Raw genomic sequence first — 57,671 nt, forward strand, 5'->3', positions numbered from 1 at the left:
TCCCGTGTGATCCCCGCGTTGTTTACCAAAATGTCCAGGCCGCCAAATTCAGCGACCACATCGGCAATGAGTTGCTCGGCTGCCTGATAATTAGAGGCGTCGGAGCGGAAGCCTTTTGCTTTGATGCCAAAGGCTGCCAGTTCCTTTTTCAGTTGTTCGCCTTTTTCTACACTAGACAAAAAAGTAAAGGCCACGTCCGCGCCTTCCTCGGCGAAGCGGATGGCAATGGCCCTTCCGATCCCTTTGGAAGCCCCGGTTACCAGGGCTTTTTTTCCTGTTAGTAATCCCATAGTCAAAATTTTTAGTGTTTTTTCTTTGCCAAAAATAGGTATTTATTCCAAAATATCGGGAAGGGGATTGGAATTAATGCTTTTGTCTTCTTTGGAGATTTACGTTGGATCTATGCTTTCATTGGGTTTCTACCAGCTTTGATTATCAAAACCAAATTTTTTTCTGAACATTATTCTTTTAAATTTGCATAGCAAAAAAAGAAATCAAAATCGAATCATATGTCTTCAACAAAATTTGATGTCATCGTGCTGGGCACAGGCCCAGGAGGTTATGTAGCAGCGATCCGGGCCTCGCAGCTCGGGCTGAAAGTTGCCGTGGTGGAAGCAGAAGAGCTGGGGGGTATCTGTCTGAATTGGGGATGCATCCCTACCAAAGCCCTGATTAAAAGTGCTCAGGTATTTGAATACATCAACCATGCGGCCGATTACGGCATTTCCGTGGACAAGGCCAGCGTCAATTTTGAGGACATGATCAAACGAAGCCGCGACGTGGCTGCCGGTATGAGCAAGGGCGTGCAGTTTCTGATGAAGAAAAATAAAATCGAACAGTTGCTGGGTTGGGGAAAAGTGAAACCTGGAAAAAAAGTGGAGGTCGAAGATAAGGATGGAAAGAAAACCGAGTACAGCGCTGACCACATCATCATTGCCACGGGCGGCAGATCCAAGGAATTGCCGGCGTTGAAGATTGACAATAAGAAAATAGTCGGCTACCGAAAAGCCATGACCCTGGATAAAATGCCTAAAAAGATGGTGGTGGTAGGCTCTGGCGCCATCGGGGTGGAATTTGCCTACGTGTACCGCTCCATCGGTGTGGAAGTGACCATTGTGGAGTTTCTAGACCGGATCGTCCCCAACGAAGACGAGGAAGTATCCAAGACCTTGGAGAAACTATACAAGAAAAAAGGCATTGAAATCATGACCAGCGCGGAGGTTACCCAGGTAGACACCAAAGGGTCCGGCTGCAAAGTAACGGTCAAAACCAAAGGGGGCGAAGAAGTGATCGAGTGCGACCTGGTGCTGTCTGCAGTGGGCGTGGTATCCAATGTGGAAAATTGCGGCCTGGAAGATGTGGGCATTCTGGTGGACAAAGGTAAAATCAAAGTAGACGAATACTACAAAACCAATATGCCGGGCTACTATGCGATCGGTGATGTGGTGGCAGGACCGGCACTAGCCCATGTGGCTTCCGCCGAAGGGATTATCTGTGTAGAAAAAATTGCGGGTCAGCATCCCGATCCGCTGGACTATAACAACATCCCCGGCTGTACCTACTGCATCCCCGAAATCGCATCGGTTGGGTACACCGAAGCGAAGGCTAAGGAAGCCGGTTACGAATTGAAAGTCGGTAAATTTCCGTTTTCCGCCTCTGGAAAGGCTTCGGCTGCTGGTGCCAAAGACGGCTTTGTGAAGTTGGTGTTTGACGCCAAATACGGGGAGTTGCTTGGCGCTCACATGATCGGATCCAACGTAACGGAGATGATTGCCGAAATCGTCGCCATCCGTAAACTGGAAACTACCGGTCACGAACTGATAAAAACAGTTCATCCGCACCCAACCATGTCGGAAGCCATCATGGAGGCTGCCGCTGCGGCCTACGGCGAAGTCATTCACCTGTAGGGGCATCGCCGGAAGGCAGTTTGGAATGGATTGTAGGTACTAGCTACTGAGATAGGTTTTTTGGAAGAGCAGGATTTGATACGAGGGCTTCGGGCCAAAGACCGGCAGGTCCAGGAATATTTGTACGAAAAGTATTCCAGGGCACTGTATGGTATTGTGCGCAGGATAATTTTCGATCAGGAAATAGCGGAGGAGGTTTTTCACGATGCTTTTCTGAAAATTGCGAAAAAGATCGATTCCTACGATGAGGCAAACGGGCGGTTGTACACCTGGATGGCGGCAATCTGCCGGAATGCCGCGATCGATAAAACCCGATCCAAAGAATTTTCCACCAATAGTAAGACCAATACCATCGATGCCTACGTATATGCGTTGGAGGGAGAATCCGATACAGCCGCCACAGTAGACGGGATCGGGGTTCGGGAACTAATGGACGATTTGAACGAAGAGCAGCGGCTGGTGATGGAATGCATCTATTTTAAAGGGTATACCCATTCGGAAGTGGCAGAGATGTACTCCCTGCCGCTCGGGACGGTAAAATCACGGGTCAGGGCTGCCCTACAGGTATTGAAAAAGAAAGCAGGTAAAATTTAGTGGACATACAGGCTTACATATCGTCTGGCAAGTTGGAGCTTTTTGTTTTGGGAGACCTTAACGAAACGGAGCGGCGGGAAGTGCTTTCCCTGGCCAAAGCGTACCCAGAAATCCAACGGGAGATCGAGGCCATTGAGGCCATGCAGTTTGACTTCGACCAACGATCCGGGAGGGAGCCTTCCGTGCGCGTGAAGGATAAAATTTTTGCCAGCCTGGAGGCCGACCGACATGCGGCGTCCGCTACGAAAAACCAAAAGGAGCGGACGCTTGCCACTACCTCTTGGAAAAATTTCGCCGTGGCTGCCTCGGTCACCGCCCTACTTGCCATTGGACTTGCCGGCTATTTTGGATACCGTTACTACGAGGTGGAAGCACGGGTAACGCAAGCGCTGGCACAAAATGCCCGGTTGGCCGAGAACCTCCAAAACAATCAGGTGCGTTTCGATCAACTGGATGCCCGGACCAAACAGCTGTTATCCGGCAATTTTGAACGCGTCCCCATGGAGGCAACCGGCCTTCCCATGCAGGAAGAAGCCCGGGTGGATGTCTTCTGGGACCGGGAGAGTCAGGAGGTTTTCCTTTCGGTAAACCGATTGGCAGATTTGGATGAAAACAGCGATTACCAGTTGTGGGCCATTGGGGCCGATGGTCCGAAAGGCATCGGCCTGGTGAATCCCGGAGAAAAATTAAACCTCCAAACCATGCAAGCGGCTTCGGAAGCGCAGGCCTTTGCCATCACCATTGAACCTAAGGGAGGGAGTGCCAGTCCTACCCTCGAAAAATTGGTCGTGCTGGGAAAGGTTTCCTGAGGCCCATGCAAAAAGTGCCGCCCGGATCCCGCCGGGTATTGATGCGGCTGCTATTTTATTTTAACTTGCAGGTATAATTTTCCCCTACATGGAATTACAACTTTCTACCCCCGGTTTGCTTTTTTCCGCCATTACCTTGTTGATGCTGGCGTATACCAACCGGTTTTTGGCCATGGCCAATCTGATTCGGGGGCTCCATAAAAAATACCTGGAAAGCAGTAGTCAGGAAAAAGCAATCATCGGCCAAATCAAAAACCTACGAAAACGGCTGAACATGATCAAAAACATGCAGATATTCGGCGTTCTGAGTTTCCTGCTGTGCGTGATCTGCATGTTTTTGCTCTACCAGGAATTTATCACTGCTGCAAATTGGGTGTTTATGGGGAGCATGCTTTGCCTGTTGATTTCCCTGGCCATATCCTTGGCGGAACTACAAATCTCAACCAATGCGCTGAATCTGGAGCTGCTGGACATGGAAGACGTGCTCAACCGGCAAAGTAACAGCAGTTTGAATCAGTTGCTTACCAATAAAGAAGCGAACAAATGAGCGAAACCGTTGGCGCGATCGATCTGCGCAGCGATACCCTTACCCAGCCCAGCCGGGAAATGAAAGAAGCCATGATGCAGGCCAGCCTGGGGGACGACGTGTTTGGTGAAGACCCCACCGTCCGGCAACTGGAGACCAAGCTGGCCGGTATTTTCGGAATGGAAGCAGGGCTCTTCTGCCCCTCCGGGACCATGAGCAATCAGATCGCTATCCGGCTTCATACCGGTCCGCAAACCGAGGTGATTTGCCACAAATATTCCCACGTCTATCTCTACGAGGGAGGGGGCATCATGTCCAACAGCCAGGCTTCCGTAAAGCTATTGGACGGCGCGGCGGGGAAACTGCAGGTAGAAGCCATAAGGGAGTCCATCAATCCGGACGACGATCATGCGCCGGAAACGACGCTGGTTTCTCTGGAAAACACCATGAACAAAGGAGGCGGAAGCGTGTATACGCTGGAAGAAGTCCGTCCCATTCGTCAATTGTGCAAAGAAACCGGTTTGAAACTGCACCTGGATGGAGCCAGGCTGTTCAATGCCCTGGTTTATTCCGGCGAGCGGCCCCATGACTGGGGTAAAATGTGCGATACCCTTTCCATATGCCTGAGCAAAGGCCTGGGCTGTCCGGTGGGCTCGGTGCTGCTAGGCAGTCAGGCAACCATACGAAAAGCCAGAAAAGTACGCAAGGCACTTGGGGGAGGAATGCGTCAGGCCGGCATGTTGGCAGCTGCCGGAATTTACGCCCTGGATCATCACGTAGCCCGACTGGAGGAGGACCACGATCGCGCCCGCTTGATCGCCCACTTGCTAGCCCGGGTCCCTGGAGTGAGCGAGATTCTCCCGGTAGCGACCAATATCGTGATTGCCCGTTTGGATAGAATAAGTCCCGAATCCTTTTTGGAGCAATTGGCGGACAAGCAGATTCGCGCCGTAAAATTCAGAAAAGACCAGGTTCGGATGGTCACTCACCTGGATATCGAAGACCGTCACCTGGAAGCAATGGAGCAGCGGCTCGCGCAGTGGAAGGTACGGTTTTGATCCCGCGTTCCTTGGGGAAGGTTCCGAAGGAATAGGCGAATAGTCCCCGTTGCCAGTTGACGTACATCCACCTAAATGCAAGAGACATGGATCAAATACCATTGGCTGAACGAATGCGGCCCGCGAAAATCGAAGACCTGATTGGGCAGGAACACTTGACCCGGCCGGGAACATTTTTGTACCAGGCCATTCGATCGGGCTCGGTTCCTTCGCTGATCCTATGGGGGCCTCCCGGCGTGGGCAAGACCACCATCGCCAATATCATCGCCAACGAGGTCAAGGCGCCTTTTTACACACTAAGCGCCATTAGCTCCGGCGTGAAAGACATTCGCGAGGTAATTCAAAAGGCCCGCTTCCAGCAGGGTGTGGTGCTGTTTATTGACGAGATCCATCGGTTCAATAAGTCCCAACAGGATGCCTTATTGGGGGCTGTGGAGAAGGGAACCATTCGGCTGATAGGCGCTACTACTGAGAATCCTTCCTTTGAAGTGAATGCCGCCCTGCTGTCGCGCTGCCAGGTTTTTACCCTCAATCCCCTGGGTAAACCCGAACTTGAAGCCATGTTGCAGCAGGCCCTGGAAAAGGATTTGGACCTTAAGAAACTGAATGTTCAGTTAAAAGAAACCGATGCCCTGCTGCGAATTTCCGGTGGAGACGGGCGCAAACTACTGAATTTACTCGAAATCGTTATCGACAGCTTGCCGGGAGATCCGGTGGTGATTGAAAACGATCGGGTCATGGAGGTAGCCCAGCAAAAGGTGGCGCTCTACGATAAATCCGGTGAGCAGCATTACGACATCATATCGGCATTTATCAAATCCATCCGGGGTTCCGACCCCAATGCGGCCGTGTATTGGCTGGCCCGGATGATCGAAGGAGGAGAGGACGTGAAATTTATCGCCCGCCGACTGCTGATCCTGGCCTCGGAAGACATCGGCAATGCCAATCCCAATGCCTTGCTGCTCGCCACGAATTGCTTTCAGGCCGTCAACGTCATTGGCTATCCGGAGTCGCGCATCATTTTGTCCCAATGCGTAACCTATCTGGCGTCCTCGCCGAAAAGCAACGCCAGCTATACAGCCATCAATCAGGCCCAGGCGCTGGTGCGGCAGGAAGGGGATTTGCCGGTTCCCCTGCACCTACGCAATGCCCCCACGAAACTCATGAAGGATTTGGATTACGGAAAATCGTACCGATACGCCCATGATTTTGAAAATAATTTTGTGTCCCAGGAATTCCTTCCGGACAAACTGGTCCGAACGAAGCTCTACGATCCCGGCCGCAACCCACGTGAAAACGAACTCCGAAAGCATTTACAAAAGTTGTGGGGGGACAAATACGGTTACTAGAAGGCTGCCTCTGCCGAAAAAATGGCGGAATTCGCGGCTAGGAACCCGGGGATCGAAGTGAATGGGAGGTAGGGTAGGCGCTCAGATCGAAAGCAATCCCTCGTCCGTTTTTGAAAACCTGGAGAAGAGGCAGATTTCGAGCAAATCCGGTTTTTCGTCCTTTGCGATTTTACGATAAAAATTACGCGAAGGACAGTTCATTGCCCGGATCATAAATTCACCTTGTATACTCGATTCCCTGGACAGGTGCCCGGCAAGTTTTGACCGAATGGTAGGTTTCGTTTTACACCAGAGCCAGGTACCGTTCGCTATGCTTTATCGGGGTGGAAGCGCTCTTTCTTAAACCGGTAACTGTTTCTGGCAAAAAGGCCGGAAAGATAGTCGTGGTCAACGTTGGTTTCTACCCCAAAATTTGTGATTTTAGCGCATCGTTATTAGATCGGGTGGTTTCCGGCAGGGGGACTTTTCCCCACCGGGCCCGATCCCCGACTCAAGCAAATCCCTTCCTATGCAAAGCAATTCCGTTTTTTGGCTGGTAATTTTATTGGTTTGTCTGCTTTCTGCCGACCGTACCTTTGCCAGCGGCCCCTTATCACTAGCCGATCCGCTCGATGGAAAGGTCATCATTCTGGACCCGGGACATGGCGGAACAGCGGCTACCGATTCCTACCGGGTAGGACCTTCCGGAGAACGGGAAGAATGGGTGAACCTACGCGTTGCCCTTTTACTCAGAGACCTACTGGAAGAGGCCGGGGCCAAAGTGGTCCTTACCCGGGTTAGCGACACCTTCGTGCCACTGGAAGACCGAAGTCGCTTAGCGCTGGAAAGCAAGGGTGACCTCTTCGTTTCCATCCATCACAACGCTACAGCTGATCCCTCGGTAAATTTCCCCATCATTTACTTTCATGGGGCAGCCATGGAAAATCAGGCCAGTGTGCTTTTGGGAGAAAAAATCGCCCTTGCTTTGCGCAAGCATTTGTTTGGCGGGAAGGGTCCCTACAGCCTGGTATCGGACCACACCATCTTCTCCAAGTCGGGTGCCAGCGTGTTGCGAGGCACCTACGGCATGCCTGCCGTCATTGGAGAAGCGACGTTTTTTACCCACCCGAAGGAGGAGAAACGGCTGAAAAAACAAGCCTACAACCGCAAGGAAGCAGTTGCCTACCTGGAGGCGATTCGGGCATTTTTCTCCGAAGACCTGCCGCCGATACTGGAGAAATCCCTACCGCTTCGGCTACCGCCTTTTGAGGTGTTTCAGGAGGCAGAGCGCATGCGCCCGGAAGCCTTGCAATGGAAGGAAAATTACGAGCAGGCCAAACGCCTGTACGAAAAAGGAGATGCCACGGCCAGGCTGCAGGCATTATCGTTGCTGAACCTGAGTGTAAAGGCTTTTCCGGATTCCTACCTGGCACGGGACTGCCACGAACTTCGGGTGGCGATTCTGAAAGCGCAAGGCAAATTGGAAGAGGCGGCCATGGAAGCACTGCGGCTGGAGGCATTTTATCCCCGGTAATTGCTAGGCCGTTCGATTTTTTAACTCTTCGTCCAGTTGGGACAACACCGCCTCCAAAACGGTATTGGTTTCCATGATCATAGGAGAGAGTTTTTCCCAAGCGCCTCCGTCTTCTGCCAGCCGCTCTACCTCCCGAATCACGGGGCTAAGCACGTCGATCCGTAAGTTGTCTATACTGGGTTTGATCTGGTGTGCCAGGTTTTTGATTTCGTTTAGGTCTTTCTGATCAAACGCATTGTTCAAGCCGTCTATGGTACTTTTGGCCTGCGTCACAAAAAGCTTTATCATTTCCCGGATAAAGTCATCACTTCCTCCGCTGATTTCCTCCAAATTAATGAGATTGTATAGTTTATCCTGACTGTTTTTCATTGTTGGATGGGTCGGTTTTTTTTCCAAATATACCAAATATCATGCGTTTTACCGAATGGGTGAAAATCCTGTTTTTTGCGGGCAGGAATAGAAATTTGGATTAAATTGCGGCGGTTAAAGAAAATACGCATCAGTTAACATTTGTTCATGTCAGATTTGAACCATTATTTAAAGATTGCCAGTGAGTTAGGCATTCGCGACAAGCAAGTGGCCAGTACGGCTGCCTTATTGGAAGAAGGAGCAACGGTACCCTTTATATCCCGGTACCGGAAAGAAGTAACCGGCAGTTTGGATGAAGTGCAGGTGGCGGCGATTCGGGATCGGCTGCAGCAACTGAAGGATTTGGAAAAGCGAAAGGAAGCCATCCTTAAATCCATCGAAGAGCAGGGCAAACTGACGGAAGAGCTGAAGCAAAAGATTCAGGCGGCAGAGACCATGTCGCTATTGGAGGATATTTACCTGCCGTACAAGCCCAAGCGAAGGACGAAGGGAACCATCGCCCGGGAAAAAGGGCTGGAGCCACTGGCTACCTGGATCTTTGCCCAGGAAAGCGGATCTCCGGACGAAGCGGCTAAATCTTACCTGGATTCCGAAAAAGGTGTGGAAACGGTGGAAGAGGCCCTGCAGGGAGCCAGGGATATCATTGCCGAATGGATCAATGAAGATGCAGAGGTGCGCAAGCACTTGCGGGACTTATTTATTGAAGAAGGGAAATTCGTTTCCAGAGTGATCCCCGGAAAAGAGCAGGAAGCCATCAAATACAAAGATTATTTCGAATGGGAAGAACCGATTAAGACGGCCCCCTCCCACCGGGTATTGGCCATGAGACGGGGCGAAAAGGAATTGTTTTTGATGCTGGATACCGGGCCGGAAGAGAAGGACGCACTTCGGCTGATCGAGAAAAAGGTGCTTCGTGGACAAAATGCCTGCACCGAGCAGGTAAGCATGGCGGTGAAAGACGGGTACAAACGTCTGCTGAAGCCATCCATGGAAACCGAGGTCCGGGTATACGCAAAAAAGAAGGCGGACGAGGCGGCGATCAAGGTATTTACCGAAAACCTACGGCAGTTGCTGCTCGCCTCGCCCCTGGGAGAAAAGGCCGTATTGGCCATCGATCCCGGGTTTCGCACGGGCTGCAAGGTCGTGTGTCTGGGTCGGCAAGGGCAGTTTCTGCAAAACGAAACGATCTATCCAAACGAGCCCCAAAAGAAAACCATGGAATCAGGTGCGCTGGTAAAATACCTGGTGGAACGGCACGAAATTGAAGCGATCGCCATTGGCAACGGAACGGCAAGCAGGGAGACGGAGGCATTTATCAACAGCCTGGGATTACCCAAACACGTATTGGTGGTCATGGTGAACGAAAGCGGCGCGTCGATTTATTCTGCTTCCGACGTGGCCCGGGAGGAATTTCCCGATCAGGACCTCACCGTTCGCGGTGCCGTATCGATTGGGCGCCGGCTTATGGACCCGCTGGCAGAATTGGTGAAAATCGATGCCAAATCCATCGGTGTGGGCCAATACCAGCACGACGTGGATCAAACTGCCCTGAAAAATTCCCTGGACGATACAGTCATGAGCTGCGTGAATGGTGTGGGCGTGGAGGTAAATACCGCTTCCAAACAACTGTTGACCTATGTGTCCGGATTGGGGCCCTCTTTGGCACAACACATTGTCACTTACCGCAACGAACACGGGCCCTTTAAAAGCAGGGAAGAAATAAAAAAAGTACCCCGGCTCGGGGAGAAAGCGTTTGAGCAGGCCGCTGGATTTTTGCGCATCCGAAATGGAGTAAATCCACTGGATAGCAGTGCCGTTCATCCGGAACGCTACGCGTTGATTCAGCAAATGGCCGCAGATATGGGCGTGTCGGTAGACGCCTTGCTGAAGGACGAGCAGCTTGTGCAAAAAATACCACTTAAGAAATACGTGGGAGCGGACGTAGGCCTACCAACCTTGCAGGATATCCTTGAGGAATTGGGTAAACCGGGAAGAGATCCGCGGGATCGGTTTGAGGCGTTTCAGTTTCAGGATGGGATCAATGAAATCAAAGACCTGAAGGTCGGAATGGAACTCCCCGGTATCGTGACGAATATTACGCAATTTGGCGCCTTTGTGGATATCGGGGTGCATCAGGATGGATTGGTGCATTTGAGCCAGTTGGCCGATCGGTTCGTAAAAGACCCAAACGAAGTGGTGTCGGTCAATCAAAAAGTGAAAGTGACGGTTATGGAAGTGGACACCGCCCGCAAACGCATTGGTCTAAGCATGAAAGCCGACCCCTTTGCCAAAACTCCTCCGCAGGGAAAACGGGAAAAGCCTTCCCGGCAGCGTAGTAAAAAGCAGGAGCCAAAGGAAAGTATGGCAGACAAACTAGCCTTGCTGCGTGAAAAATTCGGAAAATAGCTTTCCAATGGAATACTGCTCCCAATTCCAGTAGCGATCCCCATTCCTGATTTCCTATACCCATGCATCCCAACCGGATCATGGGTTTTTTTATGCGGTAAACCTGCGATCGGTCCGATTTTTTTCCCTGTAGTGAGGTTTTTGCTCTTCCTCCAGGAGGCTGATCCGCCAGAAAAAACGAAAAAATCGGCGATCGGACAGGCATTCATTCCGCCTCCGTCTGTTCCTTTACCAAGCAAGGGGGTTTTCGATCCGTAACGCAGGGCAAAGAAGCCTCACTTCGTACGCTTTCTGCTCCTGTTTACATCCCTAACTGTCAGGTTTAGCATAAATCAAAAGTAGTTTAATCGGCATCATGTAGATCGGATTGGATGCTTGGTGTCCGTCGGGTCGTTTTGTTTGCAGCTTTTGTTCGAGTAACAAAAATAAAATGATGCAATAGTGCCAAAAAAACGAATAAAATATAAATTCTGTTTTTTTGGATACCAGTTAGATAAAAAATAAACCAGAAAAAGAAATCTAAACAAAAAAATGAAAGACTAAAGGTAAATTTAAATCCAATTTTTTCGATAATAAAGTTACTAAGGGGAAAATAAGGTCATAAATACGCATTCATATTTTAAAAGTTAGATTTTGATTCGTATTCAAAATTATAAGATAAAATAATTTTTAAGGATATAAGATATTATTATAAATTAATATTTTTTATTTAATGTATTTTTTAAATTAAAAAATTATACAAAAAAAAGAAAATTTAAATCTTTCGTTTCGTCGGGATTTTTAAAAATTAATTCGGTAAATTTTTCTTATTCGAATTCCTGTTTTATATTGAACCCGAATTCAAAGATGTGGTTAAAAAAAGACCCTGATTTCCATCTTTTTATTCAAAATCCCCAAAATAGCCTTTTTAGAATCACCCAAAAATCAACCACTTGGGAAAATCGGACGAAAACCGATTTAAATCTTCACTTATTAACCATTAACAACATGATTAAAAAATTTACTCAGGCAAAGGAAAGGAGTAACACGACTACCAGGCTCCTCCTTGGATTGACGATCCTTCTCGGATCGATGCTAGTGAATCCGCTCTTTGCGCAAGAGCGTTCAGTATCTGGAACGGTAAACGATGAAAACAAGCAGCCTATTCCAGGGGCAAGTGTACTGGTAAAAGGTACCACAAAGGGTGCGGCAACGGATATTAACGGAGAGTTTTCGCTTTCCCTGTCCAGTGGAGAAGACATCCTGGAGGTTTCATTTATTGGTTACGACAAAAAAGAAGTGAAAGTAGGCAACCAAAGCCAGCTTTCTATTTCCTTGGTACCGGATGAAACGGCGCTTTCGGAAGTGGTGGTAACTGCCTTTGGAATGGAACGCGAAAAGAAGGCGTTAGGCTACACTACACAGGCGGTCGAGGGTAGCCAAATCGCGGATGCCCGCCAGGCAAACATTGCTAACAACCTTTCCGGCCGCGTGGCTGGTGTACAAATCAATAGCAACTCCATGCCCGGTAGTGGTTCCCACATCGTTATCCGAGGATCTTCTTCCGTTGCTGGAAATAACCAGCCGTTGGTTGTTTTAGACGGTGTGCCGTTGGAACAATCCTCTGACCGAAGGTACGGTGGTGGCTTGTCTGAAATCAACCCGGACAACATCAAGGAAATCAATGTATTGAAAGGTGCTACTGCTGCCGCCCTTTACGGTTCGCGGGCAGCCAATGGTGTAATCATGGTAACGACCAAAGACGGCTCCGGAACGAAAGGAATCGGTGTTGAATTGAATACCAACATGACATTTGACCGGCCATTGGTAGAGCCTGGATTGCAGAATATCTACGGAGGTGGTATCGGCTACCGAACCTGGTACGTAGACGGTAGAAACGGATTCGATGCTGACGGCATTCGCGGAACGGCCGGTGTGGACGAAAGCTGGGGACAGCCCATGGATGGATCCCTTGTTCCCTTGTGGTACAGTGCACCGGACCGCGTGCCATTATTGCCTCAACCCAATAACTTCCAGGAGTTTTGGGAAACGGGACGAAGCATGACCAATAATATTGCTGTTTCCGGAGCCAACGAAGACGGAAACTTCCGCTTGTCTATGGGCCGACTGGATCAAACCGCCATTATGTACAACAACAATTACTACCGGAATAACTTCAAATTGAATGCTGGATACAATTTCACAGACAAATTGAGTTTTACGGTAAGTGCCGAGTACGTAAAGTCCGGTTCGGATAACCGTCGGTACACCGCCAGCTCTGACTTTATTTGGGCGCACCGGCATACGGAATACGACAAATTGAGAAATTGGGACCAGTATTACGACATACAGCGGGCAACTTTCCGACCGGGTGACGACTACCCCTATGCCAACTGGCAGCACGAGTATTTTACCAACCCGTACTTCCTTCAGGATCGGTATACCAACGCTAATGAAAAGGATCGTTTGGTAGGGAATATTGCCGCCAATTACAAGTTTTCCGACGATCTCAGCATCATGGTTCGTTCAGGTACCGACTTCTGGACGGATAGCCGGACCAACGTAACCAGCGTGGAACGAACCAAAAACTTTGTGCGGATTTTGGGTGCATACACCGATACCCAAATGACCAGCCAGGAGACCAATAGCGATGTGATCCTGACCTATAACAAAACTCTGGACAACAGCCTTTCGCTGAATATCCAGGCGGGAGCCATTAACCGTACCAATAACTACCGCATGTCTGCTGTAAACGTGCGGGAATTGACCATCGACGGATTGTACAACCTGGGCAACTACGCCAGCCCGGTGGTTCCTTCCAGTGAAATCAGAAAGCAAGTGGTAAACAGTGTCTTCGGATCGGCGCAGTTCGGCTATGCCAACTCCATCTTCCTGGACGTAACCGGAAGAAACGATTGGTCCAGTACCTTGCCGACCAACGCCAATTCCTTCTTTTACCCCTCCGTGGCCCTGAGTGCCGTACTGACAGACATGTTTAATGTGCAGAGCAACTTCCTTTCCTTTGCAAAGGTACGGGCAAGTTTGGCTCAGGTAGGAAACGATGCCGATCCTTACCTGCTCAATCAGGTATTTGCCTCACAGGGGCTATGGGCCGGAACCACGCCTACCTATGCAGCAGCTTCTGAAATCGCCAACCGAAACCTGAAGCCGGAGATCACCACCGGTCAGGAAATTGGCTTGGACTTGCGCTTTTTGCAAGGACGAATTGGGCTTGACTTTACCTACTACCACCAGGCAACGACCAACCAAATCCTTGCGGTGGCCATCTCACGCGCCTCCGGATACGAAAGCCAGATCTTGAATGCTGGAAAGATTACCAATCAGGGAGTGGAATTGATGCTTACCGGTGCCGTCCTTCAAAATTCCGGAGGATTGAACTGGGACGTGGCGTTGAACTTTGCAAGAAACCGTAACCTGGTTGTGGAGCTTGCCGAGGGTCTTGAGAATTACACGCTAGGAAGTCAGAATAGTTTAACTTCGGAAGCGCGCGTAGGGGAGCCCTACGGTACGCTCTACGGAAGAAGGTACCTGAGATCTCCCGAAGGCGAGATTGTACATAGCAATGGACTGCCTCAACTGGAAGCTGGAACTTTCCAACTGGGTAACATTCAGCCGGATTGGATAGGCGGACTCTCCAATACGTTCAGCTACCGGGGTTTTACCTTCGGATCACTGATCGACGTACGCATGGGCGGCGACCTGTTTGATGTGGGTACGGGTTTGGCTAGAAAAACCGGGCAGTACGTGGAAACGGCCATTGGTAGAGAAGAAGGGGTGATTGGCCAGGGTGTAATGAATGTAGGTACTTCCGAAAGTCCGGCATACGTCACCAACGATGTGATTGTTGGTGCACAGCCGTTCTGGAATGCACAAAATCCCCGAAACGCGCACGAGGCAGGTATTTTTGACGGATCCTTCATTAAGCTGCGGGAATTGTCGCTGGGTTACAGCCTTCCGCAGACCTTGCTTGCCAATACATTTTTGCAGAGCGTCCGGGTTTCCCTGGTCGGGCGAAACATGGCCATTCTTTTTAAAAACCATCCCCATTTGGATCCGGAATTTGACCGTCAAGGTGGAAATGCCCAGGGTTTTGGGTATGGAGAAATGCCTTCCACGCGAAATATTGGATTTAACCTAAATGTTGCCTTTTAAGTAACTTCCAACTTGCTAAAGAAATAGACAATGAAAAGATTTAAATTAGTATCCCATACCTTATTACTGGCGCTCTTCCTTTTGGCAGGCTCCTGTACCGAGGAATTTGCCGAAATAAATACCGATCCAAACAATCCGGTGACCATTTCGCCCTCCCTATTGTTACCAAACGCAATTCAGGTATCCGTTGACCGGTACTGGGGACACAGTACCCGATTTCAGCGGTTAAACATCGACGCAGCCATGTGTTGGATTCAGCACCTGGCCCGAAACATCTACATCAATTCCGAAGGAGATACCTACGAGATTCCGATCACGGTGTCTATTGGTACCTGGGAAAACCTGTACAACAGCTCCCTGGTAAACCTGGAGCAAGTGATTGAGTTGGCCGGTCCCGGTGGGCAATATGAAAACGTGAATTACGAAGGGATTGCCCTGGTCATGAGAGCCTTCACGTTTTCTTACCTTGCCGATGCCTTCGGTCCCATCCCCTATTCAGAAGCGCTAAAAGGTGCTGCCGAAGAGCCCATCAACTCACCCACATACGATTCCGTAGAAGATGTCTATGCGGGAGTCCTGGAAGAGCTCAAGTTAGCCAATGAAAAACTATCCGTAAATGGACCAAGAGTAGACGGAGATATCATGTTTAACGGAGACGTTTTGCGCTGGAAGAAATTTGCCAATTCCTTGCGCATCAAGATCGCCAACCGGCAGGCAGCCAAAAAGCCAGCCGAATCCCGGGCAATCATGCAGGAAATCCTGTCGTCACCCGCTACTTACCCGATCTTTACCGGAAACGACGACTATGCCGAATTGGATCATGCCAACGTGATTGGCAGCAGAAACAAGATGTTCGACGTGTTTTCCACCCGCTCGGATTGGAATATTAGCAAGACCTTGGTTGACAAGCTACTTGAGTTGGATGACGACCGTATTTCGGTGTATGCGCTGCCCCTTAGTGATGGCACATTTGTGGGCCTGCCCAATGGACTTACCGATGTGGCTGCATCCAGCATCTCTGCATCTACTATTGGACAGAAGTTTCTCGAGCCGGACGCGCCAAGTATCTTAATGACCTATTCCGAGTTAATGTTTATCCTGGCTGAAGCGGCATTGGATGGGGATATTTCCGGAGACTACATGGATTATTTCGAAAAAGCGGTAAGTGGATCCTTTGAGCAACATGGATTGGCCATGCCTGCCGATTATATCGGTCGCTTGGGTACTATCGATAAGGAAACGCTGATGACGCAAAAATGGATCGCTTTGTTTGGTCAGGGAATTGAGGCTTGGACCGAGTACAGACGAACCGGGTTTCCACAAATGCCTACCCCGGATCCTCGCGCGATATTTGTAAACGAAGGCGTGCTGCCCACGCGAATCGAATATCCACCTTCTGAGTATTCGCTAAACATGTCCAATCTGGAGCAAGGCATCCAACTATTAGGCGGTGCTGACAATATGCGTAGCAAATTGTGGTGGGCCGAATAAGCAGCCTTCGAAATACGCACGTACTCGTAGATTATTCTCACATACAATTGAAACTGACACCATGAAAAATATACTAAATAAAATAGCTGTTCTGGGCCTGCTGTTCGTCGCGTTTTCCTGTGTAGAAGCAGAAGACCTGGTAACGAAAAATGTAGCTGCCCCGGTATTGGTCGTTTTGGAAGGGACGGAATTTGACGCCACCACAGGTGTGGCGGTATCCGGGTCTTTCTATGAATTGGACAAAACCGGTATTTTGGATCGAAATGTAGGCATTGATTCCATTCCGGTATCCGGTCTGGAAGTAAAGGTCTTCATTAACCAAACCGACGAAGTTGGTACCCTTACCACGGATACGCAGGGAAAAATTCTCTTCCAAAATCCCTGGTCTTCGCTTGGGATTGCCCAACCGACCTCTGGAACACAAATTCGTCTGGAATTCACGGGAACGTACAACGATATCGCCTTCCGTAGGTTTCACAACGTACGCGTAAGATAAGATTATTGATTGGGGACAGGGTCCCTTGGGTAAGGGATGTTTTGTTTGGCACTGTTTTTCTGCTCTTGCATGGGTCACTTCTGACCTGGGAAAGCGAATGGCCTATACAAAACATCCCTTTTACTGTTTTTGACGAACCACTTACAACCAAACAACGTAAAAAAATGACAAACGTAAACCGAAGAAACTGGCTAAAATCCAGTCTCACAATGACCGCCGGCCTGATGACCATGGGGTATGCAGGCGCAAGTACCAAATTCGAGGAAGGGAGCCACATCGAATCCATCCTTCCAAAAAAAGACCGGTATGCCCGGCTGACATCCAATGAGAATCCCTTTGGTCCATCTGCTTCGGCAAAGAAAGCCTTGAAAGCAGCCATCGACGATTCCTTTTTGTACCCCAGGGAGTACCGGCAAACGCTCATGAGCCTGATTGCCAAGGAAGAAGGGGTGACCGAAGACCACATTTTGCTCGGAGCAGGTTCCAGTGAATTGCTCCATGCCGCCGCCCGAGTATACGGTGGGGCCAATGGTAAAGTCTTGTCCGCCGATCCTACCTATACTTCCCTGGTTCGGTCCGCTGAGATGATGGGTTCGGAATGGGTTAAAATCCCCCTGGACAAGCAGTTTGACCACGACCTGTCCACCATGGAATACAAGGTAAAACCCGACATTTCCCTGGTTTACCTGGTCAACCCAAACAATCCAACCGGTAAGATCATGACGGGGGATGAAATCATCAGCTTTTGTGACACCGTTTCTGCGAAGGTGCCCGTATTTGTAGACGAGGCGTATTGGGATTACATGGAAAACCCCAAGGGATCTACTACGACGGCTTGTATCAAAAAAGGAGCAAACGTGATCGTCGCCAGGACCTTTTCCAAGGTACACGCCTTTGCCGGCTTACGGGTAGGATATTGCATTGCTCAGCCGGAAGTCATCAAAAAATTAGCGAAGGAGGGACCTAGAAATACACTCAGCGGGCCGTCCATGAGTGCAGCCACCGCCAGTTTGGTGGATTATGAGTTTATCAAGTACTCGGTAAAAATGAATAACGAAGGAAAGAAATTTGTGTACGATGTATTGGAAAAAACCGGACACGATTATTTCCCTTCCCATACCAATTTTATTTTGTTTCCGATTGCCATGGAAAGTGAGGATTTCAAAAAGAAAATGCTTGCCAAAGGTGTGGGAATCAAAAGTATGAACGTAGCTGGACAGGATTATTGTCGGGTAAGTATGGGGAAAATGGAAGACCTCGAAATGTTTGCCGATGCCTTTAAGCAAGTGATTTCTACCAAAATCAATCAATCCTAATAGGATTTCAGTAATTTTTTGTTCCTTGATTTCAAACCAAGCCAGCTCTCACCGGGACTGGCTTGGTTTTTTTTTGCCAGGAAGTAACGAGTGACCCTCGCGCCATTTTCACCAGTCCGGATCGCGTCACCGGATCCATCGATGTGCTTTTTTCAAAAGTAGGTTTGGATACCCGCTCCCGAGGCATTGCAATTGCTTGTTCGGCACGGAAGGGTTTCATGGCGAAGGCCTGTTCATCGGGATCGCTGACGTATTGGAAAAAAAAGCAGCTTTTCACGCGAAAAGCTGCTTTCTGAAGTTGACAGAGGTTAATCTGATCACAACATTTTAAAATTAACTGTTAGTGGTTTATATCCTTACGATGAATGTGTTTCTTTTTCCAATGCTGGCTTGTATTCAATGAGGTTGAACCACTTCAGGATCGGTTTGATGATACCCAAACCCACCAAGGCGAACCCAACAGCAAGCAAGGTGGTAGGAGAGGTAAATAATTCTCCGAAAGAGAACACAGTCAACATGATTACCGTGGTGAATGGAAGGGAGCAGGCCAGAATATTCACAGCCAGTTCCATATCGAAGGTTTTGGTTGTTTTCTTTTCATTTTCCTGTTCCAGGGCGGTGATGGACGCCATGTGAGCGAACGGCCAAAAGCTGATGGCACTTTGTGGAAACACGACCAATACCAAAATGGCCGGATACGAAAGTTGCGGCGCAAAGATCAGCACCATTCCGCTCAACAAAAACGTTAAGCCGGAGCGTACCATCAGCAAACCTGCAATTTTTCGGATTTGTTTCCAGTTGAATACCACGGCTATGCCAATGAAAATCAACACCAGTGGAGTCATTAGGTTGCTCAGGGTACTGATTGCAGTGGAAACAAACACCGGTAAATTTTCCAGGTGAATGCCGAGGCTAATCAATATCAGGGCCAAAATAATGACCAGATTAATCGGTTCGTTGACCAAACTTAGTAAAAGGGACTTAATTTTATCCCCGTTGCCACTTTTGATATCCTTATTCAATTTAAAGTACCAACTCATCGCAATCATGTAGGCGATTACCAGCACAAATACCTTGTTTCCGATATCCGCCAATGCCCCCCACGCCAGTGCATCGTCTCCCAGGTACTCAATGAGAAACGGAAAACAAGAAAGTCCCGGAGCAAGCGAGGGAAACAACAGCAGATAGGTTCGATACTGAGAGGTGTCCTTCTCAATACCGAATAAAGGCAGGGTGTACTTTAAAATAAAATACAGGATAAAATTAAAGGAAAGGGCTAGTAGAGGCAAAGCCAATAAGTCCCATTCGACTTCCGCCTTGAGTAGCGCAACAAATATGATTGCCGGAAGCGCCACGGTAAGGATGAGCGTCTTTAGCCCTTTTTGCTGGGCCGGATCTTTTAGCTTTTTTCTCAATAAAAACCCAATAACCAATAGCAGTAGCAGAGAAAGCGTCTTTTGGACAGCTATGTTCATATGATCGATTTGTTAGTGATTGTGAAGTAGGTGGTTATTCGGGGCTTATTGCTAATTGCTGGATCAGGTAGTTACCGTTTTCAATGCGTTGGTAAACAGTTTCATTTCGTCCATGGTACCCATACTTACCCTACACCAAGGTTGATCGGCGATGGAATAGACCCGGATACCGACGCCCTCTTCCATCATTTTCCCTGCAAAGGCTTTGCCTTCTTGCTGAATGGGGAAAATCATGAAGCTGGTGTAAGAGGTGATCGGGTCAAATCCCATGGATTTCACCTGCTCTAAGGTGTACGCTTTGGATTCGGCATTCCACTTTCTGCAGGAAGCAAGGAATTTTTCGTCCTTGATACTGGCGATGGCGCCTTTCAGGGAAGTGACGCAAAGGCCCATGGTGCCCCGCACCATGCTGGTGATGGATTTGATACGCTCTTCGGTCGCTACCAGGTAGCCTACCCGTAAGCCGGCCATTCCATGAATTTTGGAGAAGGTACGGGCTACCATCACATCGTAGCCTTCGGATACCAAGCCTACCATGGTATGGTCCTCCGGCTTATCCATAAATTCCAGATAAGCTTCGTCTACGAAGATTGGTTTTTTCTTGGAAGCGCTTTTACAGAATGCCTTCAATTCCGAAGGATCGGTGATTGCCCCCATGGGGTTGTTTGGATTACAAACATACAATAGCTTGGTATCGGCGTCAATTGCCTGCTCCATGCCTTTCAGGTCGTGGGAATAGTCGGCTTTCAACGGAACGGCCTTCCAGTCACCACCCATCGCTTTTGCGGTATTTACCAATGACATATACGAAGGGTCTGCCGAAACGACATTTCCTCCATGCTGGCAAAGTACAATGGCAGTTTTCTCCAACATATCCGTGGATCCAGGACCTAACATGATATTTGCTGGCTTCACCCCTTCTTTTTCGGCAAGCATGTCAATGAGGTAAGCCGCATCCGCATGTCCGTATCGGTTTCCTACGCTGATGGACTCAGCAATCGCTTTCTGTACACTTGGTGAGGGACCGAAGGGATTTTCGTTGGCCAATAGCCGCGCTTTCATCTTGACGTCTTTGTAAATGGGATTCATTTCCCACAGCATGCTTTCGCTGCTCCAGTTTTTTCCGGCTACAGCAGCTGGCTTCGCCTGGAGAGATCCGGTGATCAAAGGCAGGGATCCTAAACCCAATACGCTGGTTTTAAGCCAGTCCCTTCTGTTGAAATTTTTCATACGTTCTTTTTTGTAAAGTGGTTAATATTTTGGTATAAATTTAAACCAAATTTGAATGAAAAAAAACATAAGGCGTAAAATTAGGTGTAAAAAACAGCCAAGTTTATTATTATGTGTATGAAAAAATAAAATGGTAGGCAAAAAATTGCCCATGTTGATAAATTAACGTGTAGTTTGAGAAACACCCGGTAGCAATACCGGTCTTTTTGAGGGTGCGAAACGTTTTTTCACCCTTTCTATGCTGCCAGCCGGGCAGGTTGTCGGTCGCTGAACACTACTAAAACCAGGACGATTACGCAAAAAAAACACGGCACCTGTTGGTTTATAAAAATAACATTCCTATTTTTATAAGGTTGATTAAATTAACCTTTTATGAAAAATATCCCCGATATTCACTTTACCGCCAAGCCTTTGTCCTCAGGTAATCTGCAAGTCAAATTTTACATTCACCAGGGTCGGAAAACCAGCTATGGGTACCTGTTGACCCGCTCCGATTGTTCCGAAGAGGAAATTCTGGACGAAATTAAAAAACGACTGGCGCGTCGGGCAGAATCCCGATTGGACCTGCTTCGGTTTACATTTAAGAATCAGTGGAAAGACGATCACCAGTTTTTTCTGTACTCGGCATGAATCCCCTCTCGTCAAATATTCGTTTTTTGCGCAAAAAAGCCAGACTGACACAAGGGCAACTGGCCGAAAAAATCGGCGTGCAACGAAGCATGATCTCCGCCTACGAGGACGGGAGATCCGATCCAAAATTGGCATCTCTCGAAATAATGGCGACATTGTTCAAGGTAGGAGCTGACGAACTCCTCTTTTGGGACATTGAACGTAACGGGAGAAAGTACCTGCAACAGGAAGCGCTGAAAATATTGACCGTCACCCTCGATGGCAAGGAGGAGGAATGGATCAGTATGGTCGGGGAAAAGGCTGCAGCTGGCTACCTGAACGGCTATGCCGATCCCGAATACATGGAGAATCTCCCCAATTTCAGACTCCCCAACTTATCGAAAAACAATACCTACCGGGCATTTGAGCTAAGTGGCGACAGCATGCTACCGCTACAGCCCGGAACCCTCATTATTGGGGCCTACCTGGAGCACGGTACGCAGATTAAAAATGGCAAAACCTATGTGCTGGTTACAAAAAACGAGGGGATCGTGTACAAACGTGTATTCAACTACATTGCCGAACACGGCAAACTCTTTGCCGTATCGGATAACGATCGGTACAAGCCCTACGACATCCCGATTCAGGAAGTTCTTGAAATTTGGGAAGCCAGGGCCTTTGTGAGTACTCACTTTCCGGATCCTACTCCCGAACCGCTGACACTGGATGACCTGGGCACGATGATACGGGAGTTGAAAGCGGACATCCAAAAGATATCGGGAAACTAATCCTTCGATCCCTCCTGCTGGCTGGCCAGTTCCCGAAATGCCTGCAATACCCTGGCTTTGGCATCAAATTCCGGGTCCAGGTTGATTATTCCCTGCTCGAAATTGTGCCAGTAGCCGTCGCCACAATCCAGGTAGCTGCCTGCTTTTGTTGGATCTTCCTCGGATGCACAGGAATAATCGTAGTCTGGAATGAAAATCAAGGAAGCGAGTTCCCGTCCTTCCTCCCAGTCCAGAACGCGGGGCTGATCGTTCACAAGGAACTCCACTTTTCGGATCGAAAACTTGAACAATAATTCTACCAGCACTTCTTGCGCCGAATTGATTTCCTTGAAGCGAATTCGAAGGGGCGCTTCCTTTTTGCTGATTTCATAAATGGCCTGAATGAAGTCCTGGCAGCACAGGTACCATTCGTTTTGATTCAAGGGTATATCTCGGGTAATCTTGCCATGAATGTCCTTGGCCAATAGTTTGATACCTCCTTTTTCCCCCAGACTTTTCTGATTTGACCATTTTGAGGAAGCGTACAGTTTTTTAAACACGTTTTCCCAAAGCTTGGGCAATTCGCCGGTATACCGGTAGTCGTCGGCGAGTGTAAACCCCTCGTCCGTAATTTCCTCCGGACTCAATTCCTCCCGATCTGTGTACTGAATATCAAACTGTGTGTTGACAAAATTTTTGCTAAACGACAGCTTAAGCTTGAACACATGGCTGAAAGGTGGCGGGATTTCGCCAGTGACGTAGTCAATTTCCAATCGGGTGATGTCGTCGGATTTTAAATGCATCGTATTTTTTTTGAAACAGGTAACAAAAATAAGGCTAATTCCTTAGATGCACGAAGGAAAGTCGCAATTCGCTGGATGAAAATGGAGGGAAGCAGCCGTTCGGTATCAGTTAATTTCAAATTTATCCGAATTTTTTGTTGAAATTTGCCTCCATGAAGGCAGAAGCAATCGATGACTGGCAACAAAAAAACGAGCGTATTGCCGCAGACTTGTACGAGAAAGGTTGGTCGCTGACCGATCGGTACCTGACCGAGGCGTTTCGCAAAGAACTGCTGGAAGAACAACGGGATTTGCTACACCACGGGCAGTTTCGCCATGCAGGCGTGGGTAGTGGCGATTCCTTTGCCATCAAACCAGAAATTCGTAGCGACAAAGTGCTCTGGATGGACGAGCAGCAGCTCACGCCCCTGCAACAACGGTATTGGGGACTGATGGCAGCCCTACAGACGGCAATCAATCAACGCTGTTACCTGGGCTTGCGCTCCTTTGAAGCCCATTTTGCCATGTATCCTCCCGGGTCCTTTTACCTAAGACACCTGGATCAATTTCAATCGGTGCACTACCGGAAAGTTACGGTGATTCTTTACCTGAACGAAACCTGGGAGGAAAGAGACGAAGGAGCCTTGCGGATGTATTTTCCTGCGGAAAATGGCTCGGAGGAACACCTGGATGTGTTGCCGCTGGGGGCACGGTTGGTGGTGTTTCTGAGTGGGGAAATCCCCCATGAAGTGTTGCCTACCAATAAAGAACGCATCAGTATAACCGGTTGGTTTAGAGACAGGTAATCGGAAAGGAATTTCACTTAGCTACCCTTTCCATCCTCTCGCATTTCTCTTCGGCGCATGGGCATGGCGTCAATGGTGCCAAAGAGTTCTTCCCAATTGATCTCCTCCTGTTCCCGCCGCAATTTGCTCCCACCGTCTTTTCCGAGCAATACGTAGCAGCTTTTTTGGGTTCCCCGCACATACCTTTCGCGGAGCTGTTCTACATAGTTGGCATCAAAGGTATAGGAACTGTTGCTGATCAGGGAGTCGCCGAAAATGAAATAAACCATGTCCCGTTCTTCAATATCCGCCATCAATTCCTTATTCACCTGCCCAATCGGGCGCGAATCAACAGCCGGAAAAACCAACAGGATCCGGTTTTTCCACCGCAACTCGTCCAGTGTTATTTCTGAAAAAAAACCAGCAAGGGACGCAAGCAGCAAGGGGAGGAATAGCATTTTCATGAACGGGAATACATTGGTTTGAAAACTGTTACAAAAGAAACAGTATTCTCTCGCAAATGGTTTGGCTTCAATTACGGGATTGCTCTGCTTTTGATTTTCCGCTCTTCTACACCTGGGGTTAACTGATAGAAGATCCCGGAGGCGTTGGTTCGTGTGGCACCAGCAGCCGGTAGCTTCCCTGCCCATCCGATGCCATCAGGATCATGCCTTCCGAATCAATACCCGCCATTTTCTTCGGGGCAAGGTTGAGGAGCATGGTCACTTGTTTTCCGACCAACTCCTCTGGCGCAAACTGTTCGGCCACCCCGCTCAGTACCGTCTTATTGCCCAAACCGGTATCTACCAACAATTCAAGCAATTTTTTTGATTTTTTTACTTTTTTTGCCTGCAGGACCGTTACCACCCGCAGGTCCATTTTGGCAAAATCCTCGAACGGAATCAACGGTTTCATGGCGTCTGCCTGATGCGGGCTGGCTTCGTTTTTCTTTCTGCTGTTTTCCAATTTTTGCACCTGGGCATCGACCGTGCTGTCTTCTATTTTCTGAAACAATAGCTCCGCTTTTTTAATGGGGCTTCCACTGAGTAGGAGATCGGTGCGACCTGCATCGGACCAATGCATGTCTTTGATACCAAGCAGAACTCGGATTTTTTCGGCCGTAAAAGGTAAAAATGGGACAGAGAGGATGGAAAGGTTCGCGGCTATATTCAGCGCAACAGAAAGAATGGTACCGGTGCGCTCGCGGTCATCTTTGATGGTTTTCCAGGGTTCGGTATCGGCCAGGTACTTGTTTCCGGTCCGGGCATAGTCCATCATTAGCGCCAGCGCCTCGCGAAACCGGAATTTTTCCAATGAACCGGCAATTTTTTCCGGATAGGTCGATAATAGCGCGAGTGTTTCCCGATCCACCGCTTCTAAAGTACCGCGTTCCGGTACCTTGCCATCAAAATACTTGTGCGTGAGGACCAGGGCACGGTTGATGAAATTTCCGTAGATGGCGACCAGTTCGTTGTTGTTCCGGGCTTGAAAATCCTTCCAGGTGAAATCGTTGTCTTTGGTTTCCGGGGCATTTGCTGTCAGCACATAGCGGAGCACGTCTTCCTGACCGGGAAATTCTTCCAAATATTCGTGCAACCAGACGGCCCAGTTTCTGGAGGTAGAAATCTTTTGTCCTTCCAGGTTTAGGAATTCGTTTGCAGGTACATTGTCAGGCAAAATAAAATCCCCATGCGTTTTCAAGATGGCTGGAAAGGTAATGCAATGGAAAACGATATTGTCCTTGCCAATAAAATGAACCAGCTTGGTATCCGCATCTTTCCAGTAGGGCTCCCAGTCCAGGCCTTTTTCGGTTGCCCATTCCTTGGTGGAAGAAATGTATCCAATGGGGGCATCAAACCACACATAGAGTACCTTCCCTTTGGCCTCCGGCAAGGGGACCGGGATCCCCCAGTCCATGTCCCGGGTCATGGAGCGCGCTTGCAGCCCGTCTCCGGCTTCCAGCCAGCTTCTGCATTGACCCAGCACGTTGTTTTTCCAGTCCTGGGCGTGGGTTTCCAATATCCACTTTTTCAGAAAGGGCGTGTATTTCCCCAGGTCAAGAAACCAGTGACGGGTCATCCGAAGCACCGGTGTATTGCCGCTGAGTTTCGATTTTGGATCGATTAGGTCCGTAGGACTGAGTGAAGAACCGCACTTTTCGCACTGATCGCCGTAGGCTTCCGCATGGCCGCAATGCGGACAGGTACCCTCAATGTAGCGGTCGGCCAGAAATTGCCCTGCCTCCTCGTCGTAATACTGTTCGGTTTCTTTTTCTAAAAATTCGCCCTTATCGTACAGGTCTTTAAACAGTTGCCCCGCGGTCTCGTGGTGAACCGGAGAGCTGGTTCTTGAGTAGTGATCAAAACTAATTCCAAACTTTTTGAAGCTGTCTTTCATGATCCCGTGGTACCGATCCACTACTTGTTGGGGGCTGATGCCTTCATTTTTGGCCTTGATGGTGATGGCTACTCCGTGCTCATCGGAGCCGCACACGTAGACCACGTCACGCTGCTGCAGTCTCAGGTAGCGCACGTAGATATCGGAGGGAATGTAACAACCGGCCAAATGTCCGATATGTAAGGGACCATTGGCATAGGGCAATGCCGAGGTAACGGTATATCGCTTGAATTTTTTCTCACTCATAGCCCGCAAAGATAGGTATTTTAGGTTTTGGGTGAAATCCAACCATACAATATTCGGGCGGTTTCAAACCCGTTCTCGATTTTTTTGGCTCATTTCTTTCCAAAGGGAACGGTGAGGCCCAGCCAGGGGATTGCCAACCAAAAATCTTCTCCACCCACTAAGGGTAAAAAAAGGCCAAAATCGATGCTCATCCGACCGACAAGTCGCCTTCCTCCGGCGGATACGATACCCAACGACTCCCCGCCGGCACCGATCAGGTAATTTTCTGTCAGCAGGTAGCCCCTTGGCCCCGTTCGGATCATGCCGGACAGGGATACGGTAGGCCGACTGGCAATACTCCCGTTGGCATAGGCCCAGCCAAGCCCGAGGGTAAGGTTTTTGTCCTTGGATCCAAGGGTCGTCAGCCCATACAGCAATCCAAAGCCACCCTCGTCCGCACCGATGACGGTTCCTGCCAGTACGCCAGCCCCAAGGTTTAATTTATCGGGAACAACGGGAAAAGAAACCTTAGGTGTTACCCAAACGGGTGTGGGGCTGCCGGCAAATAGAAACAGCGGTACCATGCCTGCTCCAATGGAGAAATTGTCGGTAATCCCGGTGGAAACCTGGTTAAAAAAAATCCATACATTTTGGTAGTAGGATTCGTTCTTTTTTAACCCGTATCCATTGGGAATCCAAAAATGCCGCGTCGCCTGGAGATTGGCAAACCAGTAGTTGCCTTTTCCCTGCGGAAGGCGGTCCAGCTTTTCTAGTTGCAGGATATCGGAGCGCAGCAGTCGGATTTCACCCAAATTTTCCGTTTTGAGACGGATTAGCTGTGCATCTTCGGAAAGGATGGTACCCAGGTACTCGTTTCCGTCCTTCGTTTTGACCAGGTACAGCTCGGTTGTATCGGCTTCGGTGACGGGCGGCTGCTGTGCAAAAGCAGCGAGTTGGGTTCCTACCACCCATAGGATTCCAACCAAACAAAGACCTGTTTTGACGCGATATACTGGCATAGTCCGTGCTTGTTTCCTACAAGGTAACGCTATGTGCTCGTTAAAAAAAGCGGGGCTAGCGTTTCCTTCTTACCTATCTGTCAATCGTCCACAGCCGCACCAACCAGCTGCTTGAATTTCCAGGCAGTCTGATCGCCGGTAGGGCCTTGGGTTTGTTTTAGAATTATTCCGATAATTTTTTCCTGCGGATCGGCAAAATATTGGGTGTTAAAATACCCTCCCCAGACAAAGGTACCGGGGCTTCCCAGTCCTCCCTTGGCCTGGCCCCGCTCGGTCAAAACGCCAAAAGCCAGGCCGTAATGCTGCTCTGCGCCTCCGTAAAGTTCCAATGTTTGGTCGGCCATCATGGTGGCGATGGTGGTCCTGCTGAGAAAGCGCTTGCCATTCAGCTCCCCTCCATTCAGGTATAGTTGGAGGAAGGTAGCGTAATCTTTTGCTGTACTGGAAAGGCCTGCGCCACCCGAGTAAAAGGAGGATCCATTAAGGGGGTAATCCACATCGTAAAAGGTATTCGGATAGTCTTCCCATTGCCCGTTTACCTTGCGTTGAATGGCTACCAGCCGGTCGGCCTTGGATCGGGGAAGGTAAAAGCCCGTGTCTTCCATGCCCAAAGGACCAAAGAGACGTTCGTTAAGGAATTGCTCAAAGCTCATTCCGGAGATGACTTCAATAAAATATCCCAGTACGTCCAATCCCATGCTGTAGGTGTATTTCGTTCCCGGGTCGTGGTGCAGCGGCAATTAGGCCAATTTCAGTACGATCTCCTTGATCGTCACGTTTTCGGTAGTAAACAGATCCGTGGTGCCTGCCTTCTGGTACAGCATCTTCATCCGTTCGTCCCCATCGATCACCCCGTAGCCCAGGCCTGAGGTATGGGTGAGCAGATGGCGGATGGTGATTTCCCGCTCGGCCGGACGAGCGGTATAACTCGTGTCCGCATACCGGAAATTGACCAGCACTTGCGGATTTTTGAACTCCGGAATGTATTTGGAAATGGGATCGTCCAATTGGAATTTCCCTTCCTCCCAGAGCATCATAACGGCCGTGGAGGTGATGGCTTTTGTTTGGGAAGCGATGCGGAAAATGGCATCTTTTTGCAGGGGCTTGCCGGAGGCATTGGCTTGTCCATATGCGTCGTGAAAGACAATTTTTCCGTGGCGTGCAACCAAGGCCACCGCGCCGGGAATGGTGTTTTCTTCCACCGCCTCCTGCAGCATGTGGTCGATGCGATCCAGTCGCTCCGCAGACAATCCCACCGCTTCGGGGGAACCGGTCTGTAGGGGAGGGCTTTTCTGTAGGGAAGGGGTTTGGGCATGCAGGTGAATCAGGCTCGTGCATGCAAGGACTAGGAAAATGGGTACTGTTTTTCGAATCATTGGAAATAGATGGATAGGTAATCAATATAAATAACCCTTGAAAGTAACCAATTCTTCTGTCAATTCATTACGCTGACGCGTCAAATGCTGGTATACGCGCAAAACTACCGAACAATTCCGGTTGGTAAACCGGCCGGGTCGGTTTCGGTACGGCCGCCTCCCCGATAAAATCCCGCTACCCAATCGTCCGCAACCCAGAGGCTCGGAAAGGATGGCATGTGCGCTCCTCCGTTGTAGGGTGAACGGCAGTACCTACCGCCGCTGGCTGGCTTTCTTCTAGTGTAAGAAATTGACAATCAATTTTCTAGTTAAATTATTGGCGCCAAAGGGTTTATTTGTGGAGGTTTATTTTTGCAAGCTATCAAATAACCGTATTTTTGAACTCATACCAGGGAACGAACATAGTGGATCAGGAAAAAAGACGTCTTATCATTTGGTCAGTAGTCATTAGTTTGCTCTTGCTGGCAATCAAGTTTTACTCCTATTTTTTGACCGGATCCACTGCCATTTTGACCGATGCCATGGAAAGCATTGTGAACGTGGTGGCCTCGGTCTTTGCCTTGTATAGCATTTACCTCAGTTCCCTGCCCAAGGATAGCAACCATCCCTATGGGCATGGGAAGATCGAGTTTTTTAGCGCCGGTATCGAAGGCACGTTGATCATTCTGGCCGGCGTTTTTATCATTTACCAGTCGGTTCGCGCCATGATTTTCCCACAGGTATTGGCAGAGCTGCCTCTGGGGATGGCTCTGGTGGGTTTTTCTGGACTGGTCAATGGGGTTTTGGGCTATATCCTTCAAAAAAAGGGGCGGCTGCTTCACAGCATTACCCTGGAAGCAGACGGCAGACACCTGTCTACGGATGCCATTTCCAGTTTTGTGTTGATCGCGGGAATAGGGGTGATTTATTTCTCCGGCTGGGTGTTTTTGGACAGCCTTCTTTCCCTGGCCTTTGCGGGGTACATCATCTTTAACGGGTACGTTTTGGTCAGACGGTCCGTGGCGGGGCTTATGGACGAGTCCAATCCCAAAGTAGTCAACCTGGCCGTACAGGTCCTAAACCGCAACCGGAAGGCAAATTGGATCGATATTCACAACATGCGGGTGCAGCAGTATGGCGGAGACAGCCACATCGACCTGCACCTTACCTTGCCTTATTACTTTGATCTGGTTCGGGTTCACGACCAGGTGGAAGAGGTAGAGGAAGTATTGGAAAAAAACATGCCGGGATACACGGAAGTGTTTGTCCATGCGGACCCCTGTCTGCCCGAATCCTGTTGCCACTATTGCCAGGTAAGCGATTGTGCGGTAAGGAAATACCCCAAACGTAAAAAGATTAAGTGGACTGCTGAAAACATGTCCAAAAATCAAAAACATTACCACGAACTAAGCCATCTTTCTTCCCTCAGAACCCAATCGTCCCCGGTTGTCGAAAAAATTCAATCGGGCGATAAAAAAGAAAAAAAATGAATATTTTTTAAAATAAATAACATTATTTGCCGTTCGCAGCGCCTTAAATGCTGAATAATTGTTTTTTTTGCAAGTGTTTTCCTGATATTTGTTAGGTATTGAATATATTTATACGTATAAAATTTTGTTTTACACGCTGAATTTTGTATCTTAATTCCGTAATTGATACCTAAAATTTCAGAGCTATGAAAGATAAACAATTTACCGTACTTATAATGGTGTCTGCTATAATATGGTTGTTGATAATCGGATTTATCATCATCTAACACGAAAGCCCGTCATTTTTTGCTTTTTAGTAGGATACAGCTCACGTCAGGATTTTCTGCTATGCCTTTTCAAAAAGGGGCCCTCGCGCGCCCCTTTTTTTGTTTTTCCTTAGGCGAGTAATCCGGCTCTTTTGAGCAAGGCAGTGGTTTCCGGCCCCCTTCCTCTAAACCGTTTGTACAATATTTCCGGATGTTCCTGCCCGCCCATGGCGAGGATGTTTTCTTTAAACGAGCGCGCCGTTTCCGGATCGAATATGCCCTTTTCCAGAAATAGCTCGAACGCATCCGCGTCCAGTACCTCTGCCCATTTGTAGCTGTAATAGCCGGCGGCATAGCCTCCCTGAAAAATATGCGAGAAAGAGGTGCTCATCAAGCTGCCGGGTATCGGTTCAAGCAGTTCCGTTGGCTTCATAACCTCCCGTTCAAAAGCGAAAATATCGTCGATACTCGTCGGATCCGTGGTGTAGTAGGCCATGTCCAGTAAGCCCAGGCTGATCTGTCGGACCGTTTGGTATCCCTGGTGGAAGTTGGCCGCTTTTTTGATTTTTTCAATCAATTGCTGCGGAATGGGTGCTCCGGTTTCGTAATGCCGGGCAAACAAATCCAGACAGTCTTTTTCGTAGCACCAGTTTTCAAAAATCTGGGAAGGAAGCTCCACGAAGTCCCAGTACACATTGGTGCCGGAAAGGGATTCAAACGTACCATTTGCAAGCATCCCGTGCAGGGCATGACCAAATTCATGAAAAAGGGTGGTCACTTCATTAAATGTCAGCAGGGAAGGCTTGGTTTTGGTGGGCTTGGTGAAGTTACACACAATGGAGACATGGGGTCGCTGCTCGTTTCCCTGCTGCCTTTTCTGACCTCGGTACACGGTCATCCAGGCACCGTTCCGTTTTCCGGCCCGGGGGAAAAAATCCGCGTAGAATACCGCCAGGTGCGCTCCCTGCTCGTCTTTTACCTCGTAGGCCGTTACATCGGGATGGTATACCGGAATGGAGGAGTTTTTCTCAAAACGGATGCCGTACAGTTTTTCCGCGGTCAGGAAGACGCCGTCGATGGTGCGGTTTAACTCAAAATACGGCTTTAGCAGTTCGTCGTCAACCTCGTATTTTTTCATTTTCAGCTTTTCCGCGTAAAAGTTCACGTCCCATTTTTGGAGTTTTTCCAGGCCGTCCCGCTCCCTGGCAAAGGCTTCCAGTTCCTCCATTTCGGCAAGGGCCTTGGGCCGGGCCTTCTCGAGCAAATCGTGCAAAAATTCCAATACCTGCATGCCATCGCCTGCCATCCGCTCCTCGAGCACAAATGCCGCATAGTTGGGGTAGTCGAGTAATCGCGCCCGCTCGTCTTTCAATCGTACGATTTCTTTGATGATCTCCTGGTTATCCAGGGCATCCCCTTTTGCGGCTTTGGTGGTGTAGGCCATAAACAACTGCTTCCGCAATTCCCGATTATTGGCATAGGTCATAAACGGCACGTAGCTGGGGAAGGCCAGCGTGAAAACCCAACTTCCCGCCTTTCCTTTTTCTTCGGCGGTCTGCGTAGCGGCTTCTACCACACCTTCGGGAAGGCCCTCCAGGTCCTTTTCCTCGGTAATTACCAGCTCGAAGGCATTGGTTTCTTGGAGCACATTTTCACCAAACCGCAGCCCCAATTGCGAAAGCTGCTGATCGATTTCCCGCAACCGTTCCTTTCCCGCTGCATTCAGCAACGCCCCGTTTCTGAGAAAAGATTTGTAGGTTTTTTCCAGCAGTCGGTCTTCTTCGGTACTGAGGTGTAGTTGTTCCTTTTGCTGGTATACCTGACGAATTCGGTCAAACAATTCCTCGTCCAGCAGTACATCGTTGCCGTGGGCAGATAGCAGCGGGGAGATCTCTCGTGCCAGTTTTTGGATCGTGTCGTTGGTTTCTGCGGCGTTCAGGTTGAAAAAAATCGACGCTACCCTGGATAGCTTTTCCCCCGAATTTTCCAACGCCACCACCGTGTTGGTGAAATCGGGCAATCGTTCCTCCTTAATCCGGGCAATCTCTTCTTTTGCCAACTGAATGGCCTCTTTCACTGCCGGCAAAAAATGCTCGTTCGCAATACGATCAAAGGGAGCGGTTTCAAATGGAGTATCGAATTTTTCCAATAATGGATTCATGGCGTATCTTTCTGGTTATATTGTCGTGCAAAATTAACAAAATAATGGAGACTACTACGAAACTGCGGCCACCAATAGCCGGAAGCTACCATTCCTTCTATCAGGGATACATCGATCGGGTTTCAGGCAAGGAGTTAAGACAACTATCCGAGCAACAAGAGGATTTCATTCGATCGGTTTACACGGGCCTGCAGCCCGGCAATGCAACCAAGGGGTATCGGGAAGGAAAATGGTCACTAAACCAGCTTCTGGGGCATATCCTGGACACCGAGAAAATCATGCATTTTCGGGCCTTGTGCATCAGCAGGGGAGAGCAGGCGGCATTCCCCGGATTTGATCAGGATACCTATGTCCGGACGGCGAATTTTGATGCGCTTTCCCCGCAGCAGCTCCTGCGTTCCTTCCTACTTCACCGGGAATTGCTCTGGGGATTTATCGGGCAGGTGCCGGCAGGGCAATGGACCTGCCAGGGAACGGTGAGCGGGCATCCCATGTCCCTTTCTGCATTGATCCACATCATTTTCGGGCACCTGGAGCATCACATCGAGGTCATCCGGAAACACTACGGACCTTTCCTTCCCGGAGGAGTCGCTTTGTGATGTTTATTACTGATATTTCCCCGTGGCCGAACTACTTTTGTTCGTAAATAAACAAATCAGCGTATGTCTAGTGGAAAAAGTTTCTCGGAAATAATTAGTGGTGAGCAGCCTGTATTGGTGGATTTCTATGCTACCTGGTGTGGGCCTTGCCAAATGATGCAGCCGATCCTTCAGGAAACGGCGGCTAAAGTAGGGCCAAAAGCTAAAATCATCAAAATCGACGTGGATAAAAACCCTCTTGCGGCCAGTAAATTCCAGGTGAGGGGTGTGCCCACCCTGATATTATTCCAGCATGGAAAACCCGTATGGCGCCAGTCCGGGGTTGTGCCCGCCCATCAGCTCGTGCAGGTAATCGACCGGCATGCGGTAGAGACGGTCTAAACCGGGGCTAGGGATGCCTGCGTTTAAACGACCAGGTGACACGAAAGCGAGCCAGGGTTTCTCCATCGGGATGGAGTCCGCTCACCGCCAGGCTTATCTGGCAGCTGTCTCCGGGTTGTTTGAGTGCTTGAAGCGCTTCGTGTATCCGGTTTCCTTCCCTACACTCCATGGTAACGGTTTGGGTAGCTTTTTTTATAAATTCTGCCTCAAATCCGGTAACAAGCATGGAGTAGGAGCCCGTTCCACTTGTATGGAACAGGCAGAGGGCCCCGCTGGCCAATTCGGCTGCGCCGCACAGGGCCGAAAAGTAAATGGATCGAAAGGGGTTTTTTGTCCGCCAGCTAAAGGGAAGCTGCGTCCGGCAGTGGTTGGCGTTCAATTGCACTACCCGAATGCCCCAGAATAGGACGGAGGGCAACTTTCTGGCCATGTACCAGATAAAACCGGGAGGCCATAAAAGTAGGCGCTGTATGCGTTTTTGCTGGGTATTCATGCCTGTATTTGTCAAGGTTGGGTCGTTTTTTGACAGCCATTTTGCCGTCCTGCCTACAATATAAAAAAACCGTAACCAATATGGCTACGGTTTTTATTATATAAACCCATACTAAGTTTTTGTGAACCGGGCCGCCTGTATCAGCAGTTCCCGATTGTATGCATTAAGCAGGCACTGCCGCGTTGCTTCCAATGTTCCCTTGCGCCACGATCACGCCCAATTGATCCATGGAGAGGTGTACATTGACATATCCATCTAGGGTGAGTAGGTCTTCGTAACTGAGTGCGCCGCCGCTATCCAGGGCCCGGATGGTGGTATGACTCATGCCCGTGGTACCGTTTACAGGCGTGAACGAAACCAGAATCCCCCCACCTTCTTCGGCAGAATTGGCATGGATATGGGCCGGATGGACGCCGCCGTCCGGTGTATTGGAAAGCGTGATGGTTGCCAGCGTGAAGCCATTTTGCCTTTCGCTAAAGGTAATCGTTCCGCTGATTCCGGGTACAGCCAACTCGCCCAGGTCGTAGGTGCTGCTGATACCGGTCAGTTCGTTACCTCCAATGTCTCCCTGCGCCACAATTACGCCGAGTTGATCCATGGATAGGTGTACGTTTACATACCCATTAATTTGCAGGATTTCCGAATAGGTAAGCGCTCCACCAGAATCCAGCGCGCGGATCGTTGTTTTGCTCATGCCGGTGGTGCCGTTTACCGGATTGAAAGACACCAGGATGCCTCCGCCCTCGGCGGCCGAATTGGCATGGATATGCGCCGGGTGGACGCCGCCATCCGGTGTGTTGTCCAGCTGTATGGTCGCCAGGGAGAAGCCGCTCTTGCGTTCCTCGAAGGTGATCGAGCCAGAAATACCAGGCACAGCCAACTCATTGAGTGTATACATTTTCATTTCTCCGGTGAGCTCATTTTCTCCGATATCGCCTTGTGCCACGATAACGCCCAGCTGATCCATGGAAAGATGTACGTTCACGTAGCCGTTCATGTCGAGGATCTGCGCGTAGCTCAGTGCTTCTCCGGAATCCAGGGAGCGAATGGTAGTTTTGCTCATGCCGGTCGTTCCGTTTACCGGATTGAAAGACACCAGAATCCCGCCGCCTTCAGCCGCCGAATTGGCGTGTATATGCGCCGGGTGCACCCCACCCTCAGGGGTATTGGCCAGCTCAATGGTCGCCAGGGAGAATCCATTTTTCCGCTCCTCAAAGGTGACGGAACCGGCTATTCCCGGCACCGCTAATTCGTTTAACGGATACATCATGCTCATTCCGGTCAGTTCGTTGCCCCCAATATCGCCCTGCGCGACGATGGTCGACAGTTGGTTCATGGAAAGGTGTACGTTGACGTAGCCGTCCAAACCCAAGATTTGGTTGTAGGTCAGGGGTTGTCCATTGGAAAGCTGCCGAATGGTGGTTTCGCTGCGTCCGGTGGTTCCATCTACCGGATTAAATCCGACAATGATACCTCCGCCTTCAGCTGCTGAATTGGCGTGAATGTGTGCGGGGTGCATGCCCCCCTCGGGAGTGTTATCCAGCTGTATGCTTGCCAGTGTGAATCCATTTAGCCGCTCTTTGAAAATTATGGAACCGGAAATCCCCGGTACGGCCAACTCATTAAGTCGGTATTCTTTAAAGTTTTCGGTTAACTCGTTGCTGCCGATATCTCCCTGTGCCACGATGGTTCCCAATTGATTGGCAGCCAGGTGTACATTGACGTACGCATCCATCGCAAGGATGTCTTCAAAACTTACGGGGTTGCCTGCGTCGTCGGTGCGAATGATTGTGCGACTCATGCCGGTGGAACCGTCGACCGGATTGAAGGATATCAGAATTCCTCCGCCTTCAGCTGCCGAATTGGCGTGAATGTGTGCCGGATGCGAACCACCTGCAGGTGTTCCACTCAGATCGATGGTGGCTACGGTAAAGCCTCCCACACTTTTCTCGAAAAGGATGGTACCGCTGATGCCATCTACGTCCTTGGTCAACAGGTTGTACTGTTTGGTGGTGCCATCCAGGGCGTTTCCTCCGATGTCTCCCTGGGCGACGACGGTTTCCAATTGTCCGTAGGCCAAATGCACGTTGACGTAGCCCTCAAAGCTTGTCAACCCGTCGTAATCAATAAAGGTCCCGTCGTCTAGCTGATTCAGCAGGGTAACACTGCTGCCGGTGGTGCCGTTTACAGGTTCCAGTGAAATGGCAATGCCGCCACCTTCTGCCACGGAGTTAAAATGAATGTGGGCAGGATGGGCACCGCCATTCGGCGTGCCACTCAGGTTGATGGTCACTTTGGTGTATCCGCCTTCTCCTTCTTCAAAAACTACATTTCCACTAATCCCTGATCCATCGACTGCATTTAACGGATAGGTTCTACTGGTGCCGGAAAGATCCAGCGCATCTGCCGGGCTCTGCTCGTCTACGCAGGACTGCAAAAATAGGGTTCCTGCCATACCAAGCATTAGAAGCAATACGTGATAATACTTTTTCATAATTAATTTAGGGACTTGGTTAAAATTCGGATTCGTACTAGGAAAGTAACCTGAATACAGGGATTTATGTTTTACATCTGTGAAAATTTCTGGTTGATATACGTTTTACAAGCATTTATTTTTTAATTTTTCATTTCGTTCTGGCATCTTTTTTGAACGAAGCAAGCTGTTTATAGTTTTAGCACCATGTACAAGAAAATAACCGCACTCCTTTTATTTGGCCTTTTTGCTTACAGTTGCGCGACTGTACCCTTGAGCGGGAGAAGGCAGCTCAGCATTGTCAGCAATGCCGAGGTCTTGCCGCTTTCCTACGATCAGTACGGGGAGGTACTCAAAGATAGTAAAATCCTGACCACTACCCGCGAAGGCAAGCAGGTAGTGACCGTGGGGCGCCGGATTGCTTCGGCTGTAGAAAAATACCTGGAGGAAACCGGTCATTCAGAAATTACCGATGGTTTTGCCTGGGAATTTAATCTACTGGAAAGCGAGCAGGTAAATGCCTGGTGCATGCCCGGAGGCAAAGTCGCCTTTTACACGGGAATTTTGCCGGTTTGCCAAGACGAAACTGGAATTGCGGTGGTGATGGGGCACGAAGTAGCGCACGCCATTGCCAGCCATGCAAGGGAACGCATGTCGCAGGGCATGGTGGCCAATGGGCTACTGGGAGGCCTTCAGGCCGCCATGGGCGAAAATCCCAGCCTTACCCAAACCATATTTTTGCAGGCCGTTGGCTTTGGCGGACAGGTGGGGATGCTGAAGTTTTCCCGGGATCAGGAACTGGAGGCCGATCAGCTGGGATTGATCTTTATGGCCATCGCGGGCTACGATCCCAGGGAGGCGCCCACATTTTGGGAGCGGATGAACGCTCAGGCCTCGGGAGAGCGACCGCCCGAATTTCTTTCCACCCACCCCGGTCCGGAACGTAGAATCGATCAGCTCAACGAACAAATGGATAAGGCGATGGAATACTACCAGGCAAACCGGCGCTGATAGGTCTTCTACTTTGCCTTAGCCAATGCCTTTTAACCGAACGGTCTGAGCGGATGCATCCAGATTAAGCGTCAGATTGGGCACGGACGCGCAAATCTGAAAATCGTGATCCCCGCTGGGTAGGGGGTCAAACTCAGCAACTTCATCCAAAAATGCGATGTTGCCGACGTCCAATTTTACCCGCTTACCTCCAACTTCCGCCACCTGGTCTGAAAAGCCATGAAAATAGATTTTTGCCTGGGTATAGCTGCTGGGAAAATTTCCCTGCAGGGCGCCTATTTCGAGCAGCCCATGATCGTGATCCATTTGGACCGTACGACGGGCCCAGGATCCAGTAAGGTAGGCATTGCTGCTGCCGTCGTCTTCGTAAATCAGTTGCTGCCACACTCCCTTACCCTGAAACACGTGTAATTTTATCCGTCCGTCGTGCGCATCCGTAGCATGCTGAGTGACCGATTGCATGGGCACAATGGCTCCGGCTGCCACAAAGACCGGTAGGTAATTCAGCGGACACTCCCAGAAAATCTCTCTGGCTCCCGATTGTTTTTTTCCGGAAAACAGGTGGTACCAGTCGCCTTCCGGTAGGTACAGTTTGGTCAGGCTTTGGTGGCTTTGCACCGGTACGACCAACAAATTCTCGCAAAAAAGGTATTGGCTATCGTAGGCCCCGTGGTAGATGCGGTCGTCAAAGGGATAGGCCAGCGCAAGGGATTTAGCCACCGGTAGGCCGCTAGTGTGACTGGCGTAAAATGCCGCGTAAATGGCCGGCATCAATTTGTACCGCAAGCGGATGTAGTTACGGGCGATGGCTTCCACTTCTTCCCCAAAGGACCAGGGCTCGGAGGCGTGGCTGTTGATCATGGTATGGGCGCGAAACAGCGGGCAAAACGCTGCGATGCTGATCCACCGGGCGAAAAGTTCCGGCGTACAATTACCCACAAATCCGCCGATATCGTATCCGGCAAAAGGCACACCGCTCAGACCCAGGCTGTTTACCAGGCGCACACCAGCCAGCATGTGCGCATCGCTGGATACGTTGTCTCCGGTCCAGATAGCCGCATACCGCTGCACACCGGCAAAGCCCGAACGCGTCAAGACAAAAGGCCGGTTATCTGGTTGCTGTTTTTCCTGTCCTTCCCGCGTACTTCGGGCCATTTGCATGCCGTATACGTTTCTGGCTTTTCGGTGGCTGGCCCCGGCGCCTTCAAAATCAAACTGAACCACATTGGGAAGGGTCTGCCCCCAGGTGGCCGGTTCGTTCATATCGGTCCAAAAGCCATCTACACCCAACTTGGTGTAAAACTTCAATGCCTGCCCCCACCAGGTACGGGCCTCGGGTAAGGTGAAATCCGGGAAGGTACACCAGCCCGGCCATACCTGCCCCTCATAAGGCTTTCCGTCCGGATAGGACACAAACAATCCCTTCGCGCTGCCCTCGACAAAGGACGCGTAGCTCGTGTCGGCTTTTATTCCAGGATCCAGGATGACCACCACCCGAAACCCGCGTTTTTTCAACTGCCGGATCATCTCTGCAGGATCGGGAAAGCGCGCCTTGTCGAAAGTGAAAACCTTGTACGCATCCATGTGGTGGATATCCAGGTAAATGACGTCCCCCGGAATGGCTTTGTCCCGGAAGGTTTCAGCCAGGCGAATGACGTCCTTGTCTGGGTAATAGGAATACCGACACTGCTGGTAACCCAGCGCCCAGCGGGGAGGGAGGGGCGGCGGTCCGGTTAAACTGGCATAGGCCGAGAGAATGGCCGGGAGCGAGCTGTCGTGGAAAAAGTAATAGTCCAAATCGCCATCCTCCGCAGAAAAGTACGAATACCGGTTGTTACCCGCACCAAAATTAAAGGTGGTCCTGTGCGGGTTGTCAAAAAATACCCCGTAGGCAATTCCGTGATGCAGTCCCATGTAAAAGGGAATGGAACAATACAGGGGATCGTCATCGGTACCGTAGGCAAAGTGATCGGTATTCCAATGGGTGTAGGTCTGTCCGTACCGATTCAGCCCACCGTGTTTTTCACCCAGGCCGATGAATTTTTCCCATTCCTGAAGTTTCTTGTAACTGCTTACCTCGGTACCCAGCCAATTGATCCCAAAGTCGGGGTCCTCTTCGCTAATGACCTCTCCATCGGGCGTTTTGAATACCATGGACAGGTTTTTCTTCCCTATCCAAAGTTGAAGTTTACCCGTTCGAAGGATCAAAGAATCATCATTCTCTTCAAACTCAAAGCAGTTTTCCTCCGGACCGATCACCACCGAGTACGGATTGGCCTGCCACGCATTCTGATTACTTACCCGCACGCGGAAGGTGTTTTCCCGAAATACCTGGATTTCAAACCGGGCGTTTGCGGTGGTTCCGTCAATCCCCGTAGGACTGAGGTGGTGGCTTCGGACCTTGCCCGGAACCAGCGGTAGGGAGGAAGTTTTTTTCATGGTTGCTATCGCTGCTGATACCGGTCAATGTAAGCAGGATATTCAGCTTTGAAAAGTACTTTTTGATTCATATCCCCGTATTTTTTGAATTTTTTACCAGCATAACCCACATCCGACCATTCATTTTTTTGTAGGAAAGTTGGAAAAAAGCTACCTTAAATGGATGAAAATTACCTTTATTCTCCTATTGACGCTGCATGCCCTGATCCATTTGCTGGGGTTTTTGAAGGCCTTTGAATGGATGGAACTAAAAGCACTTCCCCTCCACCTTTCCAAAAGCACGGGCCTGCTCTGGCTAATGGCTGGGCTGGGGATGATACTCGTCGTCGTTGCCTACGCCGGGTCCGGTAAAAACTGGTGGTACCTGGCCCTGCTCGTTGCGCTATTCTCTCAGGTGTTGATCTCGCTGTATTGGAGCGAGGCAAAATTTGGGACGCTGCCCAACCTGCTGCTGCTATTGGTAGCCCTGCATGCCTGGTCCATGGATCGGTTTGAACGAAAAGTTGCGATGGAGGTACAGGACTTGTTCCCCTCCGAAGTGACTTCAGGCGGACAGGCGGAGATGCAGCCGTTGGCGGCGCTTCCCGAACCGGTGCAACGCTGGCTGAAGCGTTCGGGCGCCGAAGCTACCCCAATTCCCTCACAGGTCCAGGTCTTGCAGGACTTCGAACTAAAACTGAAACCTGAGCAAACGAATTGGTACCGGGGATCCGCCAGTCAATTCTTTAATCCCCTGGAGCCCGGTTTTGTCTGGTCATTGAACCTATCCATCCTGCCCCTGGTAGCGGTGAAAGGGCGGGATTTACTCCGTCGGGGAAACGGGGAAATGCTGATCAAACTCTGGTCGCTGATTCCATTGGTTGACGAAAAAGACAATCCCAAAATCGACGAAGGCTCCCTGCAGCGATTCCTGGGAGAGCTGGTATGGTTTCCTTCTGCGGCTCGAAGCAGCTACCTCGAATGGGAGCAGTTGGGGCCAAACGAGGCCAAAGCAACGCTGTCCTATTGGGGGCAAAAGGCTACCGGCACCTTTACGTTCGATGATTCCGGAAGATTTTTGCGCTTTCAGACGGAGCGGTATCTGGGTGGGGAGGAAGGTGCCACGCGAAAACCCTGGATTGTGGAGGCCAAGGGCTACCAGACCATGGAGGGTGTGGAACTTCCGGTGCAATGCGAGGCCACCTGGCTGCTGGACGAGGGCCCCTGGACCTGGGCCCGTATCCGCATTCTTTCGGTTACTTATCGTCGGGACGAGGGCGAATCTCCCGCTTGACCAGGTATTCGCCAAACGGTTTCCCCCCGGATTCGTTCACAGGCATCAGGTTATTGGCGAGGGCCGTCGGAAGGGTAATCTTTATTAGTTTAAAATCCCGGTAATTTCCGAGTGGGGGCGGTGGAGTAGGGGAAGCATGGTACTCCAGGTCTTTTGCCTGAAAGGTAACCGCAGACACCTCATCGGGATGGATGGCCTCAAACTGCAAGGCCTCGAATTCCTGAAAATGGTAGGTTTTGTCCGTTGTTTTTCTTTCCAGTTCCAGGTCGTCCTGGGCCTGGACTTGTACCACCAGTAAAAGGGAAAGACAGGTAAGGAGTACACGTGGCTTCATGATCACTTGGGTTTGGTATCGTATGCGCTTAAGCTACGAAATCCGCGCATCAAATCCCAAAAATAGAAAGGAAAAAAGGCAAATTAATTGCTGTTTACCGGTTTCAGGGGCGTACCGTCGGTTATTTTTAGGGGAGAGAGGTTCTGGCTGGTGGAACGATCAGCCGACGAACGGAAATTAAATCGGATAATTTTTGACTTCATCTCAACGATGTGCGTACTTTATGAAAATTCGTTTAGCCAAGCCGGGTCACATGATTTTTCCGAATGCGTATGCCACAACTAACAAGCCCTATCGGGCCCTGGGGCGTCTCTTTTTCTTGCTTGCCCTTCTTTTCTGCCTGTTTTACCAGGGTCAGGCGCAGCGCATCCCCTTGCGGTTTTACCTGGAAAAGGACAGCAGTTCGTATGCCGGGCTGCGGCTGACCGGGCAGGTGTGGATGCGGTACAACCAAAACAACCCCGGCACCTTGATTAACGGCGAACCTTCACCCGGGTTTTTTGATATTTCGGTTCGCCGGCTTCGTTTTCAGACCTACGCACGGATACGGGAAAAAACCAATCTGACCCTGACCCTCGGACAGAACAACATCAACTACCTGACGGCCCGATCGGGTGAAATTCGCTTGCTGGACTTTTATGTGGACCATCGGCTCCACCGGAACCTCACGGTGGGTGGGGGGCAGTCCGGATGGAACGGCACCTCGCGATTCGCTGCGCCCCTGACCAGCAAGTTGCTGACCCTGGATGTATCGCCCTTTTTGATTCCCACGGTCAATCAAACCGACAATACTCTCCGCAAGCTAAGCGCATTCCTGGCGGGTCAGGCCGGTGCCTGGGACTACCGGGTGGTCTTCAGCCGGCCCTATGCGCCGGTAGAAAACACCGCACCTGTCCCCGATTCCCGATTTGCCGGCCTCAAACCGGGCATGCAAACGGCGGCCTATGTGAAATACCAGTTTTTCGAACACGAAAGCCTCCGTCCATTTCATCCCGGGACCTACGATGGCGAGAAAAAAATACTGGCGCTGGGCCTGGGAATTGAAAAGCAAAACCGGGCCATGTGGCACCTAAATGCGGCCTCCGATACGGTTACTTCGGCCATTACCCTGTTTGCAGCGGATATTTTTGGCGAACTCCCGGGATACAACGACAAGGCCTGGACCTTTTACCTGGGCTATTTTTATTACGATTTCGGCCCCAATTACCTGCGGGTAATCGGCTTCAATAACGTGGGGAATGGCACGAATGAACGGGGCACTTTTAGCGGAACGGGCAATGCCTGGCCGGCCATTGGAACGGGACATACCGGTCATTTTCAGCTGGCCCATACCTGGAAAATCCCGGGCAGAACGGAAAAAATCCAGCCCTTTGTCTCCGGGCAGTATTCCGTGTACGAAAAACTCCAGGAACCGGTCCGGTACCTGGAGGGAGGTGTGAACCTGCTTTTTGACGGACAGCGTTCAAAAGTAAGCCTGGCCTTTCAGAACCGCCCGGTATTCGATGCCAACCCGGCAGGTAGTCTGGTGCAGCACCAACGCAGGACGGCAGTTGTTCTGCAATACCAGCTGCGGCTGGAATAAGGCCCGTTTCCCTACGGTAAAAATACCATCCGGAGGGATCCATAAATCGGGTCCTCCCGGATGGCGGCGTGCGCATTACTCGTTAACCCATTCGTTGTTTTCCCGGTTGACGTCTGCCAGGCGCAGGGAAGGGTCGATGGAAAGGTTCCGCACCGCAGCTACCGGCCGATCCAGTTGCAGCTCCATGCTCCGGTGGGTCCAGGGCCATTTGTGGACCTGCGTGATTTCCGGAAAGCCGGCTTCGGAGTTTTTTCCGCCCCGCATCATTTCCAGGGGGAGGTAGATGGTTTCCTGCTCTCCATCCCGGTACGTCACCACCAGATCGATGGGCATGGGCATCCGCCCTTTCCTTTCCAGTAGGATCTTCGTCTTGCCGTTTTCTTCGCTTACGGAGGCAATGGCATAATCGATGGTATTGGTGGTATACACCCAGTATTCCTTAAACCAGTCGAGTTCCAGCCCGCTGGCTTTTTCCATCACCCGCGTGATGTCGTTGGCATTCGGATGCCGGAATTTCCATTGATCCCAATACTGCAACATGGCACGATCCCGTACCTCTTCCCCGATGATATAGCCCATTTGGGAAAGGAATAGGGCTCCTTTGGAATAGGCGGCCACGCCGTAGGCGGTATTCGTATGGTAATGGTCGGCATGGGTGGCCATGGGTTCTTCCAGGCCGGACTGCACCAGTCGCTCGTAACTGGCGTAGGCGCCCCGCTGGGGAAAGTCGGACGGTTCCTCCGAGAAAATGGCTGCCATGCACCGGTTGCTTGCAAAGGTGGTAAATCCTTCGTCCATCCAGGGGTAGAGCGATTCGTTGGACCCCAATACTCCCTGAAACCAGCTGTGGGCCAGTTCGTGCACCATCACCCCCACCAGGCTTCCCAGCGTACGGTGTCCGGTAATCAAGGTGGACATGGGGTATTCCATGCCGCCGTCTCCGCCCTGTACCACCGAAAACTGCCGGTAGGGATACTCCCCGTAGTGTTCGCTGAAATACGCCATGGCTTTTTCGGTATACTCCTGTAGCGCAGCCCAGTTTTTTTCGGTCTTGGAGTTTTTTTCGTAGAAAAAATGCAGGGTGATTCCGTTGTCCATCTGCCGGGTATCGTGGGTAAATTCCGGATCCGCCGCCCACATAAAATCGTGTACCCGCGGTGCGTAAAAATGCCAGGTACGGGTGGATTCGTCCGTTTCGGGCACGGTCTGTCCTGCGCTTTCGTATCCGTGGCCGATTTCCGCTGCATTTTGCAGGTAGCCGGTACCACCCAGTACATAGGCTTTGTCCAGGGTGATTTTCACGTCAAAATTACCCCAGGTGCCGTAAAACTCCCGCCCGATGTAGGCATGCGCATGCCAGCCCTGTTCGTCGTAATTGGCCAGCTTGGGGTACCATTGGGCCATGCTGTACCGAATACCTTCGGCATTGTCCCGTCCGGCCCTGCGCACCTGAAGGGGCACCTGCGCCTCAAATTCCGACTCAAATAGAACCGTGCTGTTTGGCAAAATGGGCTCCGGCAGGTCCACTTCCAGAATGGTCCCCACTTCCTCCATCGACACGGGCTGTCCGTTCATGTGCAGACGCTTGACGCGCATGTAGCCGATTTCCTCCGGTCGCAGGTTCAAAATACGCTCGCCCACTCTCCGGTCGGGGTCTGCGATGCTTCGGGATCGTTCGTCCATCATGCTGTTGGGCTGAAAGGCATTGTAATACAAATGAAAAAACACCCGCCGCAGGGTATCCGGAGAATGGTTGGCGTAGGCGATGGTCTGGGTGCCCGTGTAGCGGTTGGTAGCAACATCCATGTCCACGTCCATCTGGTAGTTGATGGATTGTTGCCAGCGCTGGGACTGCCCATTCACCGAGGACCCGACAAAGGCCAGGCAAAGCGCCAAAAGTGAAAAAGACGAGAATTTTTTCATGCGTAGTTTCGTTTTTGCCCCAAAATAAAGCAAATTATGCCAGCGGCCAAACCGTTTGTTTAATTCTAAGGTTGTTCTTAGCGAGTGGCCTGTTTTGAGAGCTAGGATAGGCAGCCGGAAACTCATCGAAACTACCGAAAAAAAAAGCAGGGAAAGCAGCGCCGGTCAATGCCGGCCTGACTGGAACCGGAAAGGTTTAATCGACCTTTTGCTGCCGATCGCCTCATTCCGCCGGATAATTGCGTATGTTTGGAGGCATTCGCCATCCCATGCGGAAGCAGCGATGCGCAGATCAACTTACGGAAATGAGAGCGAACAACCATGACGAAAAATAAGGCTTTTTGGCGGCTGCTTCTGGCCCTATCGCTGACCGTTTTTTTTGCAGTGATTTGGGAAGGTTTGCGGTTTAATTACGATTTCGAAAATTTTTTCCAGCAGGACGACCCGGACTTGGCCTTTTACCAGGAATACCGCTCGACCTTTGAAAACGACAACGATTACCTGTTGCTTGCCTTGGGGAACACGCCTACTATTTACGATAGCCTTTTTCTGGAGAGGGCCCTGGCCCTGGAAAAAGAACTTGCCGCGCTGCCGGGAGTGGAGTCAATGGTTTCGCTGTTGCAGCAGGAGGAGCCGCTGATCGGACCCTTTGGCGTCCGCTTTCGTCCCATTCTGGATTGGTCGTCCCGGGAAGCCCTCGAAAAGTCCGCGCAGCGCCTCTCGGAAGACGATCAATGGAGCGGAAACCTGCTCAGTGACTCGGATGAATACCTCTTGCTGCTCCTAAAAAATAAGCAATTGATCGGAAAAGAGGCAGGGGATTCCCTGTATGTCGCCATCGAATCGGCCGTTAGTTCTTCGGGTATTCCGGATTACCGGATGGCTGGTAAGATCAAGGCGCAGGGGGTGTTTGTCGACTTGCTCCAAAAGGAATTTTCGCTGTTCATGGGTCTGGCAGGCCTCTGGGTGCTCTTTCTGCTGTGGGTACTGTACCGTAGTTGGTGGGCGGTTTTGCTCCCCTTTGCCATTATCGTGCTGGGAATTTTCTGGGCAGGGTCCTTTCTGCTAGCCACCGGTGGGGAATTGGACGTGATGCTGGTCATGCAGCCCCCGATATTGATGGTGATCGGGCTGAGCGGACTGGTGCATTTTTTGAATCATTACCAAAACTCCCTGCGCAGCGGTATGCCCAAGGAGGCGGCCGTGGCGTCCATGAGCAGGGAGTTGACCCTTCCCGTATTTTTGACGGCACTTACCACTTCGCTGGGCTTTGTTTCCTTGTATTTTACCCAAATCACCAGTTTACGTTGGTTTGGACTCTACACGGGTTTGGGTGTGCTTTTCTTGTTTTTGGCCCTGGTCACGATCCTTCCCTGGGCGCTGTATGCCTTTCCCCCGCTAGCCTCTTCCCAAAACCACCGCTGGGCCCGACGCTGGGACAAGGCGCTTCAACAGGTCTATGACCAACTACGGGAGAACAAGGCGGGTATTAGCCTGGGCTTTATCGGCCTCAGCCTGCTGGCCGGTTGGGGTATGGCTCGCATACAAACCAACGGATACATCGTAGACAGCTTGCCGGAGGATCACCCGCTCAAGGAAGATTTTACCTTTTTCGACGAGGTTTTCGATGGGTCCAAGCCGCTGGAAGTATCTCTTCGCATCAAGGATCCCGGGCGGGACCTCTTTGACTATGCCGTACTGCAGGAAATCGAAAGGCTGGAAAACTTCATCCAGGAGAACTACGAAACGGGGAATGTGCTGTCTCCACTCACCCTGGTCAAAGCCGTTAACAAAGCGCAAAATGGAGGAAATCCCAGGGCCTTTGCCTTGCCTTCGGAAGGCGGATTCGAACGGATGGCCCCCATGTTGGATCGATGGATTCGGGAAAACGATCGGGAATTGTGGACGGATAGCCTGGATGCCGGGAGGATTTCTGCCCGCAGCCCGGATAACGGAAGCTACCTGGGGCACCGCCAACACGAGCGGCTGGCGGATTTTGTGGACCGGGAGTTGGACCCGGACTTGCTGCAGGTGCGGCTTACGGGAACTTCCTTTTTGATCGATAAAAGCCACGAACAAGTGACAGAGAAAGTATTTGCCGGCTTGGGTTTTGCCTTTTTTCTGGTGGCGTTGATCGTGGGACTACTTTACCGGTCCTGGCGGGTAGCCCTGATCGCCATGGTGCCCAATATCGTGCCGCTCATTTGGGTAGGCGGGGTGATGTTTGTACTGGGCATTGATTTTAAGCTGTCCACTTCCATAGTTTTTGCGATTGCGTTTGGCATTGCCGTGGACGACAGCATTCATTTTATGAGCAACCTGCGCATGCTACTGGAAAAGGGGATGGGCCTGAAAGAAGCCGTTCGGCGGACCTTTCTGACCACCGGGAAGGCGATTATCCTCACCACGCTGATTCTTTCCTCCGGTTTTTTGGTGCTGGCATTCAGCGAGCTGGAGATTCCCTGGTTTACGGGGGTTCTGGTAAGCCTGTCGCTTTTGTTTGCCCTGCTGGCCGACCTGCTGTGGTTACCGCTTTTGTTGCGGCCGCTACAAAAACACCTGCACAACCGCTTCGGGGCTATCAATCCGGAAAAGCAAACGATGCGGAAATAGGGTAGTGGTCCGAATAATCCACCTCCCGATGGGTTCGGAACTGGAGTACTTGCAGGGGAGCACTGAAAAAGATATTGTCGATCCGCAGAAAAAACAGCACCTTGTTGTAGGTAAATCCAAAGCCCCGGCCCATTTCCTCGAAGGCATTTTTCAGCAATTTTTTAAAACTGAAATAGGTATAGCTGTAAGGTATATCGTTAAAATCCCCTGCAAGGATTACCGGGTGGGGGCTGTTCTCGATGTGCTCTTTCAGGATACGTGCCTGAGCAGCGCGCAGGTGAATGCCATGCTTGAGTTTTTTGATGGTGCTTCGGTATTGGTTTTTGATTCCCCTTAGGTTGTCCAGATCAGCGGCACGGATATTCATGGATTCCAGGTGGGTGTTGTATACCCGGATCGTATCCTTGTCGATCTTGATATCGGCAAACATGGCTCCGTTGTTTCGTTTGTTGTCAAATACCTTCCCGCTATTAATAATGGGAAACTTGCTAAAAATCGCAATGCCGAAGGATTTTTTTTTCGGATTTCCATCCACCGGCAAAAAGGCATGCTCGTAGGTTCCTTCGTTGCTTAGGATCTTTAGCGCATTTTTCGAAGGCGTGGTATAGTCCTGGTAGAATTCCTGAAAACACTTGATATCGGCGGGATTGTCCCGGGCCCATTGCACCGAATTCAGGATCAATTCCTCATTGGTATGCCCCCAGTTATTGTTGAAAAGCATGGCGTTGTAGCTCAGGATCGAAAACCCCTCGGTGGTGCGGTCCGGGGTATTCCATTGAAAGGTGACGGATAGAAATTTCCAGCCAATGAGCAGGGCGAGAAGGGGAAAGACCATCAGCCGTAACCTCCCAAACAGTAATAAAAAAACCAGAAAAAGGTTTAGCAGCAAAAAAACAGGAATCAGCAGGGAGAACAATCCGGAATACCCCCAATTTTCCGGAGATACATACACGCTGAAAAATAGCAATAGGGAAACAAAAAAGATGATGCCAATGATAAGCCGCATAAGATCGCTGTTAATTCGACACAAATTGGGAAAAAAAACCTATACCGAATAAAAGAAATCCGTTTTTTTTGCCGGCGATCGCGAAATTATCCCCGGATGCGTTAGTAGTTTTGCACCGCTGAAAAACGCTGCCTTGCGCCCGATGAAGGCCGACCGATGAAGCCTGCAGGGTGGATAATTAACGGTTTTATAATCCTGGGAGGTGGTAGGGTAGAAAAAAAATACATAAATTAGGATGAAATTAACCCTTTGTTCACATGCGTATAGATAACTACAATCTTTATTATTCCCTTAGCCTCGCGTTGGCCTTGCTTCTTTTTTCTTGTTCCGGTCCCAACACCAGCTCCGAGTCGGACGCATCTACCGAAGTGGCCGCCACTACCGGGGAGGAACGAGCCAGTCCCTTGAAGTCCATTTCAGGAAAAATTGGTGACAAAACCATTGCCGTGCAATACGGTTCACCCGGCATTAAAGGACGGGAAATTTGGGGCGATTTGGTTCCTTACGGGGAAGTATGGCGAACGGGAGCCAATGAGGCCACCTATATCAGCCTGGAAGCGGACGTACTGGTGGAGGGAGAGCCTTTGCCAGCAGGAAAATATTCCCTGTTTACCATCCCGCGGGAAGACGAGCCCTGGACGGTTATTTTGAATTCCGAGTGGGACCTTGAACACGGGCACTTCCAGTACAAGGAAGAACATGACGTGCTCCGCGTAGACGTTACGCCCACCTGGGTGGACGAAAGTCAGGAATGGCTGTCCATCGAACTCGTTTCGGACGGGCTGCACGTGAAATGGGAAAAACTCGTCTTGCCGATCACCATTGAATGAAATACGTCGGATTCTTTTTTTCCCTGACCCTCACCCTTTTGGTGGCCGTAGGCCTGTCCATCAACCTGGCCGGGCTTCCGCCATTGGTAGGCGTTTTTGACCCTTTCCGGGGGGTTTGGCAAAATACCTACAGTGAAGATCGGAATCCCCAAGAATCCCTCGAACTGGAAGGCCTGACGGCTCCCGTAGAAGTCAGTTACGATGCGCACCTGGTGCCCCACCTGTTTGCCGAAAACGAGACCGACCTATTTCGCGCACAAGGCTATGTTACGGCCGCCCACCGGCTGTGGCAAATGGAATTTCAGGTTCGCGCAGCCGAGGGCCGTCTCTCCGAGGTGGTGGGCGAAATGGCCCTGCCCTACGATCGGGAAATGCGGCGAAAGGGACTGGCCTTTGGTGCGGAGACGAAACTGGCCTTTTTGGAGCGTACGGACCCGGAACTGATTGCCCTGATGCAGGCGTATGCCGAGGGCGTAAACGCCTACATAACGCAGCTGGATCCTGGCAAACTTCCCATCGAATACAAATTGCTCGATTACCGGCCCGAGCCCTGGAGTCCGTATAAATCCCTGGTATTTTTGATGAATATGGCCGAAACCCTGTCCGGCGACAGTGATTTTGCCTATACCAATTTCCGAAACCTATTTGGTGAATCCTGGATGCAAAACCTGTTTCCCGAGTATCCGGAAGGCGTGGTTCCGGTGGTTTCCAAAGAACGCTGGGGATTTCGGGCAGGAAGTCCGCGCCCTCCCCGCCTGAGCTATCCCGATAGCGACCTGATTTCGAAGGCGCTGCCTGGAAAAGAACCCGGCTACGGGTCAAACAACTGGGCGGTCTCGGGTAGCAAAACCGCCTCTGGCAACCCCATCCTGGCCAATGATCCCCATTTGGCACTCAACCTTCCATCATTGTGGTATGCCATCCAACTCAGTACGCCCGAATTCTCCGTAAAGGGCGGGAGTTTGCCCGGTGCCCTGGGTGTGGTCATTGGCTTTAACGAACACATGGCCTGGGGGCTGACCAACGCCGACCGGGACGTGAAAGATTGGTACAAAATCACCTTCAAAGGCAGCTCGCGGAAAGAATACCTTTACAACGGGCAATGGATCCAAAGCACCACCCGGCTGGAAACCATAGGGATCAAGGGGCAAAGCGATTACATCGACACCGTGATTTACACCCACTACGGGCCCGTGGTGTACGACAAAAACTTCATGACAGAAAAAAAGCCTGTGGATTTTGCCTTGAAATGGACGGCATTCGAGCCCTCAAACGAGCAGCGAACGTTTATCCAGTTGAATAAAGGAAGGAATCACGCCGATTTCCTGGAGGCCATTTCGAGCTATGTTGCACCGGCACAGAACTTTGCCTTTGCTGCTGCCGATGGCGACATCGCCATGGCAGTACAGGGAAAATTCCCCATCAAATGGAGGGGGCAGGGGAAGTACCTGATGGATGGCAGCAATCCCGATTTTGAGTGGAAGGGCTGGATTCCCGATGCCCATCAACTGCGGGAAATGAACCCGGAAAGGGGATTTGTGCAGTCCGCCAATCAGCACAGCGCCTCCGACAATTACCCCTATTACGTTTTTGCGGACGCCTACGAGTACCACCGAAACCGGCGCATTGACCAACGTCTGTCCGAAATGGAGGACATCACGGTGGAACACATGATGGAATTGCAGGTGGATAATTTTGACATGCATGCCTCGGAAACCTTGCCTTTTTTGCTGGAATCCCTGGATAGCAGCCACTATACCGCGCCAAATTTGAAGTGGATCGAAAAATTGCAGGCCTGGGAGTACCAGGCCAATCCCGACCTGGCGGCGCCCGCGCTGTTCACGTCCTGGTGGCGCCACCTGGAATCGGAACTCTATGGAAGTTGGGATAGCAAGGGGCTTCCGATCGTCTATCCTGCCAAATACGTACTTTCCTCCCTGCTTCAAACCGCGCCGGCGGCTCCCTGGTTTGATAACCCGGCCACGGAAGAACAGGAGACCGCCACCCACTGGGTCAATGCTGGTTTTGAAGCCATGATTCAGGAGATGGAAGCAAGGGAGGTTCTCCCGGACTCGCTCAATTGGGCCACCTACAAAGGAACGGTCATCGCCCATTTGATCCCGAATTTCCGTTCTTTCAGCAAAAAAGACCTGCCGGTAGGCGGTGGCCGCAATATTGTCAATGCCACCAGCGATGACTGGGGCCCTGGTTGGCGGATGGTGGTGGAAATGGGCGAACCCATACAGGCCTACGGCGTATATCCGGGAGGTCAGTCGGGAAACCCCGGAAGCCGCTTTTATGCCAATCTGGTAGGTAAATGGGCTTCGGGTGAGTACCTGCGCATTGATTTGCGAACCGCTTCCGATAGGGAAGGAATCCTTTTCAAAACAACCTTCAAACCGGATTGAGATGCGCGTAGTGATACAGGTACTGCTAAGTGGATTGATCGCCTATTTATTCGGCGGATACTGGCCCTACTGGGTCATCATGGTCGGGATTGCCGGTCTGGCACTCTGGCTAAAGGGGCCTGCCTTTCATTCATTTATCGGGGGGGCACTGGGCGTTGGCCTGGTCTGGCTGCTGGTTCCCCTGCTCACCTGGTCCGCATCCGGATCCGATTTGCCTGATCAGGTTGCGGAAATCATGGGCATGCAAAACGGCCTGGTGTTGGCGGGAATTACCGCCGTGATGGGGTTTCTGATAGGCGGAACCAGTGCACTGACAGGAAACCTGCTCGGAAAGCTGGTCCAACGAAACAAGTTTTACTAAAATTTGCCGGATACCCGGGGGGTGCAGACAGCCGGTTTTTTGGCGATATGCTGCTTCTTTTGTCCCGGTTTTCGGGATTAATCGGTCTCTTTGCCCGATATTGGCGCCTGCTTGCTTTTCAACATTCGGGACGGGGCCGCGGCTGCGTATTTTACCCGCATTCGATCCGGCCGGATTCGCTCTGCGGTTTTTTTTTAAGGCTTTTTTTAGTAAATTAGTCCATCATTTCATCGTTTTTATCGAACCCTATACGAACTCTTTTTCTACCAACAAGCAATCGTACGACATGTCAAAAACCATCATTGTCTCCAATAGATTACCCATCAGCCTTCAACACAAAAACGGAAAGTTTGAATTCAAACCCAGCGCAGGAGGATTGGCAACCGGTTTGGGGTCTATTTACAAGGAAGGAGAAAATATCTGGATCGGCTGGCCCGGAAATGACGTAGCGGACGAAAGCCAGCGGCTGGAAATCGTGGACGAGCTGAAAAAGCTAAAAATGGCGCCGGTGTTTCTAACCAAACAGGACGTGGAGTTGTATTACGAGGGGTTTAGCAACGAGACCATTTGGCCGGCTTTTCATTATTTCACCCAATACATCAATTACGAAGACGCGTATTGGGAAGCCTATTGTCGGGTAAACCAGAAGTTTTGCGATGCCATCCTGGCCAAGGCCGATGCCGAGGACACCATCTGGGTGCACGATTACCAATTGCTGCTGTTGCCCATGATGCTCCGGAACAAGCTGCCAAAAGCCACCATTGCCTTTTTTCAACACATTCCCTTTCCTTCCTACGAAATCATCCGCATGCTTCCCTGGAGAAAACAGTTGCTCGAAGGAATGGTCGGATCCGATCTGATCGGGTTTCATACCTACGACGACATGCGGCACTTTCTCAGCGCCGTTGGGCGAATTCTGGGGCTTTCGAACGAAAGCGGATTCATCCAGGCAGACAACCGCCTGGTCAACGTGGATTCCTTCCCCATGGGCATTGATTACGATAAATTTGCCAAAGCCGCCGTCAGCAAGAAAACACAGCGCACGGTCACCAAATTTATGGAGATGCTTGGGGACCAGAAATTGCTGATTACCATCGACCGCCTGGATTATTCCAAAGGCATTCCCCAGCGAATCAAGGCCTTTGACTTGCTGCTGGAAGACCACCCCGAATACCACGGCAAGGTATCCATGATCATGGTGGTGGTACCTTCCCGGGACCGGGTGAAATCGTACCAGGAACTAAAGGAGGAAATCGACACCCTCGTCGGCAGCATCAACAGCAAGTATTCCACCCTGAACTGGGTGCCGGTGCATTATTTTTACCGCAGTTTTCCATTCAATGAGCTGAGCGCCTTTTATACCATGTCCGACATTGCCCTGGTTACCCCCCTTCGGGACGGGATGAACCTGGTTTGCAAGGAGTTTGTTGCCAGCAAAACCAACAAACAGGGCGTCCTTATCCTGTCCGAAATGGCGGGTGCCAGCAAAGAACTGGTGGATGCAATTCTGGTCAATCCAAACGATCAGGAAGGGGTGAAGAATGCAATCGTGGAGGCCTTAACCATGGATCCTGAGGAGCAGGAGTTGCGCATCAGTTCCATGCAAAGCAGCCTGAAGAAATACGATATCTTTCAGTGGGTCAAGGTATTTATGGATCGACTGAAACATGTTAAAGAGCGGCAAACGGATCTGGAATCCAAGGCCATGGATCAAAAGATAACGAAGCAAATGATCGCTGCGTTCAAGTCCGCCCAGCGCCCCATCGTATTTCTGGATTACGACGGCACGCTGGTAGGCTTTAAAAGCCGCCCGCAAGATGCCTTTCCGGACGAAGAATTGCTCGGGCTGATCGAAGCCCTTTCGCAGGTCTGCCAGGTGGTGATCATCAGCGGCCGGGATAAGGAAACGCTCGGTAAATGGTTTCGCGGACAGCAGGTAGACATGATTGCCGAACACGGCGTCTGGCTCAAAAAGAAGGATCAGGACGGAGATTGGGCCCTGTATGCCGATGTGGACGATAGCTGGAAAGAAGACATTCGCCAGGTAATGGAGTATTACGTACTGCGTACGCCGGGTGCTTTTATCGAAGAGAAACACCATTCCCTGGTTTGGCATTACCGCAAAGTGGAAAGTGGCCTGGGAGACCTGCGGATGCGGGAACTCTTCAGTCACCTGAAATACATGGCGCGTGGGCATAACCTGCAGGTGTTGGAAGGAAACATGGTTTTGGAAATCAAGCGGCCCGATATCAACAAAGGCCGGGCCGCGCTGGCCATGATGCGGGGAGAAGAATACGACTTTGTGATGGCTCTGGGGGATGACTGGACCGACGAAGATACCTTCAAAGCCATGCCCAAAACGGCCTACACCATCCGGGTAGGCTATGCCTATACCCAAGCCAATTACAACGTCAAAAACCCCACCGAAGTACGCGGCCTGCTAAAAAACCTGATCGATTGATGGCGGGATGGTGCGCTCCGGTGCTACACCCGTAGCGTATCGCCCTGCCAGTCTTGAATCGCTTTTTTGATTTGGCGTGGACTTAGCTTTTCCCCAATTGCCCGGTCCATCAGCGGGATGAGTTCCCTGCCACTGGCAAAGCGAAGGGCGATGATTTGCCCCATGGTTAACTTTTTTTCCTGGTGGGTAAAGGGTTTTCCGGTGAGCTGAAAGTAACGCAGCCGCATTTCCAGGCGAATGATCCGATTTTGGTTTTTCAGCGCATAAATCCGGGAAATAACGGGCAGTAAAAAGAGAATAGCGGCGACCAATACCAGGTAGAGTTCGCGCAGCCAATCTCCTCCGGCAGCGAACACCTCGGCCAGGTTCCAAAACGACCAGGAGAGTAAAATCAACGTAAGTGGGGTCACCACGTAGTGATGCAGGGGGTAATACCGGGTATGGTTAGCGTAGTTTTGCATACGTGAAAAATTTAGCAATACAAGAAAACAGCCGTCCTGGCTTCAGAAAAAACCAGTCTCGGAACGAAAGTAAGAAATGTCAGGGAAGAATTGACTCCTTTTGGATTAAAATTGATCATTCCATGCGGTGGACTTCGACAGGCTCAGCCCACGGGGACGCCGATGCCTGAGCTTGTCGAAGGCGGAGGCATGAAAGGATGTTGTCACAGGGCTACACCCTGGGCTGAGGTATTCCGCGCCTTCCGCGCAAAGAATTCAACCCGCTTATATTTCCTTATATGCCTTCTATGGTTCAAAAAAAATGGATGGAACCATAGAAGGGCATATAAGATCATATAAGTTGGTTTTTGGGTGGGGGATGATTTTTTTTTCGATTGATGGTGGTATTTCGCGCTTTCAGCGCTTGGGGTATCGGTCTGCCTATCGATCACAGGGCTTCACCCTGTGCTGTGGTGTGGCGCGCTTTCAGCGCTAAGATTTCACCCCGCTTGTATTTCCTTATATGCCTTCTATGGTTCAAAAAAATGGATGGAACCATAGAAGGGCATATAAGTTGTTTTTTGATGAGGGGCGGTTCTTTTTTACCAGAAGCCCGTTCGTCTCGAAAAACCAGGCACCATCACTAGTCGATTCAACCCCTTCCGGGGTTGGGGGTAGTTTATGGTCACCGAGCCGTGGGTTGCACCCACGGTTATTTTGGTTCAGGCCCTTCAGGCCTGCTTTTGCGGAGCGCATGATCAATAGTCGGAAAGAGCCGATATGAAAATAAACGTTGTTTTAGCCCCATCCGCTGAAGTGAACTCCGTTACCACTTCCCCCAAAAAAAGCTACAAGTCGACTCCGAATCCTTCCGCGCAAAGAATTCACCCCGCTTATATTTCCTTATATGCCTTCTATGGTTCAAAAAAATGGATGGAACCATAGAAGGGCGTATAAGTTGTTTTTTGATGAGGGGCGGTTCTTTTTTACCAGAAGCCCGTTCGTCTCGAAAAACCAGGCACCATCACTAGTCGATTCAACCCCTTCCGGGGTTGGAGGTAGTATATGGTCACCGAGCCGTGGGTTGCACCCACGGTTATTTTGGTTCAGGCCCTTCAGGCCTGCTTTTGCGGAGCGCATAATGAATAGTCGGAAACAGCCTATATGAAAAAAAACGTTGTTTCAGCCCGATCCGCTGAAGTCAATTCCGTTACCACTTCCCCCAAAAAAAGCTACAAGTCGACTCCGAAGCCGTCCGCACAAAGAATTCACCCCGCTTAGATTTCCTTATATGCCTTCTATGGTTCAAAAAAAAATGGATGGAACCATAGAAGGACATATAAGATCATATAAGTTGGTTTTTGGGTGGGGGATGATTTTTTTTCGATTGATGGTGGTATTTCGCGCTTTCAGCGCTTGGGGTATCGGTCTGCCTATCGATCACAGGGCTTCACCCTGTGCTGTGGTGTGGCGCGCTTTCAGCGCTAAGATTTCAACCCGCTTAGATTTCCTTGTATGCCTTCTATGGTTCAAAAAAAAAATGGATGGAACCATAGAAGGACATATAAGATCATATAAGTTGGTTTTTGGGTGGGGGATGATTTTTTTTTCGATTGATGGTGGTATTTCGCGCTTTCAGCGCTTGGGGTATCGGTCTGCCTATCGATCACAGGGCTTCACCCTGTGCTGTGGTGTGGCGCGCTTTCAGCGCTAAGATTTCAACCCGCTTATATTTCCTTATATGCCTTCTATGGTTCAAAAAAATGGATGGAACCATAGAAGGGCGTATAAGTTGTTTTTTGATGAGGGGCGGTTCTTTTTTACCAGAAGCCCGTTCGTCTCGAAAAACCAGGCACCATCACTAGTCGATTCAACCCCTTCCGGGGTTGGAGGTAGTTTATGGTCACCGAGCCGTGGGTTGCACCCACGGTTATTTTTGTTCAGGCCCTTCAGGCCTGCTTTTGCGGAGCGCATGATCAATAGTCGGAAAGAGCCGATATGAAAATAAACGTTGTTTTAGCCCCATCCGCTGAAGTCAACTCCGTTACCACTTCCCCCCAAAAAAAGCTACAAGTCGACTCCGAAGCCTTCAGCGCAAAGAATTCACCCCGCTTAGATTTCCTTGTATGCCTTCTATGGTTCAAAAAAAATGGATGGAATCCTATAAGGGCATAGAAGTTTTTTTGTCCATCGCGCTCAGACCTACTGAGCCCAACGGTCCAAGCAGGTTCCCCTAGAGGTTGTTGTAATACTTGATTTTTTCGTTGAGTTGTTTGAAATCGAGTTTGCCGCCGCTTTCCTTCAACTGGCTCATAATGGCCAATGCCCGGTTGAGCTGGCTGTTTGGGTTCTTTACTGTTCCGGTCAGGTAAATCAGGCTGCGCTGCTTGCCCTTGGTCAGGGCACGAAAAAGCCGGTGAAATTCCTCGTCCTGCTCCAGCAATACCTGCAGTGGTTCGGGAACCGGATGCCCGTATTCGGATGCATCCGAGACCAACTGCACCCGCACCTGCACGCC

At 50.4% G+C, this 57,671-nt stretch carries 43 protein-coding genes and 1 pseudogene (2 of these 44 only partly in view); 26 read left to right on the forward strand and 18 right to left on the reverse strand.

The window, feature by feature from the left end:
• Nucleotides 1-290: the 5' portion of a 3-oxoacyl-[acyl-carrier-protein] reductase gene (gene fabG, locus GCU44_RS02410; protein ID WP_154853294.1), read on the reverse strand. It extends 457 nt beyond the left edge of the window; only the first 290 of its 747 coding nucleotides appear in the window; the start codon lies at nucleotides 288-290; its stop codon lies beyond the left edge, outside the window.
• Between the two features lie 219 nt (nucleotides 291-509).
• Here fabG and lpdA point away from each other — a divergent pair, with 219 nt between their 5' ends.
• The 7 genes from lpdA (at nucleotide 510) to GCU44_RS02445 (ending at nucleotide 7,756) form a co-directional block, all read left to right on the forward strand.
• The gene (lpdA, locus tag GCU44_RS02415; RefSeq protein WP_092175623.1) at nucleotides 510-1,907 is read left to right on the forward strand and encodes a dihydrolipoyl dehydrogenase; all 1,398 of its coding nucleotides are present in this window, start codon (nucleotides 510-512) and stop codon (nucleotides 1,905-1,907) included.
• 60 nt (nucleotides 1,908-1,967) lie between these two features.
• Nucleotides 1,968-2,501 carry an RNA polymerase sigma factor gene (locus GCU44_RS02420; RefSeq protein ID WP_092175626.1) on the forward strand — a complete coding sequence of 178 codons (534 nt, stop codon included), beginning with the start codon at nucleotides 1,968-1,970 and terminating at the stop codon, nucleotides 2,499-2,501.
• Between the two features lie 32 nt (nucleotides 2,502-2,533).
• Nucleotides 2,534-3,310: an anti-sigma factor gene (locus tag GCU44_RS02425; RefSeq protein ID WP_241684812.1), complete on the forward strand. Its 777-nt coding sequence runs from the start codon at nucleotides 2,534-2,536 to the stop codon at nucleotides 3,308-3,310.
• 88 nt (nucleotides 3,311-3,398) lie between these two features.
• Nucleotides 3,399-3,857, forward strand: coding sequence for a DUF2721 domain-containing protein (locus GCU44_RS02430; RefSeq protein ID WP_154853300.1), 459 nt, complete (start codon nucleotides 3,399-3,401; stop codon nucleotides 3,855-3,857).
• Nucleotides 3,854-4,894, forward strand: coding sequence for a threonine aldolase family protein (locus GCU44_RS02435; protein ID WP_154853303.1), 1,041 nt, complete (start codon nucleotides 3,854-3,856; stop codon nucleotides 4,892-4,894). Before GCU44_RS02430 ends, GCU44_RS02435 begins: the two co-directional genes overlap by 4 nt.
• Before the next feature lie 86 nt (nucleotides 4,895-4,980).
• Entirely contained in the window at nucleotides 4,981-6,243 is a 1,263-nt protein-coding gene (locus GCU44_RS02440) for a replication-associated recombination protein A (protein WP_154853306.1), read from the forward strand.
• Between the two features lie 508 nt (nucleotides 6,244-6,751).
• Entirely contained in the window at nucleotides 6,752-7,756 is a 1,005-nt protein-coding gene (locus GCU44_RS02445) for an N-acetylmuramoyl-L-alanine amidase family protein (protein ID WP_154853309.1), read from the forward strand.
• Between the two features lie 3 nt (nucleotides 7,757-7,759).
• On the opposite strand, the gene GCU44_RS02450 is transcribed toward GCU44_RS02445, so the two are convergent.
• On the reverse strand, nucleotides 7,760-8,125 hold the full coding sequence (locus GCU44_RS02450; protein WP_092175643.1) for an Hpt domain-containing protein: 366 nt from the start codon (nucleotides 8,123-8,125) through the stop codon (nucleotides 7,760-7,762).
• A 147-nt stretch (nucleotides 8,126-8,272) separates the two neighbouring features.
• On the opposite strand from GCU44_RS02450, the gene GCU44_RS02455 reads away from it, so the two are divergent.
• From GCU44_RS02455 to GCU44_RS02475, 5 genes are all read left to right on the forward strand, one after another.
• Nucleotides 8,273-10,531 carry a Tex family protein gene (locus tag GCU44_RS02455; RefSeq protein WP_154853312.1) on the forward strand — a complete coding sequence of 753 codons (2,259 nt, stop codon included), beginning with the start codon at nucleotides 8,273-8,275 and terminating at the stop codon, nucleotides 10,529-10,531.
• Between the two features lie 987 nt (nucleotides 10,532-11,518).
• A complete protein-coding gene (locus GCU44_RS02460) occupies nucleotides 11,519-14,683 on the forward strand; it encodes a SusC/RagA family TonB-linked outer membrane protein (RefSeq protein WP_174238222.1) in 3,165 nt (1,054 codons plus the stop codon).
• Between the two features lie 30 nt (nucleotides 14,684-14,713).
• Complete coding sequence (locus GCU44_RS02465; protein WP_154853316.1) at nucleotides 14,714-16,174, forward strand: SusD/RagB family nutrient-binding outer membrane lipoprotein; 1,461 nt, start codon at nucleotides 14,714-14,716, stop codon at nucleotides 16,172-16,174.
• A gap of 61 nt (nucleotides 16,175-16,235) precedes the next feature.
• Nucleotides 16,236-16,670, forward strand: coding sequence for a hypothetical protein (locus tag GCU44_RS02470; RefSeq protein ID WP_092175653.1), 435 nt, complete (start codon nucleotides 16,236-16,238; stop codon nucleotides 16,668-16,670).
• 164 nt (nucleotides 16,671-16,834) lie between these two features.
• Nucleotides 16,835-17,986, forward strand: coding sequence for a pyridoxal phosphate-dependent aminotransferase (locus tag GCU44_RS02475; RefSeq protein ID WP_154853319.1), 1,152 nt, complete (start codon nucleotides 16,835-16,837; stop codon nucleotides 17,984-17,986).
• 356 nt (nucleotides 17,987-18,342) lie between these two features.
• On the opposite strand, the gene GCU44_RS02485 is transcribed toward GCU44_RS02475, so the two are convergent.
• Both GCU44_RS02485 and GCU44_RS02490 read right to left on the reverse strand, forming a co-directional pair.
• Nucleotides 18,343-19,461, reverse strand: coding sequence for an AEC family transporter (locus tag GCU44_RS02485; protein ID WP_154853325.1), 1,119 nt, complete (start codon nucleotides 19,459-19,461; stop codon nucleotides 18,343-18,345).
• Nucleotides 19,462-19,524: 63 nt separating this feature from the next.
• Nucleotides 19,525-20,691 carry a pyridoxal phosphate-dependent aminotransferase gene (locus GCU44_RS02490; protein WP_092175661.1) on the reverse strand — a complete coding sequence of 389 codons (1,167 nt, stop codon included), beginning with the start codon at nucleotides 20,689-20,691 and terminating at the stop codon, nucleotides 19,525-19,527.
• Between the two features lie 372 nt (nucleotides 20,692-21,063).
• Between GCU44_RS02490 and GCU44_RS02495 the strand changes: the two genes are divergently transcribed.
• The gene (locus GCU44_RS02495; protein ID WP_154853328.1) at nucleotides 21,064-21,321 is read left to right on the forward strand and encodes a hypothetical protein; all 258 of its coding nucleotides are present in this window, start codon (nucleotides 21,064-21,066) and stop codon (nucleotides 21,319-21,321) included.
• A complete protein-coding gene (locus GCU44_RS02500; protein ID WP_154853331.1) occupies nucleotides 21,318-22,088 on the forward strand; it encodes an XRE family transcriptional regulator in 771 nt (256 codons plus the stop codon). The genes GCU44_RS02495 and GCU44_RS02500 overlap by 4 nt, the downstream gene beginning before the upstream one ends.
• Here the strand turns inward: GCU44_RS02500 and GCU44_RS02505 are convergent.
• Nucleotides 22,085-22,870, reverse strand: a complete 786-nt coding sequence (locus GCU44_RS02505) for a hypothetical protein (RefSeq protein WP_154853334.1) — start codon at nucleotides 22,868-22,870, stop codon at nucleotides 22,085-22,087. The genes GCU44_RS02500 and GCU44_RS02505 overlap by 4 nt on opposite strands.
• A gap of 152 nt (nucleotides 22,871-23,022) precedes the next feature.
• Here GCU44_RS02505 and GCU44_RS02510 point away from each other — a divergent pair, with 152 nt between their 5' ends.
• Complete coding sequence (locus GCU44_RS02510) at nucleotides 23,023-23,655, forward strand: 2OG-Fe(II) oxygenase (RefSeq protein ID WP_154853336.1); 633 nt, start codon at nucleotides 23,023-23,025, stop codon at nucleotides 23,653-23,655.
• A 17-nt stretch (nucleotides 23,656-23,672) separates the two neighbouring features.
• Here GCU44_RS02510 and GCU44_RS02515 read toward each other — a convergent pair whose 3' ends face one another.
• From GCU44_RS02515 to GCU44_RS02530, 4 genes and pseudogenes are all read right to left on the reverse strand, one after another.
• Complete coding sequence (locus GCU44_RS02515) at nucleotides 23,673-24,098, reverse strand: DUF4174 domain-containing protein (RefSeq protein WP_161993882.1); 426 nt, start codon at nucleotides 24,096-24,098, stop codon at nucleotides 23,673-23,675.
• 118 nt (nucleotides 24,099-24,216) lie between these two features.
• Nucleotides 24,217-26,277 (reverse strand): methionine--tRNA ligase, encoded by a 2,061-nt coding sequence (gene metG, locus GCU44_RS02520; RefSeq protein ID WP_154853342.1) that lies wholly within the window; start codon nucleotides 26,275-26,277, stop codon nucleotides 24,217-24,219.
• Nucleotides 26,278-26,366: 89 nt separating this feature from the next.
• Nucleotides 26,367-27,242: a hypothetical protein gene (locus GCU44_RS02525; protein WP_154853345.1), complete on the reverse strand. Its 876-nt coding sequence runs from the start codon at nucleotides 27,240-27,242 to the stop codon at nucleotides 26,367-26,369.
• A gap of 113 nt (nucleotides 27,243-27,355) precedes the next feature.
• Nucleotides 27,356-28,651, reverse strand: a pseudogene (locus GCU44_RS02530) (serine hydrolase domain-containing protein).
• 377 nt (nucleotides 28,652-29,028) lie between these two features.
• Here GCU44_RS02530 and GCU44_RS02535 point away from each other — a divergent pair.
• A complete protein-coding gene (locus GCU44_RS02535; RefSeq protein WP_394366465.1) occupies nucleotides 29,029-30,120 on the forward strand; it encodes a cation diffusion facilitator family transporter in 1,092 nt (363 codons plus the stop codon).
• Between the two features lie 375 nt (nucleotides 30,121-30,495).
• Here the strand turns inward: GCU44_RS02535 and GCU44_RS02540 are convergent, their stop codons facing one another.
• Entirely contained in the window at nucleotides 30,496-32,526 is a 2,031-nt protein-coding gene (locus GCU44_RS02540; RefSeq protein WP_154853347.1) for a M3 family metallopeptidase, read from the reverse strand.
• A gap of 44 nt (nucleotides 32,527-32,570) precedes the next feature.
• On the opposite strand from GCU44_RS02540, the gene GCU44_RS02545 reads away from it, so the two are divergent.
• Both GCU44_RS02545 and trxA read left to right on the forward strand, forming a co-directional pair.
• Nucleotides 32,571-33,125, forward strand: coding sequence for a DinB family protein (locus GCU44_RS02545; protein ID WP_161993883.1), 555 nt, complete (start codon nucleotides 32,571-32,573; stop codon nucleotides 33,123-33,125).
• A 63-nt stretch (nucleotides 33,126-33,188) separates the two neighbouring features.
• Nucleotides 33,189-33,506: a thioredoxin gene (gene trxA / locus GCU44_RS02550; protein ID WP_092175688.1), complete on the forward strand. Its 318-nt coding sequence runs from the start codon at nucleotides 33,189-33,191 to the stop codon at nucleotides 33,504-33,506.
• Between the two features lie 7 nt (nucleotides 33,507-33,513).
• Here the strand turns inward: trxA and GCU44_RS02555 are convergent, their stop codons facing one another.
• Both GCU44_RS02555 and GCU44_RS02560 read right to left on the reverse strand, forming a co-directional pair.
• The gene (locus GCU44_RS02555; protein ID WP_154853353.1) at nucleotides 33,514-34,014 is read right to left on the reverse strand and encodes a DUF4442 domain-containing protein; all 501 of its coding nucleotides are present in this window, start codon (nucleotides 34,012-34,014) and stop codon (nucleotides 33,514-33,516) included.
• 148 nt (nucleotides 34,015-34,162) lie between these two features.
• Complete coding sequence (locus GCU44_RS02560; RefSeq protein WP_194201668.1) at nucleotides 34,163-36,493, reverse strand: hypothetical protein; 2,331 nt, start codon at nucleotides 36,491-36,493, stop codon at nucleotides 34,163-34,165.
• Between the two features lie 186 nt (nucleotides 36,494-36,679).
• On the opposite strand from GCU44_RS02560, the gene GCU44_RS02565 reads away from it, so the two are divergent.
• The gene (locus GCU44_RS02565; protein WP_154853356.1) at nucleotides 36,680-37,483 is read left to right on the forward strand and encodes a M48 family metallopeptidase; all 804 of its coding nucleotides are present in this window, start codon (nucleotides 36,680-36,682) and stop codon (nucleotides 37,481-37,483) included.
• A gap of 18 nt (nucleotides 37,484-37,501) precedes the next feature.
• Here GCU44_RS02565 and GCU44_RS02570 read toward each other — a convergent pair whose 3' ends face one another.
• The gene (locus GCU44_RS02570; RefSeq protein WP_154853359.1) at nucleotides 37,502-39,922 is read right to left on the reverse strand and encodes a glycoside hydrolase family 31 protein; all 2,421 of its coding nucleotides are present in this window, start codon (nucleotides 39,920-39,922) and stop codon (nucleotides 37,502-37,504) included.
• A 163-nt stretch (nucleotides 39,923-40,085) separates the two neighbouring features.
• On the opposite strand from GCU44_RS02570, the gene GCU44_RS02575 reads away from it, so the two are divergent.
• Complete coding sequence (locus tag GCU44_RS02575) at nucleotides 40,086-41,195, forward strand: DUF6920 family protein (RefSeq protein WP_154853362.1); 1,110 nt, start codon at nucleotides 40,086-40,088, stop codon at nucleotides 41,193-41,195.
• Here the strand turns inward: GCU44_RS02575 and GCU44_RS02580 are convergent.
• A complete protein-coding gene (locus GCU44_RS02580; protein ID WP_154853365.1) occupies nucleotides 41,158-41,529 on the reverse strand; it encodes a hypothetical protein in 372 nt (123 codons plus the stop codon). The genes GCU44_RS02575 and GCU44_RS02580 overlap by 38 nt on opposite strands.
• A gap of 223 nt (nucleotides 41,530-41,752) precedes the next feature.
• On the opposite strand from GCU44_RS02580, the gene GCU44_RS02585 reads away from it, so the two are divergent.
• Nucleotides 41,753-43,111 (forward strand): hypothetical protein, encoded by a 1,359-nt coding sequence (locus tag GCU44_RS02585; protein ID WP_154853368.1) that lies wholly within the window; start codon nucleotides 41,753-41,755, stop codon nucleotides 43,109-43,111.
• A 75-nt stretch (nucleotides 43,112-43,186) separates the two neighbouring features.
• On the opposite strand, the gene GCU44_RS02590 is transcribed toward GCU44_RS02585, so the two are convergent.
• Complete coding sequence (locus GCU44_RS02590; RefSeq protein ID WP_174238223.1) at nucleotides 43,187-45,034, reverse strand: M1 family metallopeptidase; 1,848 nt, start codon at nucleotides 45,032-45,034, stop codon at nucleotides 43,187-43,189.
• A gap of 321 nt (nucleotides 45,035-45,355) precedes the next feature.
• Here GCU44_RS02590 and GCU44_RS02595 point away from each other — a divergent pair, with 321 nt between their 5' ends.
• Nucleotides 45,356-47,647: an efflux RND transporter permease subunit gene (locus GCU44_RS02595; protein ID WP_154853370.1), complete on the forward strand. Its 2,292-nt coding sequence runs from the start codon at nucleotides 45,356-45,358 to the stop codon at nucleotides 47,645-47,647.
• On the opposite strand, the gene GCU44_RS02600 is transcribed toward GCU44_RS02595, so the two are convergent.
• Nucleotides 47,616-48,653 carry an endonuclease/exonuclease/phosphatase family protein gene (locus GCU44_RS02600; protein WP_154853373.1) on the reverse strand — a complete coding sequence of 346 codons (1,038 nt, stop codon included), beginning with the start codon at nucleotides 48,651-48,653 and terminating at the stop codon, nucleotides 47,616-47,618. The two genes, GCU44_RS02595 and GCU44_RS02600, sit on opposite strands and share 32 nt — an antisense overlap.
• Nucleotides 48,654-48,910: 257 nt before the next feature.
• Here GCU44_RS02600 and GCU44_RS02605 point away from each other — a divergent pair, with 257 nt between their 5' ends.
• The 4 genes from GCU44_RS02605 (at nucleotide 48,911) to GCU44_RS02620 (ending at nucleotide 54,713) form a co-directional block, all read left to right on the forward strand.
• Nucleotides 48,911-49,483: a DUF2911 domain-containing protein gene (locus GCU44_RS02605; RefSeq protein WP_154853375.1), complete on the forward strand. Its 573-nt coding sequence runs from the start codon at nucleotides 48,911-48,913 to the stop codon at nucleotides 49,481-49,483.
• Nucleotides 49,480-51,891, forward strand: a complete 2,412-nt coding sequence (locus GCU44_RS02610; protein ID WP_154853377.1) for a penicillin acylase family protein — start codon at nucleotides 49,480-49,482, stop codon at nucleotides 51,889-51,891. Before GCU44_RS02605 ends, GCU44_RS02610 begins: the two co-directional genes overlap by 4 nt.
• Before the next feature lies 1 nt (nucleotide 51,892).
• Entirely contained in the window at nucleotides 51,893-52,252 is a 360-nt protein-coding gene (locus GCU44_RS02615; protein ID WP_154853380.1) for a hypothetical protein, read from the forward strand.
• A 286-nt stretch (nucleotides 52,253-52,538) separates the two neighbouring features.
• Nucleotides 52,539-54,713, forward strand: coding sequence for a bifunctional alpha,alpha-trehalose-phosphate synthase (UDP-forming)/trehalose-phosphatase (locus tag GCU44_RS02620; protein WP_154853383.1), 2,175 nt, complete (start codon nucleotides 52,539-52,541; stop codon nucleotides 54,711-54,713).
• A gap of 23 nt (nucleotides 54,714-54,736) precedes the next feature.
• Here GCU44_RS02620 and GCU44_RS02625 read toward each other — a convergent pair whose 3' ends face one another.
• Nucleotides 54,737-55,174 (reverse strand): DUF6526 family protein, encoded by a 438-nt coding sequence (locus GCU44_RS02625; protein ID WP_092175721.1) that lies wholly within the window; start codon nucleotides 55,172-55,174, stop codon nucleotides 54,737-54,739.
• 2,212 nt (nucleotides 55,175-57,386) lie between these two features.
• Nucleotides 57,387-57,671, reverse strand: the 3' portion of a protein-coding gene (locus tag GCU44_RS02630; RefSeq protein ID WP_154853386.1) for a YdeI/OmpD-associated family protein. 228 nt of this gene lie beyond the right edge of the window; the window shows 285 of its 513 coding nt (coding positions 229-513); its start codon lies beyond the right edge, outside the window — the gene reads right to left on this strand; it ends in the stop codon at nucleotides 57,387-57,389.

This window comes from Cyclobacterium xiamenense (genome assembly GCF_009467825.1).
In the GTDB taxonomy this organism is placed as follows: Bacteria; Bacteroidota; Bacteroidia; order Cytophagales; family Cyclobacteriaceae; genus Cyclobacterium; species Cyclobacterium xiamenense.

Excerpts from the sequence above, each read along its gene's own strand:
- GCU44_RS02510 (WP_154853336.1), top strand. The coding sequence starts at position 23,023 with ATGAAGGCAGAAGCAATCGATGACTGGCAACAAAAAAACGAGCGTATT.
- GCU44_RS02455 (WP_154853312.1), top strand. The coding sequence starts at position 8,273 with ATGTCAGATTTGAACCATTATTTAAAGATTGCCAGTGAGTTAGGCATT.
- GCU44_RS02585 (WP_154853368.1), top strand. The coding sequence starts at position 41,753 with ATGAAAATTCGTTTAGCCAAGCCGGGTCACATGATTTTTCCGAATGCG.
- metG (WP_154853342.1), bottom strand. The coding sequence starts at position 26,277 with ATGAGTGAGAAAAAATTCAAGCGATATACCGTTACCTCGGCATTGCCC.
- GCU44_RS02615 (WP_154853380.1), top strand. The coding sequence starts at position 51,893 with ATGCGCGTAGTGATACAGGTACTGCTAAGTGGATTGATCGCCTATTTA.
- GCU44_RS02445 (WP_154853309.1), top strand. The coding sequence starts at position 6,752 with ATGCAAAGCAATTCCGTTTTTTGGCTGGTAATTTTATTGGTTTGTCTG.
- GCU44_RS02565 (WP_154853356.1), top strand. The coding sequence starts at position 36,680 with ATGTACAAGAAAATAACCGCACTCCTTTTATTTGGCCTTTTTGCTTAC.
- GCU44_RS02500 (WP_154853331.1), top strand. The coding sequence starts at position 21,318 with ATGAATCCCCTCTCGTCAAATATTCGTTTTTTGCGCAAAAAAGCCAGA.
- GCU44_RS02475 (WP_154853319.1), top strand. The coding sequence starts at position 16,835 with ATGACAAACGTAAACCGAAGAAACTGGCTAAAATCCAGTCTCACAATG.
- GCU44_RS02590 (WP_174238223.1), bottom strand. The coding sequence starts at position 45,034 with ATGAAAAAATTCTCGTCTTTTTCACTTTTGGCGCTTTGCCTGGCCTTT.
- GCU44_RS02610 (WP_154853377.1), top strand. The coding sequence starts at position 49,480 with ATGAAATACGTCGGATTCTTTTTTTCCCTGACCCTCACCCTTTTGGTG.
- GCU44_RS02440 (WP_154853306.1), top strand. The coding sequence starts at position 4,981 with ATGGATCAAATACCATTGGCTGAACGAATGCGGCCCGCGAAAATCGAA.
- GCU44_RS02465 (WP_154853316.1), top strand. The coding sequence starts at position 14,714 with ATGAAAAGATTTAAATTAGTATCCCATACCTTATTACTGGCGCTCTTC.
- GCU44_RS02460 (WP_174238222.1), top strand. The coding sequence starts at position 11,519 with ATGATTAAAAAATTTACTCAGGCAAAGGAAAGGAGTAACACGACTACC.
- GCU44_RS02450 (WP_092175643.1), bottom strand. The coding sequence starts at position 8,125 with ATGAAAAACAGTCAGGATAAACTATACAATCTCATTAATTTGGAGGAA.
- GCU44_RS02570 (WP_154853359.1), bottom strand. The coding sequence starts at position 39,922 with ATGAAAAAAACTTCCTCCCTACCGCTGGTTCCGGGCAAGGTCCGAAGC.
- GCU44_RS02620 (WP_154853383.1), top strand. The coding sequence starts at position 52,539 with ATGTCAAAAACCATCATTGTCTCCAATAGATTACCCATCAGCCTTCAA.
- GCU44_RS02515 (WP_161993882.1), bottom strand. The coding sequence starts at position 24,098 with ATGAAAATGCTATTCCTCCCCTTGCTGCTTGCGTCCCTTGCTGGTTTT.
- GCU44_RS02545 (WP_161993883.1), top strand. The coding sequence starts at position 32,571 with ATGGAGACTACTACGAAACTGCGGCCACCAATAGCCGGAAGCTACCAT.
- GCU44_RS02540 (WP_154853347.1), bottom strand. The coding sequence starts at position 32,526 with ATGAATCCATTATTGGAAAAATTCGATACTCCATTTGAAACCGCTCCC.
- GCU44_RS02580 (WP_154853365.1), bottom strand. The coding sequence starts at position 41,529 with ATGAAGCCACGTGTACTCCTTACCTGTCTTTCCCTTTTACTGGTGGTA.
- lpdA (WP_092175623.1), top strand. The coding sequence starts at position 510 with ATGTCTTCAACAAAATTTGATGTCATCGTGCTGGGCACAGGCCCAGGA.
- GCU44_RS02495 (WP_154853328.1), top strand. The coding sequence starts at position 21,064 with ATGAAAAATATCCCCGATATTCACTTTACCGCCAAGCCTTTGTCCTCA.
- GCU44_RS02560 (WP_194201668.1), bottom strand. The coding sequence starts at position 36,493 with ATGAAAAAGTATTATCACGTATTGCTTCTAATGCTTGGTATGGCAGGA.
- GCU44_RS02470 (WP_092175653.1), top strand. The coding sequence starts at position 16,236 with ATGAAAAATATACTAAATAAAATAGCTGTTCTGGGCCTGCTGTTCGTC.
- GCU44_RS02505 (WP_154853334.1), bottom strand. The coding sequence starts at position 22,870 with ATGCATTTAAAATCCGACGACATCACCCGATTGGAAATTGACTACGTC.
- GCU44_RS02485 (WP_154853325.1), bottom strand. The coding sequence starts at position 19,461 with ATGAACATAGCTGTCCAAAAGACGCTTTCTCTGCTACTGCTATTGGTT.
- GCU44_RS02605 (WP_154853375.1), top strand. The coding sequence starts at position 48,911 with ATGCGTATAGATAACTACAATCTTTATTATTCCCTTAGCCTCGCGTTG.
- GCU44_RS02625 (WP_092175721.1), bottom strand. The coding sequence starts at position 55,174 with ATGCAAAACTACGCTAACCATACCCGGTATTACCCCCTGCATCACTAC.
- trxA (WP_092175688.1), top strand. The coding sequence starts at position 33,189 with ATGTCTAGTGGAAAAAGTTTCTCGGAAATAATTAGTGGTGAGCAGCCT.
- GCU44_RS02575 (WP_154853362.1), top strand. The coding sequence starts at position 40,086 with ATGAAAATTACCTTTATTCTCCTATTGACGCTGCATGCCCTGATCCAT.
- GCU44_RS02595 (WP_154853370.1), top strand. The coding sequence starts at position 45,356 with ATGACGAAAAATAAGGCTTTTTGGCGGCTGCTTCTGGCCCTATCGCTG.
- GCU44_RS02490 (WP_092175661.1), bottom strand. The coding sequence starts at position 20,691 with ATGAAAAATTTCAACAGAAGGGACTGGCTTAAAACCAGCGTATTGGGT.
- GCU44_RS02435 (WP_154853303.1), top strand. The coding sequence starts at position 3,854 with ATGAGCGAAACCGTTGGCGCGATCGATCTGCGCAGCGATACCCTTACC.
- GCU44_RS02600 (WP_154853373.1), bottom strand. The coding sequence starts at position 48,653 with ATGCGGCTTATCATTGGCATCATCTTTTTTGTTTCCCTATTGCTATTT.
- GCU44_RS02430 (WP_154853300.1), top strand. The coding sequence starts at position 3,399 with ATGGAATTACAACTTTCTACCCCCGGTTTGCTTTTTTCCGCCATTACC.